Source organism: uncultured Maribacter sp., assembly GCF_963977385.1.
GTDB lineage: Bacteria > Bacteroidota > Bacteroidia > Flavobacteriales > Flavobacteriaceae > Maribacter.
The window spans coordinates 1-57,671 of record NZ_CAXBOU010000012.1 but is presented as its reverse complement, the minus strand read 5'-3'; the positions used below and the strand labels follow the sequence as shown (position 1 = coordinate 57,671).

At 34.6% G+C, this 57,671-nt stretch carries 54 protein-coding genes and 1 other RNA gene (1 of these 55 running past the window's edge); 38 read left to right on the top strand and 17 right to left on the bottom strand.

Going from position 1 to position 57,671, the window contains the following annotated elements; translation table 11 throughout:
- Both AAC084_RS13215 and AAC084_RS13210 read left to right on the top strand, forming a co-directional pair.
- Window positions 1-521, top strand: the end of a protein-coding gene (locus AAC084_RS13215; RefSeq protein ID WP_339840680.1) for an NAD(P)/FAD-dependent oxidoreductase. Its footprint begins 772 nt before the window's first position; only the last 521 of its 1,293 coding nucleotides appear in the window; the start codon falls outside the window, past its left edge; it ends in the stop codon at window positions 519-521.
- Window positions 522-637: 116 nt separating this feature from the next.
- Window positions 638-1,150 (top strand): hypothetical protein, encoded by a 513-nt coding sequence (locus AAC084_RS13210; RefSeq protein WP_339840679.1) that lies wholly within the window; start codon window positions 638-640, stop codon window positions 1,148-1,150.
- Here the strand turns inward: AAC084_RS13210 and xerD are convergent.
- Window positions 1,147-2,049, bottom strand: coding sequence for a site-specific tyrosine recombinase XerD (xerD, locus tag AAC084_RS13205; protein WP_339840677.1), 903 nt, complete (start codon window positions 2,047-2,049; stop codon window positions 1,147-1,149). The genes AAC084_RS13210 and xerD overlap by 4 nt on opposite strands.
- Before the next feature lie 360 nt (window positions 2,050-2,409).
- Between xerD and AAC084_RS13200 the strand changes: the two genes are divergently transcribed.
- The 3 genes from AAC084_RS13200 to AAC084_RS13190 all read left to right on the top strand — a co-directional run bounded on the left by AAC084_RS13200 (window position 2,410) and on the right by AAC084_RS13190 (window position 4,676).
- Window positions 2,410-2,949 (top strand): outer membrane beta-barrel protein, encoded by a 540-nt coding sequence (locus AAC084_RS13200; protein WP_339840676.1) that lies wholly within the window; start codon window positions 2,410-2,412, stop codon window positions 2,947-2,949.
- Between the two features lie 78 nt (window positions 2,950-3,027).
- Window positions 3,028-3,444, top strand: coding sequence for a type II 3-dehydroquinate dehydratase (gene aroQ, locus AAC084_RS13195; protein WP_339840675.1), 417 nt, complete (start codon window positions 3,028-3,030; stop codon window positions 3,442-3,444).
- 65 nt (window positions 3,445-3,509) lie between these two features.
- Complete coding sequence (locus AAC084_RS13190; protein ID WP_339840674.1) at window positions 3,510-4,676, top strand: PQQ-dependent sugar dehydrogenase; 1,167 nt, start codon at window positions 3,510-3,512, stop codon at window positions 4,674-4,676.
- 2 nt (window positions 4,677-4,678) lie between these two features.
- On the opposite strand, the gene AAC084_RS13185 is transcribed toward AAC084_RS13190, so the two are convergent.
- The 4 genes from AAC084_RS13185 to AAC084_RS13170 form a co-directional block, all read right to left on the bottom strand.
- On the bottom strand, window positions 4,679-4,966 hold the full coding sequence (locus tag AAC084_RS13185; RefSeq protein ID WP_339840673.1) for a DUF3817 domain-containing protein: 288 nt from the start codon (window positions 4,964-4,966) through the stop codon (window positions 4,679-4,681).
- A 22-nt stretch (window positions 4,967-4,988) separates the two neighbouring features.
- Window positions 4,989-6,380, bottom strand: coding sequence for a dihydrolipoyl dehydrogenase (gene lpdA, locus AAC084_RS13180; RefSeq protein ID WP_339840672.1), 1,392 nt, complete (start codon window positions 6,378-6,380; stop codon window positions 4,989-4,991).
- A 206-nt stretch (window positions 6,381-6,586) separates the two neighbouring features.
- Entirely contained in the window at window positions 6,587-7,084 is a 498-nt protein-coding gene (gene msrB / locus AAC084_RS13175; RefSeq protein ID WP_339840671.1) for a peptide-methionine (R)-S-oxide reductase MsrB, read from the bottom strand.
- Between the two features lie 157 nt (window positions 7,085-7,241).
- Window positions 7,242-7,805: a collagen-like protein gene (locus AAC084_RS13170; protein ID WP_339840670.1), complete on the bottom strand. Its 564-nt coding sequence runs from the start codon at window positions 7,803-7,805 to the stop codon at window positions 7,242-7,244.
- Window positions 7,806-7,981: 176 nt separating this feature from the next.
- On the opposite strand from AAC084_RS13170, the gene glgB reads away from it, so the two are divergent.
- The 4 genes from glgB to AAC084_RS13150 all read left to right on the top strand — a co-directional run bounded on the left by glgB (window position 7,982) and on the right by AAC084_RS13150 (window position 14,586).
- Window positions 7,982-9,877: a 1,4-alpha-glucan branching protein GlgB gene (gene glgB, locus AAC084_RS13165; protein WP_339840669.1), complete on the top strand. Its 1,896-nt coding sequence runs from the start codon at window positions 7,982-7,984 to the stop codon at window positions 9,875-9,877.
- 71 nt (window positions 9,878-9,948) lie between these two features.
- The gene (locus AAC084_RS13160; protein WP_339840668.1) at window positions 9,949-12,351 is read left to right on the top strand and encodes a glycoside hydrolase family 31 protein; all 2,403 of its coding nucleotides are present in this window, start codon (window positions 9,949-9,951) and stop codon (window positions 12,349-12,351) included.
- A 36-nt stretch (window positions 12,352-12,387) separates the two neighbouring features.
- On the top strand, window positions 12,388-13,197 hold the full coding sequence (locus AAC084_RS13155) for a M48 family metallopeptidase (RefSeq protein WP_339840667.1): 810 nt from the start codon (window positions 12,388-12,390) through the stop codon (window positions 13,195-13,197).
- A gap of 57 nt (window positions 13,198-13,254) precedes the next feature.
- On the top strand, window positions 13,255-14,586 hold the full coding sequence (locus tag AAC084_RS13150) for an MFS transporter (protein WP_339840666.1): 1,332 nt from the start codon (window positions 13,255-13,257) through the stop codon (window positions 14,584-14,586).
- Between the two features lie 45 nt (window positions 14,587-14,631).
- On the opposite strand, the gene AAC084_RS13145 is transcribed toward AAC084_RS13150, so the two are convergent.
- The 4 genes from AAC084_RS13145 to AAC084_RS13130 are packed head-to-tail and all read right to left on the bottom strand — an operon-like array spanning window position 14,632 to window position 17,574.
- Window positions 14,632-15,357, bottom strand: a complete 726-nt coding sequence (locus AAC084_RS13145) for a head GIN domain-containing protein (protein ID WP_339840665.1) — start codon at window positions 15,355-15,357, stop codon at window positions 14,632-14,634.
- A 27-nt stretch (window positions 15,358-15,384) separates the two neighbouring features.
- Entirely contained in the window at window positions 15,385-16,476 is a 1,092-nt protein-coding gene (locus AAC084_RS13140) for a hypothetical protein (RefSeq protein ID WP_339840769.1), read from the bottom strand.
- The gene (locus AAC084_RS13135; protein ID WP_339840664.1) at window positions 16,457-17,020 is read right to left on the bottom strand and encodes a hypothetical protein; all 564 of its coding nucleotides are present in this window, start codon (window positions 17,018-17,020) and stop codon (window positions 16,457-16,459) included. Before AAC084_RS13135 ends, AAC084_RS13140 begins: the two co-directional genes overlap by 20 nt.
- On the bottom strand, window positions 17,020-17,574 hold the full coding sequence (locus AAC084_RS13130) for an RNA polymerase sigma factor (RefSeq protein WP_339840663.1): 555 nt from the start codon (window positions 17,572-17,574) through the stop codon (window positions 17,020-17,022). Before AAC084_RS13130 ends, AAC084_RS13135 begins: the two co-directional genes overlap by 1 nt.
- A gap of 262 nt (window positions 17,575-17,836) precedes the next feature.
- On the opposite strand from AAC084_RS13130, the gene lon reads away from it, so the two are divergent.
- Window positions 17,837-20,287 carry an endopeptidase La gene (lon, locus tag AAC084_RS13125; protein WP_339840768.1) on the top strand — a complete coding sequence of 817 codons (2,451 nt, stop codon included), beginning with the start codon at window positions 17,837-17,839 and terminating at the stop codon, window positions 20,285-20,287.
- Window positions 20,288-20,315: 28 nt separating this feature from the next.
- The gene (cmk, locus tag AAC084_RS13120; protein ID WP_339840662.1) at window positions 20,316-21,011 is read left to right on the top strand and encodes a (d)CMP kinase; all 696 of its coding nucleotides are present in this window, start codon (window positions 20,316-20,318) and stop codon (window positions 21,009-21,011) included.
- 47 nt (window positions 21,012-21,058) lie between these two features.
- Here the strand turns inward: cmk and AAC084_RS13115 are convergent, their stop codons facing one another.
- On the bottom strand, window positions 21,059-21,439 hold the full coding sequence (locus AAC084_RS13115) for a LysM peptidoglycan-binding domain-containing protein (RefSeq protein WP_339840661.1): 381 nt from the start codon (window positions 21,437-21,439) through the stop codon (window positions 21,059-21,061).
- Between the two features lie 258 nt (window positions 21,440-21,697).
- On the opposite strand from AAC084_RS13115, the gene rpsA reads away from it, so the two are divergent.
- Entirely contained in the window at window positions 21,698-23,542 is a 1,845-nt protein-coding gene (rpsA, locus tag AAC084_RS13110; RefSeq protein ID WP_339840660.1) for a 30S ribosomal protein S1, read from the top strand.
- Window positions 23,543-23,700: 158 nt separating this feature from the next.
- Here rpsA and AAC084_RS13105 read toward each other — a convergent pair whose 3' ends face one another.
- Together AAC084_RS13105 and AAC084_RS13100 are read right to left on the bottom strand one after the other, a co-directional pair.
- Window positions 23,701-24,954: a hypothetical protein gene (locus tag AAC084_RS13105; protein ID WP_339840659.1), complete on the bottom strand. Its 1,254-nt coding sequence runs from the start codon at window positions 24,952-24,954 to the stop codon at window positions 23,701-23,703.
- A complete protein-coding gene (locus AAC084_RS13100; RefSeq protein WP_339840658.1) occupies window positions 24,944-26,284 on the bottom strand; it encodes a DUF4270 family protein in 1,341 nt (446 codons plus the stop codon). Before AAC084_RS13100 ends, AAC084_RS13105 begins: the two co-directional genes overlap by 11 nt.
- Window positions 26,285-26,523: 239 nt before the next feature.
- Between AAC084_RS13100 and AAC084_RS13095 the strand changes: the two genes are divergently transcribed.
- The 11 genes from AAC084_RS13095 (at window position 26,524) to ppk1 (ending at window position 35,865) form a co-directional block, all read left to right on the top strand.
- Window positions 26,524-27,516, top strand: a complete 993-nt coding sequence (locus AAC084_RS13095; protein ID WP_339840657.1) for a kelch repeat-containing protein — start codon at window positions 26,524-26,526, stop codon at window positions 27,514-27,516.
- Window positions 27,517-27,590: 74 nt separating this feature from the next.
- On the top strand, window positions 27,591-27,932 hold the full coding sequence (locus tag AAC084_RS13090; protein ID WP_339840656.1) for a DUF4907 domain-containing protein: 342 nt from the start codon (window positions 27,591-27,593) through the stop codon (window positions 27,930-27,932).
- Between the two features lie 7 nt (window positions 27,933-27,939).
- Window positions 27,940-28,974, top strand: a complete 1,035-nt coding sequence (locus tag AAC084_RS13085; RefSeq protein ID WP_339840655.1) for a sensor histidine kinase — start codon at window positions 27,940-27,942, stop codon at window positions 28,972-28,974.
- Window positions 28,971-29,699 carry a LytTR family DNA-binding domain-containing protein gene (locus tag AAC084_RS13080; RefSeq protein ID WP_339840654.1) on the top strand — a complete coding sequence of 243 codons (729 nt, stop codon included), beginning with the start codon at window positions 28,971-28,973 and terminating at the stop codon, window positions 29,697-29,699. Before AAC084_RS13085 ends, AAC084_RS13080 begins: the two co-directional genes overlap by 4 nt.
- Window positions 29,700-29,812: 113 nt before the next feature.
- Window positions 29,813-30,352, top strand: a complete 540-nt coding sequence (gene pyrR, locus AAC084_RS13075; protein ID WP_339840653.1) for a bifunctional pyr operon transcriptional regulator/uracil phosphoribosyltransferase PyrR — start codon at window positions 29,813-29,815, stop codon at window positions 30,350-30,352.
- A 4-nt stretch (window positions 30,353-30,356) separates the two neighbouring features.
- Entirely contained in the window at window positions 30,357-31,283 is a 927-nt protein-coding gene (locus tag AAC084_RS13070) for an aspartate carbamoyltransferase catalytic subunit (protein WP_339840652.1), read from the top strand.
- A 1-nt stretch (window position 31,284) separates the two neighbouring features.
- Window positions 31,285-31,617, top strand: a complete 333-nt coding sequence (locus tag AAC084_RS13065; protein WP_339840651.1) for a ribonuclease Z — start codon at window positions 31,285-31,287, stop codon at window positions 31,615-31,617.
- A gap of 47 nt (window positions 31,618-31,664) precedes the next feature.
- On the top strand, window positions 31,665-32,570 hold the full coding sequence (locus AAC084_RS13060) for a ribonuclease Z (protein ID WP_339840650.1): 906 nt from the start codon (window positions 31,665-31,667) through the stop codon (window positions 32,568-32,570).
- A gap of 79 nt (window positions 32,571-32,649) precedes the next feature.
- The gene (gene pdxH, locus AAC084_RS13055; protein WP_339840767.1) at window positions 32,650-33,297 is read left to right on the top strand and encodes a pyridoxamine 5'-phosphate oxidase; all 648 of its coding nucleotides are present in this window, start codon (window positions 32,650-32,652) and stop codon (window positions 33,295-33,297) included.
- Window positions 33,298-33,313: 16 nt separating this feature from the next.
- On the top strand, window positions 33,314-33,805 hold the full coding sequence (locus tag AAC084_RS13050; protein WP_339840649.1) for a histidine phosphatase family protein: 492 nt from the start codon (window positions 33,314-33,316) through the stop codon (window positions 33,803-33,805).
- Window positions 33,799-35,865: a polyphosphate kinase 1 gene (gene ppk1, locus AAC084_RS13045; RefSeq protein ID WP_339840648.1), complete on the top strand. Its 2,067-nt coding sequence runs from the start codon at window positions 33,799-33,801 to the stop codon at window positions 35,863-35,865. The genes AAC084_RS13050 and ppk1 overlap by 7 nt, the downstream gene beginning before the upstream one ends.
- An 11-nt stretch (window positions 35,866-35,876) precedes the next feature.
- On the opposite strand, the gene AAC084_RS13040 is transcribed toward ppk1, so the two are convergent.
- Window positions 35,877-36,458 carry a tRNA-(ms[2]io[6]A)-hydroxylase gene (locus AAC084_RS13040; protein WP_339840647.1) on the bottom strand — a complete coding sequence of 194 codons (582 nt, stop codon included), beginning with the start codon at window positions 36,456-36,458 and terminating at the stop codon, window positions 35,877-35,879.
- A gap of 120 nt (window positions 36,459-36,578) precedes the next feature.
- Between AAC084_RS13040 and AAC084_RS13035 the strand changes: the two genes are divergently transcribed.
- The 7 genes from AAC084_RS13035 to AAC084_RS13005 are packed head-to-tail and all read left to right on the top strand — an operon-like array spanning window position 36,579 to window position 43,336.
- Complete coding sequence (locus AAC084_RS13035) at window positions 36,579-37,427, top strand: EboA domain-containing protein (RefSeq protein ID WP_339840646.1); 849 nt, start codon at window positions 36,579-36,581, stop codon at window positions 37,425-37,427.
- A 4-nt stretch (window positions 37,428-37,431) separates the two neighbouring features.
- Window positions 37,432-38,340: a TatD family hydrolase gene (locus AAC084_RS13030; protein WP_339840645.1), complete on the top strand. Its 909-nt coding sequence runs from the start codon at window positions 37,432-37,434 to the stop codon at window positions 38,338-38,340.
- 1 nt (window position 38,341) lies between these two features.
- On the top strand, window positions 38,342-39,241 hold the full coding sequence (gene eboC / locus AAC084_RS13025; RefSeq protein ID WP_339840644.1) for a UbiA-like protein EboC: 900 nt from the start codon (window positions 38,342-38,344) through the stop codon (window positions 39,239-39,241).
- 6 nt (window positions 39,242-39,247) lie between these two features.
- Complete coding sequence (locus AAC084_RS13020) at window positions 39,248-40,408, top strand: 3-dehydroquinate synthase (protein ID WP_339840643.1); 1,161 nt, start codon at window positions 39,248-39,250, stop codon at window positions 40,406-40,408.
- Window positions 40,409-40,413: 5 nt separating this feature from the next.
- Window positions 40,414-41,607: a metabolite traffic protein EboE gene (eboE, locus tag AAC084_RS13015; RefSeq protein ID WP_339840642.1), complete on the top strand. Its 1,194-nt coding sequence runs from the start codon at window positions 40,414-40,416 to the stop codon at window positions 41,605-41,607.
- 1 nt (window position 41,608) lies between these two features.
- Entirely contained in the window at window positions 41,609-42,982 is a 1,374-nt protein-coding gene (locus tag AAC084_RS13010) for a nucleotide pyrophosphatase/phosphodiesterase family protein (protein ID WP_339840641.1), read from the top strand.
- Between the two features lie 6 nt (window positions 42,983-42,988).
- Complete coding sequence (locus AAC084_RS13005) at window positions 42,989-43,336, top strand: transmembrane 220 family protein (protein WP_339840640.1); 348 nt, start codon at window positions 42,989-42,991, stop codon at window positions 43,334-43,336.
- Here AAC084_RS13005 and AAC084_RS13000 read toward each other — a convergent pair.
- Window positions 43,331-45,151 carry a DNA polymerase III subunit gamma/tau gene (locus AAC084_RS13000; RefSeq protein ID WP_339840639.1) on the bottom strand — a complete coding sequence of 607 codons (1,821 nt, stop codon included), beginning with the start codon at window positions 45,149-45,151 and terminating at the stop codon, window positions 43,331-43,333. The two genes, AAC084_RS13005 and AAC084_RS13000, sit on opposite strands and share 6 nt — an antisense overlap.
- A 109-nt stretch (window positions 45,152-45,260) precedes the next feature.
- Here AAC084_RS13000 and rnpB point away from each other — a divergent pair.
- Window positions 45,261-45,584, top strand: an RNA gene (gene rnpB, locus AAC084_RS12995) — RNase P RNA component class A.
- 22 nt (window positions 45,585-45,606) lie between these two features.
- Here the strand turns inward: rnpB and AAC084_RS12990 are convergent.
- Genes AAC084_RS12990 through AAC084_RS12980 form a run of 3 tightly spaced genes read right to left on the bottom strand, consistent with a single transcriptional unit; the run spans window position 45,607 to window position 47,607 of the window.
- Window positions 45,607-46,143 (bottom strand): RsmD family RNA methyltransferase, encoded by a 537-nt coding sequence (locus tag AAC084_RS12990; protein WP_339840638.1) that lies wholly within the window; start codon window positions 46,141-46,143, stop codon window positions 45,607-45,609.
- Window positions 46,143-46,979: a DUF3822 family protein gene (locus AAC084_RS12985; RefSeq protein ID WP_339840637.1), complete on the bottom strand. Its 837-nt coding sequence runs from the start codon at window positions 46,977-46,979 to the stop codon at window positions 46,143-46,145. Before AAC084_RS12985 ends, AAC084_RS12990 begins: the two co-directional genes overlap by 1 nt.
- Window positions 46,957-47,607, bottom strand: coding sequence for a hypothetical protein (locus AAC084_RS12980; RefSeq protein ID WP_339840636.1), 651 nt, complete (start codon window positions 47,605-47,607; stop codon window positions 46,957-46,959). The genes AAC084_RS12985 and AAC084_RS12980 overlap by 23 nt, the downstream gene beginning before the upstream one ends.
- 101 nt (window positions 47,608-47,708) lie before the next feature.
- On the opposite strand from AAC084_RS12980, the gene AAC084_RS12975 reads away from it, so the two are divergent.
- From AAC084_RS12975 to AAC084_RS12945, 7 genes are all read left to right on the top strand, one after another.
- A complete protein-coding gene (locus AAC084_RS12975; protein WP_339840635.1) occupies window positions 47,709-49,142 on the top strand; it encodes an ATP-binding domain-containing protein in 1,434 nt (477 codons plus the stop codon).
- 55 nt (window positions 49,143-49,197) lie between these two features.
- A complete protein-coding gene (locus tag AAC084_RS12970; RefSeq protein ID WP_339840634.1) occupies window positions 49,198-49,767 on the top strand; it encodes a DUF4126 domain-containing protein in 570 nt (189 codons plus the stop codon).
- Between the two features lie 26 nt (window positions 49,768-49,793).
- Entirely contained in the window at window positions 49,794-50,507 is a 714-nt protein-coding gene (gene kdsB / locus AAC084_RS12965) for a 3-deoxy-manno-octulosonate cytidylyltransferase (protein WP_339840766.1), read from the top strand.
- Window positions 50,498-51,196: an HAD family hydrolase gene (locus tag AAC084_RS12960; RefSeq protein ID WP_339840633.1), complete on the top strand. Its 699-nt coding sequence runs from the start codon at window positions 50,498-50,500 to the stop codon at window positions 51,194-51,196. The genes kdsB and AAC084_RS12960 overlap by 10 nt, the downstream gene beginning before the upstream one ends.
- A gap of 5 nt (window positions 51,197-51,201) precedes the next feature.
- Complete coding sequence (locus AAC084_RS12955) at window positions 51,202-52,329, top strand: iron-containing alcohol dehydrogenase family protein (protein ID WP_339840765.1); 1,128 nt, start codon at window positions 51,202-51,204, stop codon at window positions 52,327-52,329.
- Window positions 52,330-52,382: 53 nt separating this feature from the next.
- Window positions 52,383-52,913 (top strand): 1-acyl-sn-glycerol-3-phosphate acyltransferase, encoded by a 531-nt coding sequence (locus AAC084_RS12950; protein ID WP_339840632.1) that lies wholly within the window; start codon window positions 52,383-52,385, stop codon window positions 52,911-52,913.
- A 728-nt stretch (window positions 52,914-53,641) separates the two neighbouring features.
- Complete coding sequence (locus AAC084_RS12945; protein ID WP_339840631.1) at window positions 53,642-57,652, top strand: cadherin domain-containing protein; 4,011 nt, start codon at window positions 53,642-53,644, stop codon at window positions 57,650-57,652.
- The last annotated feature ends 19 nt before the right edge of the window (window positions 57,653-57,671 follow it).

Here is a 57,671-nt window from a genome sequence, read left to right as displayed (position 1 = left end):
CTACTGTAGTATGGGCTGCAGGCGTAAAAGGCGCGGGAATTAAAGGTTTAGATGCAGCAGACATAATAACAGACGGTAATAGAATTAATGTTAATGAGTTTAATCAAGTAATTGGTCATCCAGAAATATTTGCCATTGGTGATATTGCTTGTATGGTTACAGAAGATAATCCTCATGGGCATCCAATGGTAGCGCAACCTGCTATACAGCAAGGTAAATTATTAGGGGAGAACTTAGAGCGGTTGCTGGCGCATAAATCGATGAAACCATTTGAATACAATGACAAAGGTAGTATGGCAACTATTGGTCGAAATAAAGCCGTTTGTGATATAAAAGGATATCGTTTTCAGGGCGTATTTGCTTGGTTTGTTTGGATGTTTGTTCACTTGTTTTTCCTAATCGGATTTCGAAATAAAATGGTAGTTTTCATTAATTGGGTATATAACTACATAAGGTTTGATCGCGAAGCCCGATTGATTATAAGACCTTTTAAAAGAGACTATAGTCAGTTTAAAGATTAGAGCGAATAGTTTGCGTATAAATATCTGGCAGTTAAAGTCTTGCCAAGTATTTTTTGATTCATGATTTTTCAAATATATTTAGTAGGAATTATCTTCTATAAATAAGATTAAGTCCTATGAAAGTATTTGTTGTTAGTATTATTTTCCTGTGTACTTTCTCAATCCAAGGGCAAACAGTTGAGGAGTTACCTACAACATTACCATCATCATTAATCGGATTGTCAATTTCTGGGCATGCATACCCTTCTTTTTTTAACGGTGAAAATCATAAGTCCTTTATAGTTCGATATGGAATTTCAAAAGCTACACAAATAGAGCTTCAGGGCTTTTATGACACTTACTTATTGACTGAAAGATTTAGAACAAATTTGGTGGGCAAAGTCTACTTAAATGATAAGTTGTATTTGTTCTCTGGAATGGAAGTGGAAGCTGAAACCGGTAGTTATAGTAATTTTATAAGTCCTTATCGGCTTGGTTTTGTAGCCGGTGCAGGTTATGATATTAATGAAAATTTTATGATAGAAGTGAAAAGTAATGTTCAGCTGAACAACTCTAGTATTGGTGTTTTCGGTGAAAGATTAATTGGAATGCCAGCAGTTTATACTATAGGTAGTAAGTTTAAATTTTAATTACTTTTTCGTGGATGAAAATTATTCATCACTTCTGCTAAATGTGAACGGTCTACATGCATATAAATTTCTGTTGTAGTAATACTTTCATGCCCTAGCATTTGCTGAATAGCCCTTAAATCTGCACCATTTTCTAATAAGTGTGTTGCGAACGAATGTCTAAATGTATGCGGACTAATATTTTTTTTTAGTCCTATTGTAACTGCCAAATTCTTTACGATAGTGAAAATCATGGCCCTTGTTAATTGCTTCCCTCTTCTATTTAAAAATAAAATATCTTGAAACCCCTCTTGAATTTTGAGGTGAACCCTTATCTCATTGCGATAAATATTAATATACTTTTTGTTGACAGAGCTTATCGGTACAAAACGCTGTTTATCTCCTTTACCAGTTACTTTTATAAAATCTTCCTCAAAAAATAAATCAGATATTTTTAAGTCAATAAGTTCAGAAACCCTCAAGCCACATCCATATAGGGTTTCTAACATTGCACGATTGCGTTCCCCTTCGTTTGAACCCAATTCAATTGCTCCAATTATTTTATCAATCTCGTTTTCAGAAAGTGTATCTGGTAATTTTCGACCTATTTTAGGAGACTCTATTAAATCTAACGGATTGTTTTTTCTATAGTCCTCAAATATCAAATAGTTGAAAAAACTCTTAAGTCCTGATATTATACGTGCCTGAGATCTCGGGTTAACCAGCTTGGCGATTTCGTATATAAATTGTTGAACGGTGCCCTTTTCTATTTGAATAGGACTAACGGTGATAGAATGGGAATCTAAGAATGATATTAATTTTTCAATATCTCGCGTATAGCTTTGAATAGAGTTTTTTGATAACCCTCGTTCTAACTTTAAATAAACGGTATAATCTTTCAGAGCATGTTGCCAATTCATGGTTTAAAGATAGATATTACATTTGTCATGAATAAAAGTATAGATGGTCTTAAATAGTTTATTGGGGCAGGGCCTTCAATTCTTTTGATTGGTAATGGTTTCGGTACGGAAGTAGCACCAAAGCCAGTGACTGGTCTAGATTATGAAATAAATAATGTTCTATTGGTTTTTTCATTCGATTAGAGAATTTATATCAATATCGGCAAAGATTTAGATAATGAAGTAGGTGTATTTCATATTGGTATCAGATATGTTATTGAATAGATAACAAAAACTTTAAATTAAAAAAGTGGAGCGGTACTCCTCATTTTTATGCCTTTTGGTTTTATACTAATTGCTGTTTGAATCCGTTCTAGGATAATGAAAATTATACCATTAGGCATGAAAAAGACCTTGTTACTACTCGTTATGACCATTTTTACAACTCATATTTTTGCTCAAGAAGGCTTTAAAATGGGTATTCAGGCAGGTCTGCCTTTCAATGATTTTAATGAAGCGTTAAGTGTTGTCGTTGGTGTTGATGTTTCATACATGTATCCTTTAGGCGAAGTAATAGATGTAGGTCCGGCAGTAGGTTTTATTCACGGTTTTGCAGAAACATTTCAGTCAAATATTGTTCGGGAAGATTTAAAACCAGTTCAATTTGCACCCCTATCGGCTGGTCTGCGTATTTGGACCTCTAACGATTTTTCATTTGGCGGAAATGTAGGTTGGGCCTTAGGTGTTAGTGAGGGCAATGATGGTGGTTTGTACTATAGACCAACAATTGCATATTTAATGAGCTCAAGTGTTGAAATTAATTTTTCATATACCGGTATTGAACTAGACGAGGCTACATGGTCTACTTTAACTCTTGGTATTGTTTATAATTTTGAACCTAAATACAGAACTCGACGTTAAAAGTAAATAGTACTTTAGGTAAATTTACTTCTGTTGTTTCTTATCAATTTGTTAGGCAACATTTGTTACTTTTGATATATGAAGATTATCATAATTAATGGCCCCAACTTAAATTTATTAGGAAAAAGGGAGCCAGAAGTCTACGGGGCTGAAACGTTTGAAGATTACTTTTCAAAACTTCAATTTAAATTTAAAGATATCGAGTTAGAATATTTTCAATCTAACATCGAAGGAGAATTGATATCAAAAATTCAGGAGATAGGTTTTTCCTACGACGGTATCGTTTTAAACGCGGCAGCATATACGCACACTTCTGTCGGTATTGGCGATGCTGTAAAAGCGATTAAGACTCCAGTAGTAGAAGTTCATATTTCAAATACCCATAAGCGAGAAGAATTCAGACATGTATCTTATATATCTGCTGCCGCTAGCGGTGTTATTCTTGGCTTCGGACTTAAAAGCTACGATTTGGCAATCGAAAGTTTTCTATTCTAATTACAAGAAAGCTTTAACATCTGAAGTGCCATTTTAATTCGTAAATAGGTGTAAAATCTATAGCTATGAAAAGAATTGATCTAGTATTCTTGAGCATATCTTCACTTTTAATTATGTCGTGCAGTGATAAAGAAGATTTAGCACTCACCCCTATAGTTGATGATTCAATTACCATAAGCAATGCTTTTCCGAATCTCACCTTTTCAAATCCCTTAGACTTACAAGCTCCTCAAGATGATTCTGATAGAATTTTCGTTGCAGAAAAAGGTGGGATTATTAAAATATTTCAGAATAATGAAGCTACAGAAGAGATTTCTACGTTTTTAGATATTTCAAATAAAATAGCGACAACAAGTGAATTGGGTCTTTTAGGCTTTACTTTTCATCCAGATTATAGCACTAACGGTTTCCTTTATGTGGCCTATACGCCAACTGAAGAATTGTCTGTAATGTCTCGTTTTAAAGTGTCTGAAACAGATGTTAATATGGTAGATGATTCAAGCGAAATTATTTTATTGGAAATTCCACAACCCGCTACAAATCATAATGGTGGTCAATTAGCCTTTGGTGCTGATGGTTATCTATACATAGCATCGGGTGATGGCGGTGGTTCGGGTGACCCAGATGGCAATGCACAGAACTTAGGAAACTTACTAGGTAAAATTTTACGTATTGATGTAAATAGGCAAGATGCCGGATTGAATTATGCCATACCAACAGATAATCCGTTTGTGGCAAATGAAAATGCTAGGGGCGAGATATACGCCTACGGACTAAGAAACCCTTGGAGATTCAGTTTTGATGGTCAAACCAATACCATTTGGGCAGCTGATGTGGGTCAAGATGAATTAGAGGAAATAGACCTTATCGTTAAAGGAGGTAATTATGGTTGGAATATTCTTGAAGGTAGTTCTTGTTACTTGGAAACAGAATGTGATTCTACTGATCTAGTGGCTCCATTTTTTGAATATGGACATGGTAAGAATGACAAATCGGTTACTGGTGGGTATGTGTATCGAGGCAATGAATTACCAGATTTAAAAGGGTATTATGTCTATGGAGATTTTGTTTCGGGCAGGATATGGGCTTTAGACCAAGCCGGAAATAATACATTATTATTGGAAACGGGTTTAGCGATAGCTTCCTTTGGCACAGATAAAAATAACGAGTTGTACGTGTGTAGTTTCGACGGTAAAATCTATGAACTTAAAAATTCAGAAGAACAGCTTTAAACTTAAGCTATCTTTTCAGGTCTTAGATATTTTTCTTCTACGTAGAAAGTAGCAAAAGGTAAAAGTGATGCAACTCCGAAAATGAGTAGTTTTTTAATGCCCCACTTTTTTTTGATTCCAACTACGATAGTGAGAATTATAAAAGCAATAAATAGCACTCCGTGGGCATTACCGACTATTTTGTTTGGTCCGGGTATTTCCGCCCAGTATTTCAATGGCATGGTTACTCCGAACAACGCCAAATAAGAGATTCCTTCTAAAATTGCCGTTGCTCGAAATAATTTTAACATGCTATTTATTTATTAAAAATTGTTATAAGTGTATTACTTCATCATATGCTGCTGCAACTGCTTCCATAACAGCTTCGCTCATAGTAGGGTGTGGGTGAACAGTTTTTAGAACCTCATGTCCTGTAGTTTCTAATTTACGACCAAGAACTGCTTCAGCAATCATATCTGTAACACCTGCACCGATCATATGGCATCCTAACCATTCGCCGTATTTAGCATCGAATATAACTTTAACGAATCCGTCAGAAGCGCCAGATGCTTTTGCTTTACCACTAGCTGAGAATGGGAATTTACCAACTTTAATCTCTATACCTTTATCTCTAGCTTGCTTTTCTGTTAAACCAACAGAGGCAATTTCAGGAGAGCAATATGTACAACCAGGTATGTTACCATAATCTAAAGGTTCTACATGCATATCTGCTAATTTCTCAACACATAGTATACCTTCAGCAGATGCTACGTGAGCAAGTGCCTGTCCTGGTGTTACATCACCAATAGCATAATAACCTGGTATATTTGTTTGGTAATAATCATTTACCAGAATTTTATCACGGTCTGTAGCAATACCTACATCTTCCAATCCTATATTTTCAATATTGGTTTTAATACCAACAGCAGATAATACAATATCAGCTTCTAGAATTTGTTCGCCTTTAGCGGTTTTTACAGTTGCTTTAACTCCGTCACCAGAAGTATCAACAGAAGTAACTTCTGCAGAGGTCATTATTTTAACACCTGCTTTTTTAAAGCTTCGCTCTAATTGTTTAGAAACATCAATATCTTCAACAGGAACAATGTTTGGTAAATATTCTACAACGGTAACTTCAGTACCCATAGAATTGTAGAAATAAGCGAATTCAATGCCTATTGCTCCACTTCCAACAACAATCATTTTCTTAGGTTGCTTGTCTAAAGTCATTGCCTCTCTATAACCTATGATTTTCTTACCGTCTTGTGGCAAACTTGGTAATTCGCGACTTCTTGCGCCAGTTGCTATGATAATATTATTACCACTGTATTCTGTTACTGTGCCGTCTTCAGCCTTAACTGATACTTTCTTACCGGCTTTTAGCGTACCATAACCTTTTATAACTTCAATTTTGTTCTTTTTCATTAAGAACTGAACTCCTTTGCTCATTCCGTCGGCAACACCACGGCTTCTTTTTACTACCGCATCAAAATCCTTGTCAACACCTTCAACCTTAATTCCATAATCATCTGCATGTTTCAGGTATTCAAATACTTGTGCAGATTTCAATAAAGCTTTAGTGGGTATACAACCCCAATTTAAACATACGCCTCCAAGACTTTCTTTTTCAATAATAGCGGTCTTAAAGCCTAATTGTGAAGCCCTAATAGCCGCTACATATCCTCCTGGACCACTACCTAAAACAATAATGTCGAAACTGCTCATATTCTGTTTTTTTTGATGTTTGAAATGAGGTGCAAAAGTACGAAACCAAATCGAAATTGAGAATAGGATTTTAAAATATGACCTTTAAATTCATATTATAATATTTTCAAAACTTCAATTTACATAGAAGCGGTATTACAAATAGGGATGAAATAATAAAGAGGCCAAAAAAAGACCTCTTTAATTTATATTCATTTAGCTAAGTATTATTTAGCGGGTACAAATTTTAATGCGACTCCATTAATACAATGTCGTAAACCAGTAGGTTCTGGGCCATCTTCAAATACATGGCCTAAATGACCACCACAAGTTCCACAGTGCTCTTCAGTTCTTTTATACCCTATTTTATAGTCAACATCATAACTAACATTGCCTTCAATTTCTTGATAAAAACTTGGCCATCCGGTGCCAGAGTCAAATTTGGTTTGGCTCTTAAAAAGGGGAGTAGCACAGGCGGCACAAACATAAGTTCCTTTCTTTTTTATTTTTAGCAATTCGCTAGAAAATGGGTTTTCAGTTGCAGCTTCACGTAATACGTAATATTCTGCATCGGTCAATTCTTTCTTCCATTCAGCATTTGTTTTTTGAACAGCGAATTCTTTAGTGTTTTCAACAATTGTTTCACTGGCCATTTCTTTTTCTTGCGATGTACCTTTACAGCTTGCGAAAAGTACTAAAAGTGCTATTCCAATTTTTATTTTCATTTCAATTTTTTTTATTCTGTCGATAATTTTTTCAACACCTTTCAAGTTATTGAATTTACGGAACCTTTTGAGTTAAGGTTTTAAAAAAATATAAAAAAAAGCCTTTGAATTTGTTCAAAGGCTTTTTGTTTTAGAAAGTAATTAATTTCCAAAAAAATTAATCCAATTTTATTTTCTGAACATTTTCTTCGCTAACACCTAAATGTGCCATAACCGAATTAATATCTGAGGTATCTAATTTACCAGTAGTTGATTCTGCGGGTAAAACTGCTATTCTAAAGACTTGATTTTCAGTATCACCTGCTGGTAAAGTACTTAGGTCAAAATCTGATTCCAAGAAAATATTTACATCGAAAAATGTGTAGTCAAAGTTGTATTGTAATAATCCTTGATCTAGAATTCTTGTTTGTGGCATTAATCTCCAAATATCAACTAAATCACCATTTCCATCTTCGGTTTCATCCCATAATAAGTATACTAAAACAACATCGGTTTCAAATACTTCTACACTTTGTGGAAATTCATAAAATATGGCAAAGTCATTTTCTAGGGTAAAAGTACCTTCGATATCCATCACCTGTCCTAATATGTTGACTCCATCTTCCCCATCTTCCCCATCGATTCCATCAAATCCGTCAAAACCTGAAGGTCCTTGTGGTCCTTCACATGAAATAAAAAGTATGGTAACTAGTGCGCCTAAAAATAAGTTCAGTTTTTTCATAAGATTATAATTATTCGGTTTATGTATAAATGTTCTGTTGTTAATTCAAAAAGCGTTCCATTTTTGGTAATTCAATATATAAATCGGATATTAACTGCTATATTTTTAACAAAAAACGAACCTGGTCGACCGTCTTTCAAAGTTGATTAGCTTTACCAATAAATTTAAATCTTACTATGCCTAACGTAATAGTTCACTCTTTATTCACCGATTTCGATATAAACCTTTTTAAAAGTGGTAAACATTATAGACTTTATGAAAAGCTAGGGTCGCATTTAATTGAGGTAGACGGAGTAAAAGGTACTTATTTTTCCGTTTGGGCACCAACTGCGAAATCAGTTTCAGTAATTGGAAATTTTAATTCTTGGAACCCCGAAGATCATAAACTAAATGTTCGTTGGGATTCTAGTGGAATATGGGAAGGTTTTATTCCAAATATTGGTAAAGGCGAGGTGTATAAATATAAAATACAATCTACAAATAATGATATTTGGACAGAAAAAGCCGACCCATTTGCAAGATACTGTGAGCACCCACCAAGAACGGCTTCTGTAGTGTGGACAGCAGAGCATGATTGGAAAGATGAAGCTTGGATGGGATATAGGAATGATAAGAATGGTTTAGATAAACCATATTCTGTATATGAAGTGCATTTAGGGTCATGGAAAAAGAATGCAGAGAATAAATTTATGACCTATAAAGAATTTGCAGAGGATCTGGTTTCTTACGTTAAAGAAATGGGGTATACTCATGTAGAATTTATGCCTATTATGGAATACCCTTATGATCCATCCTGGGGTTATCAATTAACAGGCTATTTTGCACCTACTTCAAGATTTGGAGCACCAGAAGATTTTAAATTATTGGTAGATACATTTCATCAAAATGACATAGGCGTTATTTTAGACTGGGTACCTTCTCATTTTCCAGAAGATGCACATGGCCTTGGTTTCTTTGATGGTTCAAACTTATACGAGCACCCAGATAGAAGAAAAGGATATCATACAGATTGGAAGAGTTTAATTTTCAACTATGGAAGAAACGAGGTAAGGGCCTTCCTTATAAGTAATGCACTTTTTTGGTTAGATCAGTTTCATGTAGATGGCTTGCGAGTAGATGCAGTTGCTTCTATGCTATATCTTGACTATTCTAGGGAAGAAGGAGAATGGGAACCAAATATATATGGTAATAACGAAAATTTAGAAGCCATATCTTTTATTCGTGAATTGAATGAAGCTGTTTATTCAAATTTTGAAGGTGTACAGACCATTGCTGAAGAATCTACTGCATTTTCTGGAGTTTCAAAACCAGTAGAGCACGGTGGCTTAGGCTTTGGTATGAAGTGGATGATGGGTTGGATGCATGATACATTGGAATTCTTTAAAAAGGAGGCAATTTACAGAAGGCATCATATGAATGACCTTACTTTTGGTATGACCTATACGTTTACTGAACATTTTATGCTTCCGTTTTCGCATGATGAGGTTGTTTATGGTAAACAATCATTAGTATATAGAATGCCTGGCGATGAATGGCAGCGATTTGCAAATTTAAGACTGCTTTTTGGATACATGTTTACACACCCTGGTACTAAATTAATGTTTATGGGGGGTGAATTCGGACAAACGTCTGAATGGAATTTTGAGCAAAGTTTAGAATGGCATTTATTGAAATATGAAGGTCATAAAGGTATACAAGACTTTGTAAAAGATTTAAATCATCTTTATAAAGGTTCTCCGGCATTATATGAGAAACAATTTAGTCCTGAAGGCTTTCAGTGGATAGATTATAGTGATCATGAAAATTCTGTTTTAACATATGTTCGTAAAGGACATGATGATAAGAATGATTTAATAATTGCTTGCAATTTTACTCCGGTACCTCGCGAAAATTATAGAATAGGTATGCCTAAAAAAGGCAAGCTTAAAGAAATTTTGAATAGTGATGATAAAAAATATGGTGGTGGCGGTAATTTAAACACTAACATAAAGACCTCTACTAAAGCAGCCCACGGGCATAAAAAGTCTATTGAAATAACTATTCCGCCTTTGGGAATTGTAATATTGAGATAATACTATAGTAAAATAACTTTTATCGTTTCCTGTTATAACATTATATCTAATGTCCTTTAATAAACATTTTCATGATTACTAATACAGAACTTGAGTATAAAGGTAATTTATACCCGAACCATATAGTTGAATTTACACAAGACACCGATAAGCTATATTTTACAACTGATAATGGTGTTGTTCTTCAAATAACCATCCTTAGGGGTAGTGTAGTTAGATTTAGATATGCTACGAATTATAATTTCGAACCAGATTTTTCATATGCCATTGATCCAGACGGAACAATGGGCTATAGCAAGTTAGACGTTGTTGAGAAAGATTCGGAGTATATTATATCTACCGCGAGATTAAGTATTTTGGTTGATAAAAAAACCCTCAGAACTCAAATTTCAGATTTAGCTGGAAATATTATCAATGAGGATGAACTTGGTTTTCATTGGGAAGAGAATTATGAGTACGGTGGCAATACCGTAAAAATGAGTAAGATTTCTCAAGTAGGAGAAAGTTTTTACGGCATGGGAGATAAGGCCATGCATAGTAACCTTAAGGGTAAAAAAGTTGAGAATTGGGTAACTGACCAATTTGCCTTTGCAAAAGAGCAGGATCCTTTATACAAAGCAATTCCTTTTTATATAGGCTTAAGTAAGGGTAAAGCTTATGGAATCTTTTTTGATAATAGTTTTAAAACAAGTTTTGATTTTTCGCAAGAACGCAGAAATATTACTAGTTTTTGGGCAGATGGAGGTGAATTAAATTACTATTTCATTTTCGGCCCAGATATGTCAAGGGTTGTGAGTTCTTATTCCAATCTGACCGGTACACCTGAACTACCGCCAATGTGGGCATTGGGCTTTCATCAATCTAAATGGAGTTATTACCCAGAGAGTAATGTAAAAGAAGTTGCAAACGAATTTCGGAATCTAAGAATACCATGTGATGCTATATATCTTGATATAGATTATATGGATGGTTTTAGGTGTTTTACTTGGGACAAGAATCATTTTCCTGACCCTAAAAGAATGATACAAGAGCTTGAGCAAGATGGTTTTAAGACTGTGATAATGATTGATCCAGGTATAAAAGTGGATCGTGATTATTGGGTGTATAATGAAGCATTAGAAAATGATTACTTCTGTAAAAGGGGAGATGGTCCTTTAATGCATGGTAAGGTTTGGCCAGGTGAATGTAATTTTCCTGATTTTACAAACCCTGCGGTACGAGAATGGTGGGCAGAGTTATATAAAGAATTTATGAGCGAATTAGGAGTTCATGCCGTTTGGAACGATATGAATGAACCTGCTGTAATGGAGGTGCCTACAAAAACGGCACCTTTAGATACTCGACATAATTATGATGGTCATCCGTGTACCCATAGAAAAGCTCATAATGTTTATGGTATGCAAATGGTTAGGGCAACTTATGAAGGGGTGAAAAAATATGTGTACCCCAAAAGACCCTTCGTAATAACAAGGGCGGCATTTGCGGGTACCCAAAGATATTCGTCTACTTGGACAGGAGATAATGTTGCCACTTGGGAGCATTTGTGGATAGCCAACGTACAAATGCAGCGTATGTGTTTAAGTGGTTATTCTTTTGTCGGTTCTGATATTGGTGGATTTGCAGAGCAACCGGATGGTGAATTGTTTGCGAGATGGATACAACTGGGGATTTTTCACCCATTTTGCAGAGTTCATTCCAGTGGAGATCATGGAGATCAAGAACCATGGTCATTTGGTACGGAAATTACAGATATAGTTCGAAAGTTCATTGAATTACGGTATCAACTTCTACCTTATTTGTATACAATGTTTTATAAGTATACGAAAGAAAATAGACCAATGATACAGTCATTAGTGTATTATGATCAAGAAGATACACAAACCCATTTTAGAACAGATGAGTTTGTTTTCGGGGAAAAAATATTGGTATGCCCAATACAAGAACCAAATGCTCAAGGTCGTAGAATGTACATTCCAAAAGGAGAGTGGTATGATTTTTGGACTCACGAGTCTGTAACAGGTGGTAAAGAAAAATGGGTAACTGCCGGTTTAGATAAATTACCAATTTTTATTAAAGCAGGAGCTATAATCCCGAAATACCCAATTCAGCAGTACGTTGGTGAAAAGAAAATTGAAGAGTTGTTACTCGAAGTTTATTATAAAGAAGGAGTAGAAGCATCAGAAGTATATGAAGATGCAAATAATGGGTATGATTATAAAAAGGGGAGGTACGCTCTTAGTAATTATAAGCTGACAGGTAAAGAAAACTCGTTGACAATTCAATTATTTAAAGATGGGAGTTTTGAAACAGAATATGATACAATAAAGTTTAATCTTTATGGCTTACCATTTGTAATTGAAAGTGTAATGGTAGATAATGAAGAAATAGATTTAGAGACTTTATTGTTAAGCGGTGATAACGTTTTACGAATAGACAAAAATTTTACGTTATTGTATCTGTCAGGAAAAGAATAACTTTGTATTTAATTACCATTAACTTAAAAGCTAAATATGAAAAAGATAGTATTAATAGTCCTTGTGTTTATAGGTGTTTCTGCTTGTAAGGTAAACCCATTTACTGGTCAGAAAACATTGAATTTTTACCCGAATAGTCAAGTGTTTCCTTCTGCATTTGCACAGTATGACCAATTTTTAACTGAGAATAAAGTAGTTACCGGTACTGCCGATGCTCAAATGATAACAAGAGTTGGGCAACGAATTTCATCGGCAGCTGAACGTTGGTTGGCCGCAAACGGACACCCAGGTTATTTAAAGGATTATAAGTGGGAATATAATTTAGTGAATGATGAGACCGTTAATGCTTGGTGTATGCCAGGAGGTAAAATTGTATTTTATACTGGTATTTTACCAATTACCCAATCAGAAACAGGTATAGCTGTAGTAATGGGGCACGAAGTAGCTCATGCATTAGCGGACCATGGAGCACAGCGAATGAGTGCCGGAACCCTTCAACAAATAGGTGCTGTTGCGGGTAATATCGCAATACAAGATGAACAAAAACGTAATATATTTAACCAAGCTTACGGTATTGGTTCTCAAGTTGGAGTAATGTTACCATTTAGCAGAGGTCATGAAACGGAAGCAGATCTTATTGGTTTGCAAATTATGGCGATAGCAGGTTATGATCCTTATGAAGCTGCAGAGCTATGGAAACGTATGAAAGCAAATAGTGGAGGAGAGGCACCACCAGAATTTATGAGTACGCACCCTTCAAATGATACAAGAATAAATAACCTTGCCGCATGGGCACCAGATGCTGTTGCTGAGGCTGCAAAATTTGGGGTTACTAAATTTAACTAAAAACTAAACGTTTATTGTATATTGAAGCCGTTCTTATAGAACGGCTTTTATTTTTTTATGGCAAAAACACTAGTTTTAAAAGGAAGTAAAAAATTATTGAATGCATGGGCCTTTTATGATTGGGCCAATTCGGTATATAGCTTAGTAATTTCATCTGCGGTATTCCCAATATTTTATGGCGCACTTTTTAGGGTTGCGGGTATAGAGAAAGTAACGGTTTTTGGAGGTGAAATTGCAAGAGCACCGTTAATTAGCTACACCACATCACTGGCTTTTGTTTTCATTGCCATAATTACTCCATTAATTTCTGGTATTGCCGATTATTTAGGGAACAAAAAAATGTTCATGAAATTTTTTTGTTACTTAGGCGGACTTTCATGTATAGGATTAAATTGGTTCTCCTTAGAAAATATTTATTTCGGTCTTCTTTGTTATTTTTTAGGTTTAGTAGGTTTCTGGGTAAGTTTTGCTATAAATAATTCTTACTTACCAGATGTTGCTTTTCCAAAACAACAAGATTCTATAAGTGCAAAAGGTTTTTCGTTAGGCTATATAGGTAGTGTAATTCTTCTAGTTTTCAATTTAGCAATGGTAATGAAACCTGACTTTTTCGGAATAATTACAGATGAAGCCGGTGCTGCCGAAATAAAAGCGATGAAATATTCATTTGTTACCGTAGGTATTTGGTGGATACTTTTTGCCCAGTATAGCTTTTATTTCCTCCCTAAGGGATTTAAAAAAGAAGGCAAAAGGACGAATATTATTTTAAACGGTTTTAAAGAACTGAAAATGGTATGGTTGCAGTTAGGAGAACAAGTTAAACTAAAAAGATACTTAGGAGCATTCTTTGTTTATAGTATGGCCGTGCAGACCGTAATGTTGATAGCTACATATTTTGGAGAGGAAGAGATTGCTTGGGGAACTGCTTCTGAACGAACAACAGGTCTCATTATTAGTATATTAGTCATACAGTTAGTTGCGATATTCGGTGCTATTGTAACAGCAAAAGCGTCAGAGAAACATGGTAATATCAAAACTTTGATTGTGGTAAATGCCCTTTGGGTCTGTATTTGTATTTATGCTTATTTTGTAGTCACACCTACCGATTTTTATATTGCCGCAGGTTGTGTTGGTTTGGTGATGGGCGGTATTCAAGCACTATCAAGATCAACATATTCAAAATTTTTGCCTGAGACTACCGATACAACCTCTTTTTTTAGCTTCTATGATGTTGCTGAAAAGATTGGAATAATCATTGGTACCTTACTTTATGGTATTGTAGCTCAATTAACGGGTAGCATGAGAAGTTCAATTATATTTTTGGGACTTTTCTTTTTAATTGGAATGTTCTTACTACTGCGAGTAAAAGAATCAAAAAAGCCCCTTTAAAAGAGGCTTTTTTTAATTGATTGTTCGCTATTTTGATTTTAAGGATTATCCTTTAGAAATATCGCCAGAACCAGAAGTTTTAGTGTCCACTTTTTCAGGATTGCCTCTATATGAAATGTCACCTGAACCAGAAACTCGGGCCTTAATTGATTTTTTGGCAGTTACTTGAATGTCAGCTGAACCCGATATTGTTGCATTTACATTATCTGCTTCTAGGTCATAAGCTTCAATATCACCACTGCCTGAAATTGTTGCATCAAAATCGGTGGTATTACCACTTAAATTAATATCCCCAGAACCAGACATATTTGCGGATATAGAACCAGTATCAATATCTAAAGTAATATCCCCTGAACCGGACATTGATGTAGTGAATTTATCTGTCTTAATTGTAGTTTTTCCGACGATATCACCAGAACCAGACATGGATACTGTATTAATAGACTCAACAGGAACAGTGATTCTTATTTCAGATTTCCAACTACTTGTTTTAAGGTTTACACCTTTTTTAGTTTTAATTACAAGCTTACCATCTTTGACCTCGGTAATAATGTATTCTAAAAGATTTTCTTCACCCTGTAAAGTGATTTCGCCTTCGTTTCCTGATACTAAATCGACATCGAACCAACCAGATACTGCAACTCCGTCGTAGTTACCAGTATTTCTTTCTATGGTGACATTATTTCCATTCCCTTTTATTGTTCTTCCCCATTGTGCAGAACAGGATAGAGATATTAAACCTGCACATAATAAAACACTTAATTTTTTCATGATTTTCATTTTTAATTGATTGATTGACTATTTTTTGGTAAAACTAATTCCGCCGTAGTCACTTGATAACGTTACTTTATTATCACTTCCTTTAGAGCCATAGTAACCTTCATAATGCTTGTCAGATGATTTTTCAGTACTAATGTTAATGGTGAAGTCATCTTTACCACTTACACCCGCATAACTTGTGGTAATATCAAAATCGAAATGATATTCACTATTATAACCAATTTTGATTCCTGTATAATCTGTTCTAATATTAACATCGCCTGCATCAGCTGCTAATTCATCTATTCTTACAGATCCATAATCTGCCACAATAGATACATCACCGTGAACAATACCAAGCTTTACAGTAATATAATCACCATTACCATCTATACTTTTCAATTCTTCAATATCCATATTTCCATAGTCACTGGTATATTCCAAATTTTCCATTTTTCCAATGCTGGCATTAGTGTAGTCGGCATTTATACTAAGGTTTCCTGCTTTTTCTATGGTAAACCCTGAATAGTCTGCCCTAATTTCACCACTATTAATGTATCCGATGGTAGACTTAGAAGTATAGTCGAAATTTAAACGATTATTTCGTCCTCTTAATTCTCCTATTTCTAGGCGACCATAATCACAATTGATTCGTGCATGACCGTCAATTCTATCTAAGATTATATTACCATAATCATTATTTAAATCTACGTTATTTTTAACGGGAACCTTAATAGTATAATTAATCTGCATATTAACATTGCTGTTATTACCCCAATTCCACCCCCAACCATTACTGCTTTTATTAAAAATAGTTTCTGCGGAAACTCGGTCGTTACTAGCCTCAAAATCTACAGAAATATCATCTAATTTCTTTTGAACTTTTTCTTCATTATTACCATTGGTTTTAATGTGTACCTCTATAACAATACGATTTTCGTTCCAAGAAGTAATATTTAAATTACCATAAGAATTGCTAACTTTTAATAATGCATTTGGACTTACATCAAATTCCTTTTTTATGGTTTTTTCTTTAGTGTGTTTTCCATCAAAACTCTTGTCGTGAGCAGAAACAACCGTTGAGAAAGCTAGTATTAGTAGCCAAGTATATTTAAATAGTATAGTTCGCATCATTTGTATTTTTTATAGTTTTAATATTTTCTATCTGTATCATAACTTCATTCAGAAGTTCTATTCTGGTTTGGAAATTTGTAATCATGGCGCTTAGTATTAATTTACTATTACCACCATTTAAAAGGTCTTGTTCCATTTTGGTGTAATTCAATTCAAGTTTTTTTAATTGAACCATTGTATCATTAATTATTCTTTCGGTCTCAGGAGATTTCTCAGAATTCAAATCGTTTATTTGCTCTTGAATTAAATTTGCAAAGTAAAATTGAGTTTTAGAAGCCTCCGGCGAAATTTGGGCAACCTTGTCTTCAATAGAGGTCGAAGTATTATACTGAAAAACTCCGACAGTAAATAGAAGCGTGATTGCGGCAGCAATTGATGCAATTCTCATCCAAGAATTTTTCTTTTCTGGTATAAGGGTAGCAACGTCTTTCGATTCATTTAATTTATTCAAAAAACGTAATTGATGACCTTCATTTGGCTCCTCAAAATCCACATTACCCTTTAGCTTTATAAATAGCTCTTCTATAGTATCTTTTTTCATCAGATTGTTAGTATCAATTTTTTTCTAAGACTTTCTTTTGCTCTTGAAACGGTAGTTCTGCAATTGGCATAACTAATGTTCATAATCTCACTTATTTCTTCATAATCAAACCCTTCTATTAAGTGTAAGGTCAAAGAAACTCTGTAATTATCCTTTAAATCTTTCATGGTCTCCATCACTTTTTGAGCCTTTAGTTCTGTAAACACATGATCAGAGGAAATTCCATTATTATCTTCGACCTTGTACAATACCTCATCTAAAGCAACTTCATTCTTTTTTTGTTGCTTTCTATATTGATGAATGCTGTTGTTAATTACAATTCGTTTTAGCCAGGATCCAAAAGTTACCTCCCCTTTAAAAGTATGCAGTTTCGTGAAAGCGCTTAAAAACGATTCTTGCATAATATCTTCTGCTTGGGCAGTGTCTTTAACGATCCTTAATGCTGTATTGAACATGGCCTTGTAATACCTATTGTACACTTCTAGCTGTGCACTATGTTTACCGGCTATGCAATTATGCAAAAGCTCATCAATATGTTCTCTTTGTTGGCTCAAAAAGTGATTGGTTTAGGTAATGATGATTCAATTTACGGTTTGTTACAGTTTAGTAGAATTAATATATTAATATTCTTTTTTTATAAAACTTCTTAATAATAAGTACTGAATATTTCAGTTGGCATAAGAATTGAATTAGGAATAGCGGAAAGAGATTTTAATTGTTGTAATCGCATTGTTTTCATTGCCCTTATAGCATTTATGTATAATTTATAAAAATAAAATTCTGTTACGATAATGACAGAATGACCGATATATGAGCATGAAAGATTCTAAATTTTCAAATTTTGACAATATGTCTTTACAGGGGATCGATCAGGATTCTGAGTTAATACCGTTATTGACCCCTGAAGATGAAGAGCAAATGAATAGTGAAACGTTGCCAGAGACGCTACCTATTTTGCCTCTAAGAAATACAGTGCTTTTCCCCGGTGTAGTAATACCTATAACCGCAGGGAGAGATAAGAGCATTCGATTAATTAAAGATGCAAATAACGGGTCTAAGGTTATCGGTGTGGTTTCTCAGAAAGATGAGGAAACCGAAAATCCTGATGTTAAGGATATTAATACTTTAGGAACAGTAGCTAGAATATTACGCGTACTACAAATGCCAGATGGTAATACAACAGTTATTATACAAGGTAAGAAGCGATTTGAGATTGCTGAAGTTTTAACTAAAAAGCCATACATAACGGCTACAGTTAGGGAGACTAAAGAAGTAAGACCAAAGAAAAATGATAAAGAGTTTTCAGCAATTATTGAATCAATAAAAGAGTTGGCGCTTAAGATTATTAGGGATAATCCGAATATACCAAGTGAAGCCTCTTTTGCTATAAAAAATATTCAAAGCGATTCATTTCTTATAAATTTTGTATCCTCTAATCTAAATTTAGATGTAAAGGCTAAACAAGATTTATTGGAGATAGGTAGCTTACAAGAAAGAGCATTGGCAACATTGAAATATATGAATGTTGAGATGCAGAAATTGGAGCTTAAAAATGATATACAATCAAAGGTTAGAAATGATTTAGATCAGCAACAACGCGAATATTTTCTACACCAGCAGATGAAAACCATACAAGAAGAGTTGGGTGGTGTTTCTTATGATGAGGAGTTTGAGGAGATGAAAATCAGAGGCAAAAAGAAAAAATGGGGTAAAAAGGTTAAAGAGCATTTTACAAAGGAGTTGGCTAAAATGCAACGAATGAACCCTCAAGTGGCAGAATATTCTATTCAAAGGAATTATCTGGACCTTATGCTTGATTTACCATGGAAAGAATTTTCAAAAGATAAATTTGATTTAAAACGAGCACAACGAATTTTAGACCGTGATCACTATGGTCTTGAAGATGTAAAACGCCGTATCATAGAATACTTGGCTGTTTTAAAATTGAGAAATGACATGAAGTCGCCAATTTTATGTCTTTATGGCCCACCAGGTGTTGGTAAAACTTCATTAGGTAAATCGGTTGCAGAAGCACTAGGAAGAGAATATGTAAGAATATCTTTGGGTGGTTTGCGTGATGAAGCTGAAATTAGAGGACATCGTAAAACTTATATTGGTGCAATGCCAGGTAGAATTATTCAAAGTCTTAAAAAAGCAGGGACATCCAATCCTGTTTTTATTTTGGATGAGATAGATAAATTATCCAACAGTAACCAAGGTGATCCTTCATCTGCTATGTTAGAGGTTTTGGATCCTGAACAGAACAGTGATTTTCATGATAATTTTTTAGAGCTAGGGTATGACTTGTCGAAAGTAATGTTCGTTGCCACTGCCAATAACTTAGGCAGTATACAACCAGCACTTAGAGACCGTATGGAAATTATACATGTGAGCGGTTATACTATAGAAGAGAAAGTAGAAATAGCTAAAAAACATTTGTTGCCTAAACAATTAACCGAGCATGGTTTGAATACAAGCCACTTGAAAATAGGTAAACCACAATTAGAGAAAATAGTTGAAGGGTATACCCGCGAATCAGGTGTTCGTTCATTAGAGAAGCAAATTGCAAAAATGGTTCGTTACGCAGCCAAATCGATTGCTACAGAAGAGGAATACGAGATTAAAGTAAGTAATGATATCATTATCGAAGTTTTGGGAGCCCCGAAAATGGAGCGTGACAAGTATGAAAATAACGAAGTGGCAGGGGTTGTAACTGGTCTTGCATGGACAAGTGTCGGTGGTGATATTCTGTTTATAGAATCTATACTTTCAAAAGGAAAAGGTACTATGACTATTACCGGTAACCTCGGTAAGGTAATGAAGGAGTCTGCAACTATTGCGATGGAATACATTAAATCAAATGCAGAACGATTTGGTATAGACCCTTCTATTTTTGAAAAATACAATGTCCACATACATGTGCCTGAGGGAGCTACGCCGAAAGATGGGCCAAGTGCGGGTATTACTATGCTGACATCGTTGGTTTCTTTATTTACTCAAAAACGTATAAAAAAGAGTTTGGCTATGACTGGCGAAATTACTTTGCGTGGAAAAGTTCTACCAGTGGGAGGTATTAAAGAAAAAATTCTTGCAGCTAAAAGGGCGCGAATCAAGGAAATTATCCTTTGTGCCGATAATGAGCGGGATATTAAGGAGATAAAAGAATCCTATTTAAAAGGATTGACATTTCACTATGTAAAAGAAATGTATGAAGTAATTGATATTGCAATCACTGACGATAAAGTTAAAAACGCAAAAGAGTTATAAATACTCTTTTATTTATACATATGGAACAATGAAAAAAATTACCATAGCTATTGATGGGTTTTCTTCTACAGGTAAAAGTACTTTGGCTAAGCAATTGGCAAAAAAGTTACATTACATTTATGTAGATACAGGTGCAATGTATCGAGCAGTTACATTATTTGCCATGAAAGCAGGTTTTGTAGAGAACGGTAAAATTGATAAGAATCCTTTAATTGGGTCATTGGATGATATTAATTTGAAGTTTGTATTTAATGCTGATTTAGGATATGCCGAAATGTACTTGAATGAAGAGAATGTCGAGAAAGAAATTCGAACAATGTCAGTCTCGAAAAATGTGAGTCAGGTTTCCGAAATAGAGGAAGTGCGTAAGAAATTGGTTGCAATGCAGCAGTTAATGGGCACTGATAAAGGAATTGTGATGGACGGTAGAGATATTGGTACTGTCGTATTTCCTGATGCAGAATTTAAGATTTTTATGACGGCTTCTCCAGAAAAAAGAGCGGTAAGGCGTTATAAAGAATTATTGGATAGGGGAGAAGATGTTAAATATGCTGATATCTTAGAAAATGTTCAAAAACGAGATTATATTGATAGTAATCGTGAATTTTCACCTTTAAGAAAGGCTAATGATGCTATTGAATTTGATAATAGTGATTTAGGTTTAGAAGACCAATTTCAAAGAATGTATGAACATGCGCTTCGCATTATTAATAAAGAGGCATAAAAAAAGGGTTAGCATTGCTAACCCTTTTTTTTTCTATTAAATATGTTCTATTTGTTCGGTATAACCAAAACTTGATCAGGGTGAATAACATCCGGATTTTTCAAAATGTTTGTATTGGCTTCGAAAATTGCTTTATATTTCATAGCGTCACCATAATAATGTTTTGCTATTTTACTTAAAGACTCACCACCTTTAACAACGTGTCTGTGATAAACAGAATCGTCTTCAACTGTAATGTTCGCTTTTATGTCAGACGGACTTTCGCCACCTAATTCTTTTATTTTATCCCACATTAGGTCTTTTTCGTAAGGAGTTTTTGCTTGTCCTTTTATTTTTAGAATATCACCTTCAACGGTAACATTTCCATCTTTTATACCCAATTGCTCACCTAGGTCTAAAAGACCTTGATACTTCGCTTTAACACTCATAATTTTACTTTTTAATGGTTAATATAATGCTTGTAAGATACATATATTTAAATAATTGAAGTTTAAAAGCCATTCATATTATTTAAATGCATGGTTCGTAACATGTTGTGTTGTCTATTTTAAATAAAATGTTTATTTTTGCACACCTTTTTTGCAAGGAAGTCAAGAGAAAAAGGATTAAAAAAATCAATATAACTACTTTCATAGTCGTTGCCTAAGTCTTGATAAGGTTATGAAATACAAATTAATAATCAGCAAATGGCTGAAGAAAAAACAAACGCAGAGGTAGCTGAAACTACCGAAGCAACACAACAAGCTGCTGTAGAGACTCCACAGCAAGATCCACAAGAATTTTTAGAGAATTTCAATTGGGAAAAATACGAACAAGGAATTGAGCGTGTTGATGATTCTAAATTGAAAGAATTTGAAAAATTAGTGGCTGAAAATTTCGTTGACACTGCAGATGCAGAAGTAGTTGAGGGAAAAGTAGTTTATATTACTGATAGAGAAGCTATCATAGATATCAACGCAAAATCTGAAGGTGTAATTTCGTTAAACGAATTTCGTTACAACCCAGGTTTAAAAGTTGGTGACAAGGTAGAGGTCTTGATTGATATCCGTGAGGATAAAAGTGGTCAATTAGTATTGTCTCACAGAAAAGCAAGAACTATCATGGCTTGGGATCGTGTTAACGCGGCTCATGACAAAGAAGAAATCGTTAGTGGTTTTGTTAAATGCAGAACTAAAGGTGGTATGATCGTTGATGTTTTTGGAATTGAGGCATTCTTGCCAGGTTCACAAATCGATGTGAAGCCTATTCGTGATTACGATCAGTATGTAAACAAAACAATGGAATTCAAAGTTGTGAAAATCAACCACGAATTTAAAAACGTTGTTGTTTCTCATAAAGCGCTTATTGAAGCGGATATTGAAGAGCAGAAAAAAGAAATCATTAGCCAACTTGAAAAAGGACAAGTATTAGAAGGTGTCGTTAAAAACATTACTTCTTACGGTGTCTTTATTGATCTTGGTGGTGTTGATGGTCTTGTACATATTACTGACCTTTCTTGGAGTAGAATTAATCACCCGAACGAGGTTGTTGAATTGGACCAGAAATTAAATGTTGTAATTCTTGATTTTGATGAAAACAAATCTAGAATTCAATTAGGTCTTAAGCAATTAGAGAAGCATCCTTGGGAAGCTTTAAGTGATGAGATTAAAATTGGAGACAAAGTTAAAGGTAAAGTAGTCGTTATAGCTGATTACGGCGCATTTATTGAAGTTGTTGAAGGTGTTGAAGGTCTTATTCACGTATCTGAAATGTCATGGTCTACACATTTACGTTCCGCTCAGGATTTCGTAAAAGTTGGTGATGAGGTTGAAGCTATTGTATTGACATTGGATCGTGAAGATCGTAAAATGTCTCTTGGTATCAAGCAATTGACTCCAGATCCTTGGACTGATATTACAACTAAATATCCTGTAGGTTCTAAGCATAAAGGTATTGTAAGAAACTTTACAAACTTTGGTGTTTTCGTTGAACTAGAAGAAGGTATTGATGGTTTAATTTATATCTCTGATCTTTCTTGGACTAAGAAAATCAAACATCCATCTGAATTCACTAATGTTGGTGATACTTTAGAGGTTGAGGTATTAGAATTAGATGTTGATGGTCGTAAGTTAAGCTTAGGTCATAAACAAACTACTGAAAATCCTTGGGATAAATACGAAACTGAGTTTGCGTTAGGTACTGTGCATACAGCAACAATATCTGATTTAGTTGATAAAGGTGCTACAATTGAATTTAACGAGGATATTACTGCATTTATACCACAACGTCACTTAGAGAAAGAAGATGGTAAGAAACTAGGTAAAGGCGATGAAGCAGAATTCAAGATTATTGAGTTCAATAAAGACTTCAAACGTGTAGTAGCTAGTCATACTGCTATTTTCCGTGAAGAAGAGCAACGTAATGTTAAAGCTGCTGTCAAAAGACAAACAGCTAGTACAGAGGAAGCTAAGACCACATTGGGGGATGCTAACGACGCGTTACAAGCATTGAAGGAAAAAATGGAAGCTGCTGATTCTAAAAAGAAGAAGTAATTTCATAATATATTCCTTAACAGGATTAAAAATAAAAGCCCGGATATATCCGGGCTTTTTTCATTTAATCAGTTCCTATTAGGGTTCTAACAAAATGAATTACTAGGGGAGATTTTAATATGAATAAAGTTTACATAGTTTCTGTTCATTACTTTATACTAATTGATTTTTCTCTTCACAAACCATAAGTCTTCTAAACTTAGATTCAAAGTAATAAGATGATAGTTCTCTTTGATTAGAACGTTCTGCAACAATCCTTTAGAGCCATAGCTATATGAAAGGTTAATCATTGAATGTGTGCCTCTACTAGTTGGTATACCAACACCTGCAGTAAAATTGTAACCTTCTACTTTATTATCACCTATGGCTAAATAGCCATTATCATAATTATAACCCAATCTGTAGCTTATTCTTTGACCATATTTATAACTAGTGGGGTCTTGAAGATATTCTAAACCAAAGGCATAAATATCTTGGTCTTGATAGCTGCCAATATTTTCGGATTGATTAGTGTCTGTCCAGAAGTTTTTCTTGTAATCTGCACTAAAGGTTATCTCATCTATAGGTTTTATACTCATACCAAACCCAAGTTCTAAGGGTAGCTTAAAATCTGAAACATAATCGGAGTTTTCATCTTCAACAGAAATTTCAATTCCCGATAGAGTTTTGTTTACAGATCTTTTAAGGTTGCCATTTAAACTTGTGGGCAATTGCACGGTGCTACCAATAGTAATTTTGTCATTGATATCATATTGAAGCCCAAAACCCAGTCGTGCACCGCTATAATTAGTTTTTTCTATTGATTCAAATGTGGTGGAACTATAAATAAAAGATTCAGTTTCTTCAATATTTCCAAATAAAAATGATGCGCTTAAACCAAGTCTCAGTTTGGGTATAAGTGAATAGCCGACATTAAGTTTAATATCGTTTAGACCACCCAAACCAGTAATGTTACTCTCAAAATTTTCTGTTGAGCCTTCAATATTGCTGCTGACACCCAGAATGGAGTATCCAACGTCACTATAAGGTGTCATGGTAATACCTGCGCCTAAATTTTCCATTACTCTGAATCCGAATGCAAGATTGGAGAAGTTCACATTCGATTTTTCTTCAGATGCAGATGAGTTACTATAGTTATTAAATTCACCTGTTACTCCAATATCATATAAAAATGAATTTTGAGGTACCAATGCGTAGTTGGCGGGATTTAGGTTATTAAGTTCATATGGTGATTTTATTCCAATACCACTATAGCCCAAACTATTGAATTTGCCAATACTAGTTTGGTTAATAACGCCTAAACCATATAAAGAATATGGAGAGCTCGTTAGTGCTTCAGACTGTGCGGTGATTTGTTGAGAGCCTATTAATAATAAGACAATTGCATTAAATATAATTTGGTTAATCTTCATCGTATATACCGTATGTTAATTCTAAAATTGTTCCGTTTGCGCCATTTCCGTTTCCACTCATAATAAATCGATCAACTGAAGAATTATAATCTATAGGAAGTAATATCAAAGCATCATCAATATCCCTGTCTTTTAATTGTAATTCTTCCAAATAATAAGCTAATGGTATTTCATAATAGATATCATTAAATTCTTGATTGCTCCTATTGAGAATTGCATATGACGTAGAGGTTAAGGTTTCTGTTAAATTATTATTCTGGTCAACCACGTAGACGGCAAGTGTATCTCTAAGCTTTAAATGGTCGTCGTAAGATTGGGCAACTGGTTTAATTTTTAGGATACCGTCTAAGATTGTTCCATTACCTGGTATATCATAGAGGCTATTGATATGAGGGAATTGTACTCGCATGGCTATACCAATACCAGATTCTATGTAACTTTGGTTGTTGGAGTCAGAACTTTTTAGATTAACCTTGCTATTGGTCAGTGTTTGTAGTGGCGTAATAGGGTCATCTGCAGTAACCCTATTAAAAAACGGAATAGGGTATGTTGTTGCATTTATCTGAATATCGATATACTCCTGAACCGATTCGTCTGCTGTATCGGTGCTATAATACATACGCATATACGTGTTTTCAGAGGATTTGGAAAATCCAATAACAGAACCATTATCAGTTTCATCCGGTACAATGCCAATGCCTTTAAAGTAGTCTCTGTATTCGTCAGAATTTACAATGTCTTTTTCTTGAAGTTGAGAGAATACATCTATGCCGAAATCATTTGCGAGGGTAATGGTTATCGAATCTCCTGCCAAGGGTCTTGGATGATATTCTAAAAAACCTAAATCATTTTCGTCATAAGCAATACTACTAGTGTTGTAGAAATAATCATCGTTTTCAGGCCTCAGGTTTTCAATGATTTTTTTAATGTGTAACGTATTTTTTTGCAGTGTATCATTATAATAATATTGGTCATATCCTAGCACCATAATAATACTGTCAAATTCGGCTTCGCTGTCAATATAGTAGGTTTCGGGTAAAAACTGCATGTAGCTAGATGCAGTAATAGTACCAAAAACTGTGTCTGTGTATTTACCGGTAAGTATTCTAGTAGATTCAGAAGTAGCAATACTATCAAACTTCATGGTAGAGGTACTGACCGTTAATGTATCAATCAGTATAAGACGAATATTACTGTCTGTAAACGTTTCGCCGGCTACAAATTCTGAATCATTATATATTTCATTGCTACAAGATATTACCGAAATAAATATAATAATACCGAAGAATACCATGTAGGTGGTTCGTAATTTGAATGAGAACACTTTCATTGAGAGTTTAATTTTTCTCAAATCTAAATGTCAAGCATGGTTGTAAAAATCGGAATAGACCAAACCAGAATGTTTTAGGATAAACTCAATCATTTAAACTACTAATGAAATGATTGAGTTGGTAGATTAAAATGCGGGTTTCGTATGTTAAAAACAAACCTTTATCTATTGTGTTTTTTGAACGCTAAGGTCTCTAGTAGATTTGAACTCGATAATAAAGAAACTTTAAACAAAAAATAATGAATAAAAGAAAATCGTATGTATACAAGATTACCGGAATGGCATTAATGGCTATGGTAATCTCAAGTTGTTCAAGTGATGATGACGATGACGATTTAGGAAACTGGATAGATAAGTCTGTTTTTGATGGTAGTGCTAGAAGTAGTATTTCTGGATTTACAATTGATAATGTAGGTTACATGGGCGTAGGGTATGATGGTGATGATTATTTAGCTTCGTTTTGGGCTTATGATATGGAAGGAGATTATTGGTCTCAGAAAGCTGATTTTCCTGGAGTTGCCAGAAATGCGGCGGTAGGTTTTGAAGTAGGCGGTACCGGTTATATAGGTTCTGGTTATGACGGTGTTGATGAATTAACTGATTTCTATGGTTATAATACGGCATCTAATACATGGACGGAAATAGCTTCTTTGACAACTGCAAGAAGAAATGCAGTTGGTTTTGGTGTTAACGGTTTTGGTTATGTAGGTACTGGTTATGATGGTGAGAACGATAGAAAAGATTTCTGGAAATATAATCCCGTAAATGATACATGGGTAGAATTAGTAGGCTTTGGTGGAAACAAAAGAAGGTCGGCAACGACTTTTACAATCGATGGCTTGGTGTATTTGGGTACAGGTGTTTCTAATGGAGTTTACTTAGATGATTTTTGGGTATTTGATCCCACAACAGAAAGTTGGACGAAGAAGTTAGATTTAGATGAAGAAGATGAATACGCTGTTGCGAGAAGTAACGCTGTAGGCTTCACTGTAAACGGGTATGGTTATATAGCTTGTGGAGAATTAGGAGGTGCAACTAACTCTGTTTGGGAGTATGATCCGTCTTCAGATGAATGGGATCAGAAAACTTCTTTCGAAGGAGCGACAAGACAAGATGCGATTGCTTTTTCTAATGGTAGTCGTGTATTTATAGGTATGGGTAGAACAGGTACTTTATACTTGGATGATTTAGATGAGTTTTTTCCTCTTGATGAGTACGAAGAGGAAGATTAATTTTTCATAATGAGTGGAGTTGTTAATTTTTTGGGTCAATCTGTGTGGATTGGCCCATTTTTAAACATTTATTTATGAGTTCTGTAAGAAAATTTGTGATAGTGATTGCTCTATTTTTGGTGGTATGCTTTGCTTATGCTTTGAATAATCAAACACTTAAGGGAAAAGAGCAATTAATTCATAGTGAGGCCGTATTGTTGAAAGAAGGATATGGGTATCAAATTTTAAAAGGAGAAAAAATATTGATTTTACAAAAATTCATACCTGGTCTGCCCGGTAAACAAACATTTAAAACAAAGCAGCAGGCAATTTCCGTGGCTAATTTGGTAATTGACAAAATCGAAAGAGGAGAATCTCCCATTTTAAAATCCTCGGATTTGTCAAAATTAAATATTTCCATAACAGGTAATTACTAGACTATTTATGGATTTGATTTTTAAAAATAGAATTAAGATTATAGTTCATATTAGTATTTGGATTTTACTATATGGACTTTCTATTTATCCTATTATAAATGATACAAGACCAATACCTTACGATGTTTTTCCTAAGCTAATTGTAATAATCGTTCTGTTTTATTTCAATTATTTTTATTTAGTACCTGCGTATTTATTACGTAAAAATGTGCTCATATATTTTTTGGTGTCGTTGATAATTTTGGTTATTTCAGTATTACTGCTCAATCATTTTTATGAACCAAAATTCCCCGAAAATAATTTTATAGGAAGGCTGCCACCAAGAGATTTTGGTTATATGCCTATTTATAGATCATTCATTAGTTTAGGCATCCCGTTTGTCATAAGTGCAATTTTAAGAATGTATGTAGAATGGAAGCAAAATGAAAATTTGCGTCTATCCGTAGAAAAGGAAAATATAAAATCAGAACTCCAATTCTTAAAAGCACAATTAAATCCACATTTTTTATTTAATACGCTAAATACGATATATGCGCTTTCTGTAAAAAAGTCACCAGATACTTCAGGAGCAATAGTCGATTTGTCAGAGTTAATGAGGTATATGCTTTACGAGGCTGATAAAGATTTGGTGCCATTGAACAAAGAGATAGATTATATAAAGAGTTATATACAGTTGCAGCTATTGAGACTATCTCATAGTGAAAATGTATCCTTAAAAATTACAGGCGAAGATAGGGGTAGGGCAGTACCGCCATTACTTTTCATCTCTTTTATAGAAAACGCTTTTAAGTATGGCACAGATTATAAGGGTAAGACTTTTGTTAAAATTAATTTAGATATAACAGATGAATCTATCTTCTTGAATGTGAAGAATAAAATTGGGATTTTTAGAGAGCCAACAAACAATTCTGGTATTGGTTTAGAGAATATTAGAAATCAATTAGAATTAATTTATCCGGATTTGCATCAGCTTGAAGTAAATAACAATGGAGAAAGTTATGAAGTGTCATTAACAATTTATCAAAAAAAACAGTGCTTATGAAATGCATTATTATTGATGATGAGCCTTTGGCCATCGAGATTTTATCAGGTTACTGTGAGAAATTAGATTTCTTAGAATTGGTGAATACCTATACAAATCCATTAGACGCTATTACAGAAATAAAAGAGAAGAAAATCGATTTAATTTTTTGTGATATAGAAATGCCGCAAATAAACGGAATCGATTTTATGGGGACTTTAGACAACCGCCCATTATTCATATTTACTACCGCTTATTCTCAGTATGCGGTCGATGGTTTTGAATTGAATGCTGTAGATTATTTGGTAAAGCCTATACCATATCATCGTTTTATAAAATCAGTTTCTAGAGTGCAAGATTTAATTTCTAAAAAAGAAAAACCAATTATGATAGCAAATGTTTTTCCATCCAACGGAGACAATTCAGTTGAAAAAAAGTTCATTTTTGTGAAGGCGGAATACGAAAGTATAAAGATTGATCTTGACCAAATTGAATATATTCAAGGCTTAAAAGATTATTTAAAAATTCATATTGCTAATACTAATAAGACCATCTTAACATTAATGAGTTTTAAGGAGATTATGAGTAAGTTACCTTCTAATCAATTTCTTAGAGTACATAAATCGTACATTGTTAATGTTAACTTTATTAAAACAGTGCAACGAAATAGAATCGTTATTAATGACATGCGTATTCCTATAGGAGATAGTCATAAAGAGGCTTTTTTCTCTATTTTAGGGTTGTAATAGTTCCCAACAGAATTCAGATTTTTTCTTTTCAGTTTTACTTACTATTATTAGCTATCAAAGTTAAGATAGAATTATCTATTTTTGTTTAGCTAAACGCACGGGTGATTATTATGAGTCAAAAAGTTTTACTCTCTTCCAAAGAAATAAATATCATCCTGCATCGATTGGCTTGTCAACTGCTTGAAAATCATTTAACTTTTGAAAATACGGTACTTATAGGCATACAGCCTAGAGGCAAATTTTTGGCGCAGAGATTAACAAAGCTTTTAAAGGAGGAATATAAGGTGAAACATATCGACCTTGGTTTTTTAGATATTACCTTTTATCGTGATGATTTTAGAAGAGGAGATAAAACCTTAGAGGCAACCAAAACCAATATCGATTTTTTGGTTGAAGATAAAAATGTAGTACTTATTGATGATGTACTTTATACAGGTAGGAGTATAAATGCAGCTTTAACAGCTTTACAATCTTTTGGTAGACCTAAAGATGTTGAATTGCTGTGCTTAATAGATCGTAGATTTAGTAGGCATTTACCTATACAGCCAAATTATAGAGGTCGCCAAGTAGATGCTATAAACGACGAAAAAGTAAAGGTGATGTGGCAGGAGAATGATGGAGAGGATATCATATATTTAGTAAATAGATAAGAAAATGAGCGAACTGAGTGTTAAACACTTACTGGGAATTAAATATCTTAAGGAAACCGATATTCAGCTTATTTTCGAAACAGCCGATCACTTCAAAGAAGTGATTAATCGGTCGATAAAAAAGGTTCCTTCACTTAGAGATATTACCATAGCTAACATTTTTTTTGAAAATAGCACCAGAACAAAGTTGTCTTTTGAACTAGCTGAAAAGCGACTTTCAGCAGATGTTCTTAATTTTTCTGCGAGTCAATCTTCGGTAAAGAAAGGAGAGACACTTATCGATACGGTAAATAACATTTTATCTATGAAAGTAGATATGGTGGTAATGCGACATCCGAATCCTGGTGCAGGTATATTTCTTTCTAAACATGTTAAGGCATCTATTGTAAATGCTGGTGATGGTGCGCATGAGCATCCAACACAAGCGTTACTAGATTCATATTCCATACGGGAGAAATTAGGAGATGTAGCGGGTAAAAATGTGGTGATTGTTGGCGATATACTACATTCTAGAGTTGCACTCTCAAATATTTTCGCATTAAAATTACAAGGTGCAAATGTTAAAGTATGTGGACCTAAAACCTTACTACCTAAGTATATAGATTCATTAGGTGTTGGTGTTGAAACGAACTTAAGAAAGGCTTTAGAATGGTGCGATGTAGCTAATATGTTACGCATTCAGAATGAAAGGCTAGATATTAGTTATTTCCCAACAACTAGAGAATATACACAGCAATTTGGAGTAAACAAAAAATTACTTGATAGTTTGGATAAAGAAATTGTAATAATGCATCCTGGTCCAATAAATAGAGGTGTAGAAATTACAAGTGATGTTGCCGATTCAAAACAATCTATAATTTTGAATCAAGTTGAAAATGGAGTAGCCATTCGTATGGCGGTTATATATTTATTGGCATCTAAAATAAAATGATATGATTTTTAATAAAGAAGGTTCGTTAATTGTCATTTCTCAAGAAAAAATTTCTATTGAGCTCTTTTTGGAAAACTTAGTAAAAGAGTATGCTAAATTGAAGAATGATAATCTGGTTTTAGATTTATTAGGATTTTCAAAACTGACTCCTTATAATGTTATTTCCTTTTTAGAGATAGCCAAAATGCATAAAAAAAACGGGAAGTCGTTTATTTTGGTTTCCGATAAGGTGACTTATGATGATGTGCCAGATGAAATTAGCATAGTACCTACGTTACAAGAAGCGAGAGATATTGTTGAAATGGAAGAAATAGAACGTGATTTAGAATTGTAAATCAACTTTCTTCAATATCTAATACAAATATATTATCATCAATATTTATGCGCCTTACCATACTAGGCTGTTACGCGGCAACTCCAAGAACTTTTACAAACCCTACGGCCCAAGTATTAGAAATCAATAATAATATTGTTCTTATTGATTGTGGAGAAGGTACTCAAGTAGAGTTACGAAGGCATAAAATAAAATTTTCAAGAATAAACCATATTTTCATTTCACACCTTCACGGAGACCATTTTTTCGGACTACCTGGGTTGGTGTCTACTATGCGACTTTTAGGGCGCGATAAGGAACTTCATATTTACGGCCCAAAAGGTATAAAACAAGCGATAACCCTACTTTTAAAACTAGGAGATTCCTGGACCAACTATCCGTTGTTGTTTCATGAGCTTTCAAGTAAAAAGCCAGAATTGATTTTTGAGGATAAAAAAATATCAGTTACTACAATTCCTTTAGATCATAGAATTTATACCAATGGTTTCTTGTTTCGAGAAAAAGAAGGTAAAAGAAAGCTTAATATAGATGCAGCGGAGAGCTATGGTATCGATAAAGCCTATTTTCAGAATATTAAAAATGGTAAGGATATTATCTTGGATAATGGTGAAGTTATAGCCAACACAAAATTAACTTTTGATCCACCGAAGCCAAAATCATATGCTTTTTGCAGTGATACGGTTTATGATGCAAAATTATCATTACAGTTGAAAGGTGTAGACGTTCTTTATCATGAATCTACGTTTTTGGAGTCAGAAGCTGAATTAGCAACGAAAACTAAACATTCTACGGCGTTGCAGGCCGCAAAGGTTGCAAAAGATGCGAACGTAAAAACTTTAGTACTAGGGCATTATTCTACTCGCTACAAATCTATTGAGCTTTTTAAGGAAGAAGCGCTAACAATTTTCCCAAATGTATTGCTTGCAGACGATGGGCGTGTTTTTGATTTTTAGTACTTTTTAATATGATTTAATAGTACTTATTTTCCTTTCTTTTTAGAACTTTGTTTATCTTGTTTTTAACATTAAAATGATGCAGAAAGATTTAAGCGGTTATAGGAAATCATACGAGAAAAGTGCTTTGATGGAAGATAGTATTTCTGACAATCCGCTACAGCTTTTTCAAACTTGGTTTTATGAAGTTGAAAAGTCAGATAGTGTTGATGAACCTAATGCGATGACGGTTTCTACTGTTGGGTTAGATGGTTTTCCGAAAAGCAGAGTAGTACTGCTTAAAAAATACACCCATGAAGGATTTATCTTCTACACAAATTATAACAGTGAAAAGGGTAGGGCAATAGCTGAAAACCCTAAGATTTGTATTTCATTTTTTTGGGCGAATTTAGAACGACAAATTATTATAAAAGGTACTGCGGAGAAATTAGCTAAAAACCTTTCTGATGGCTATTTCGAATCACGCCCAGATGGAAGCAAATTAGGTGCTTTGGTGTCTGAACAGAGTTCTGTGATTGAGAATAGAACTGTTCTAGAAAATAAATTGACCGAACTAGAAAAGGAGTATGGTGGTAAAGAAATCGAACGACCAGAGCATTGGGGCGGTTACTTGGTAAGACCTATTTCTATGGAGTTTTGGCAGGGAAGACCTAATAGATTACATGATCGTATACGTTATACATTAACAGCTGATTTCGATTGGAAAATGGAGCGATTGGCACCTTAATTTCATATACCCTTAAATGAAGAATTTATTTATAATGCGCCATGGTAAATCATCTTGGGAACTAAATGTTAGTGATCAAGACAGGCCACTATTGCAAAAAGGTATGGTCGACGCCCAAATGGTATCTGCAGAATTAGCTGGTAAAAATTTAAAAATAGATAAGGTTTTTTCTAGTCCTGCAAACAGAGCATTACATACATGCATGATTTGTTTGAGAACGTTAAATTACCCATTAATTGACTTTTCTGTGGCTTCTGATTTATATGATTTTTCAGGGGAAAAAGTTATCGATTTTATTAAAAATTTTGATGATTCGTTAGAAAGCGTTTTGATTTTTGGACATAATCATACATTTACATATCTAGCAAACGCAATGGGAAATAGGCATATTGACAATGTGCCTACTAGTGGGTTTGTGCAATTACAATTTAAAGAAACCAAATGGGCCTCCATTTCCAAAGGCTCTACAATTCAAACTATATTTCCAAAGCAACTAAAGGCATGGTAAAAAATAATAATCAATACGTTAATAGAGAAATTAGCTGGTTGTGGTTTAACGAACGGGTTTTACAAGAGAGTGCAGATAAAAATGTTCCCTTAATTGAAAGACTTAGATTCTTAGGAATATTCTCTAATAACTTAGATGAGTTTTTTAAAGTGCGTTATGCAACGGTTAAACGTATAGTGGAAGCAGGTAAAAATGGTAAAAGTGTCTTAGGTGGCGAGAAGGCTAAGGATCTTTTGGAGGAAATTACCAAAATTGTAATCGATCAGCAGACCAAGAGTTTGGTTATTCTTAAACAAATAGAGCACGAACTTGAGGGCAAAAATATTTTTATTTTAAAGGAAACCGAATTAAATGAGAGTCAAAAAGAGTTTGTAAAAGCCTACTTTTTAAAAGAGGTTAGCCCTCAATTAATGACTATTATTTTAAATGAACTTACAAGGTTTCCTACCTTGAAAGATACTGCGGCTTACTTAGCGGTAAAAATGGTGATTAAGAGTGATAATAGTAAAAAGGAAAAACGATACGCATTAATTGAGATTCCAAAAGGTATTGACCGCTTTGTAGTATTGCCAGATGAAGGTGATAAGAGTTTTATCATCATTTTAGATGATTTAATTAGATATTGTTTAGATAACATTTTTACCATGTTCGAATATGAATCGATTTCGGCTCATATGGTCAAGATTACTAGAGACGCAGAACTCGACATGGATAATGACTTAAGTAAGAGTTTTATCGAAAAAATATCTTCGAGTGTAGAGCATAGAAAAATTGGTGATCCAGTTCGTTTTGTATATGACAAAAGCATAAGTAGGGATACATTGGCTTTTTTGAAGGAAAAAATGAACATCGAAGATACTGATAGTGTTATCCCAGGCGGTAGATATCATAACCGTAGAGATTACATGGGCTTTCCAAGTCTTGGAAGAAAAGATTTACTATATGATAAAATTATTCCTTTACCGGTAAAAGGATTAAGTATAGAAGGTAGTATACTAGAGAGTATTGCAAAGAAAGATTACTTGCAATACACACCGTACCATACCTTCACCTATATTTTGAAATTTTTACGTGAGGCGGCGCTTGACCCTAAGGTGCGTACCATTAAAATTACGGTATATAGATTAGCAAGTAATTCTCAAGTAGCAGCATCATTGATTAATGCGGTGAAAAATGGTAAACAGGTTACCGTACAAATAGAATTACAAGCGCGTTTTGATGAAGAAGCAAATATTGAATATGCAGAACAGCTTCAAGCGGAAGGTGTCAAGTTAATTTTTGGCGTACCGGGTCTTAAGGTGCATAGTAAAATTTGTTTAATAGAGCGAGAAGAGGGAGATGATATAAAACGTTATGGATTCATAAGTACGGGTAATTTTAACGAATCTACAGCAAGAATATATACAGATTATACTTTATTCACCGCGCATGAGCCTATTTTAAAAGAGTTAAATAAGGTCTTTGATTTTTTCGAGACAACTTATAAAATAAATAAATACAAACATCTTATCGTCTCACCGCATTACACTAAAAATGCATTTATGAAATTGATAGATGTAGAGATTGCCAATGCTATTCTAGGGAAAGAGGCCTATATCAAAATAAAGATGAACAGTTTTACTTCCTATAAAATGGTAGATAAACTGTATGAAGCAAGTAGGGCAGGGGTAAAGATCCAGTTGATTATAAGAGGTATATGTTGCTTAGTTCCAGGCATTAAGGGGATGAGTGAAAACATAGAGGCAATTAGTGTTATAGATAAATTTTTAGAACATACACGGTTATTCGCTTTTGCAAATGGAGGAAATACCAAAATGTATATTTCTTCTGCAGATTGGATGACTAGAAATTTAGATTATAGGGTTGAGGTAGGTTGCCCAATTTATGATGAGGATATTAAAAAAGAATTGATGGACTCTTTTGAGATTTGTTGGAATGATAATATGAAGGCTCGAATTTTTAACGAAAAGCAAGATAATGCATATCGAAAAACTACCCCGCCTAAAATAAGGTCGCAATTTGCTACGTATGACTACTATGCAAAAGACTTGAAAAAGTAACGAACCAGGCGTTAGCCGTGAATAGATTCTTTTGTGCCTAAATTTTTCATGATATTGGCTTCATACTCTAAGAGATCATTCCATTTTTGGTTAACGTCGTCTAGTTCTCCGTATTTACGTGCAAATTTCAAGAACATAGTATAATGACCGGCTTCACTAATCATTAATTTATGATAGAAGTCGGCTAATTTTTTATCCTCCAATTCTTCAGAAAGCAATCTAAAACGTTCACAACTACGCGCTTCAATTAATCCTGCATATAGTAACCTATGAACCAATTGAGTAGTTCGACTACCTCCTTTAGGAAAGAATTTTAATAATTCAATCACGTAATCATCTTTACGATCTCTTCCTAAAGTATTACCGCGCTTTAAGATAAGGTCATGAACCATTTTAAAATGGCCCATTTCTTCTCTTGATAAAGCAACCATTTCTTCAACAAGTTCCGTATACTCAGGGAAAGATACAATAAGCGAAATTGCCGTGCTTGCAGCTTTCTGCTCACAGTAAGCATGATCTGTCAATATCTCATCAATATTTTTCTCGACTATATTTACCCATCTTGGATCTGTTGGTAGTTTTAACCCTAGCATATTTTTATTTTGTTCAAAATTAAAAAGATTTTGTCTACCTCCCCAATTATAATTAACAAGCGTAACAATTAACTAACTAATAATAATTATTTTTGAGGTAAAGTCAATCTTAGTTAAAAAATGCGCAATCAAGAAGAGATTCAAAATATCTTAATCAAATATGGAACGCCAGAAAGTTTGGCTTGGTTAAAGGGAGAAATAGTAAAGATGGCAAAAAGCAAATCATCAAAAGATTTGTTTATGACCTATAGTCTCTTAAATGTGAAATTTAATTCATTAACGCCAATTCCATTTGAGAAAGTAGTTGATGAAAGTTTCATATATTTCAAGGCACATAAAGCAAATTTACTTCAGGTTGCACGAATATTTTTATTGTCTGAAATTCTTGGTCAAGATGAGGAATTCTACACATCAAAGGTTGCCAATATTATTCAAGTGGCTGATACTGGTGAGTTAGAAACCTTTTTAAAGTACTTGGTTTTATTACCAAATCCAGAGGCATATAAACAAACTGCAGTAGAGGCACTTCGAACGAATATTGCTATAATTTTTGATGCAATATCCTTGAATAATCCATATCCAGCAAAATACTTTAACGATCAACAGTGGAATCAAATGTATTTAAAGGCGGCATTTATGGAGCGTGACCTTTCAAAAATAGAGTCTGTAGATGAAAGAGCAAATGAAGACCTTACCAGAATTATATCAGATTATGCCCATGAGCGATGGGCGGCATCAAGAAAGATAGACCCGATGTTTTGGAGGCCGGTTTCAAAATTTCTTAATGAAGATCGTTTAAAAGATATGGATAGGTTGCTAAGTAGTGAAGATACTATTGAAAATAAAGCAGGAGCATTATGTTGCTATAATTCAAATAATGATAAAGCAATGGCTCTTTTAAACAACTATCCGGAGTTAAAACATAAAGTAGCTGACGGACAAATAAATTGGAATTCGATAAAACTATAATAGTATGGATGAGAAAATGATGATTATTGATCCCCATGTGCACATGACATCAAGAACAACTGATGATTATGAAGCAATGGCTGCAGCGGGAGTCGTAGCAATTATAGAGCCTTCTTTTTGGTTGGGTCAACCTAGAACTCAAGTTGGTTCTTTTCAAGATTATTTTAGTAGTCTTGTTGGGTGGGAGCCGTTTAGAGCTAGTCAGTTCGGGATTAAACATTATTGTACTATAGGTCTTAATTCAAAAGAAGCAAATAACGAGGCTCTGGCAGAACAAGTGATTGAATTATTGCCGTTGTACCTTCATAAAGAGAATGTTGTAGCTATAGGAGAGATAGGTTATGACGATCAAACACCAGCGGAAGATAAGTTCTTTAGAATGCAATTAGAGATGGCTAAAGAATTAGATATGACAGTGCAGGTTCATACCCCACACCGCGATAAAAAAGCAGGAACAATTAAGAGTATGGAGGTTTGTCTGGAGCATGGCTTAGATCCAGCTAATGTCATTATAGATCACAATAACGAAGAAACTGTTAAAGAAGTACTAGACCGCGGTTTTATAGCTGCTTTTACTATTTATCCAAAAACAAAAATGGGTAATGAACGTATGGTCGAGGTTGTTAAGAAATATGGGAGTTCGAATATCATAGTAGATAGTTCGGCAGATTGGGGTGTAAGTGATCCACTAGCCGTGCCAAAAACAGCTTCTTTAATGTTGAAAAGAGGAATATCTATGGAAGATGTTAGAAAGACTTGTTATCAAAACGCTTTAGATGCCTTTGGTAAGAATGGTAAAATGAAAGAATCACATTGGCTGCAGCCCGATAGTATAAATCAATCGCAATTATTTAATGATAATAGTGTTTTAAGAGGTCAGACTCCAAGAATTGACGAGGACCAAATTACTTAAAATGAGAGAAAAATTGATGGGTTTTGCTCGTTTGGCGAGACCTGCAAATTTACCAACTGCCGCTGCAGATATTTTGGCTGGTATTGCAATTACTCTTTTCCTTGAGAATATAGAAGTACTAAGGTTTTTAAAGGAAAATTGGATAGATGTTTTATCATTAATTTTTTCGTCAATAGCCCTATATGCCGGTGGTGTTGTTTTTAATGATGTTTTTGATGCAGAGCTAGATGCTATTGAGCGACCTGAACGGGCTATACCAAGTGGATTGATACCTAAGCGTCATGCTGTATATTTTGGACTCTTTTTAATGGTGTTGGGTATTGCTTTGGCCTTCAATAGTAATGTATTAGCAGGAGGAATTTCAGTAGCACTGACTATTGCTATTTTGACGTATGATGCGTATTTCAAACAATTCGGATTTGCTGGTCCATTGAATATGGGTATTTGTCGAGGATTGAATCTACTATTAGGTATGTCAATAGTGTCGGTAATCTCAAATTGGTATATCTCTTTAGTACCTGTGGTTTACATTTTTGCAATCACCTTAATCAGTAGAGGCGAAGTTCATGGTGACAATAAAAAACATATTATCTGGGCTAGTGTATTATATACAATAGTTATTGCGTCAATTACGTTTGTAGTATTAGAACAGACAGATAAATTTTTAACTTTAATACCATTTTTAATCTTGTTCGGTTTTTTAATTTTTTCACCTTTAATTAGGGCATACAAAGAAAATTCTCCGAAGAATATTAAGAAAGCGGTTATTTCTGGGGTTTTGTCACTTGTAGTAATGAATGCTTGTTGGGTTGCCGGCTTTTCTAGTTGGTATCTAGCCTTAGCGGTATTATTGTTATTACCATTATCAATATTGTTATCAAAATTATTTGCCGTAACCTAAGATTTTATGCAATTACAACCAATAAAACAGTCATTTAAAGTTCAATATGACTATCAATTATATTTCACTTCAGGACTTTTCACTTTAGGAAATCCACTTTTTGCGAAACTAATTTCCGACTACAAAGAATTCGAACCGGTTAAACTGCTGTTCGTTTTAGATGATGGTGTGAAAAATCATCATCCTGTTTTAATGAATCAGATACAATCCTATTGTGAAGGTAATAAGGATAACTTAAGGTATACAGATACTGTAGTATTACCAGGTGGTGAGCAAGTTAAAAATAGTGATTCGTCTATCGAAGCGGTATTGACAGCTATAAATGAGAATAAAATTTGTCGACATTCATTTGTCGTTGTTATTGGTGGTGGGGCGGTAATCGACATGGTTGGTTATGCTGCTGCAATTGCACATAGAGGTGTTAAGTTAATACGAATACCTACTACGGTTTTATCACAAAACGATTCGGCTGTTGGCGTAAAGAATAGTGTGAATGCCTTTAAGAAGAAGAATTTCTTAGGAACATTTGCTCCGCCTTATGCAATTATAAATGATAGTGATTTCTTAGAAACCTTACATCAACGTGATTGGATTTCTGGTATTTCAGAAGCTATTAAAGTGGCACTTATAAAAGATAAAAAGTTCTTTCGATACATAGCTGATAATGCTATGGCATTAAAAAATAGAGAGATCGAGTCTATGCAGTATGTTATATATAAATGTGCAGAAATGCATATGCAGCATATCGCTCAAGGTGGCGACCCTTTTGAATCAGGTTCATCTAGACCTTTAGATTTCGGTCATTGGGCAGCGCATAAAATGGAATTCATGACCAATTATGAATTGAGGCATGGTGAAGCAGTAGCAAAAGGTATTGCAATTGATGTTACCTATGCTCAATTAATTGGTTTGATTACTGAAAACGATTTACAGCAGATTTTAGATGTAATGGTCGAAATTGGTTTTGATCTTTCACTTCCGGTAAATACAACAAGTGAGATTGAGTCTTTGTTAAATGGAATAGAAGAGTTTAGAGAGCATTTAGGTGGTCAATTGACTATTACTCTTATTTCTGCGCTCGGGGTAAAACATGACGTACATACGATAGATATGAAGCTTATGTACGAAGCAGTCGCTAAGTTGAATCATCAATTCGCGTTAAATTAAAGTCAATGCAAGTAAAAGAGAAACTACACTTAACATATTGTACGAATATTCATCCTGGTCAAGATTGGAGAAGTACTTTTGAAAGTATTCAAAAACATGTTCCGGGTATAAAAAAGGAAGTTTCTAATACCCAAGCTTTTGGTCTTGGTCTACGTTTGTCGAATAAGGCAAGCGAAGAACTCGAGCAAGGGGCGAACATGTCCGATTTCAAAAAATGGTTAGCAGATAATAATCTTTATATTTTTACCATGAACGGGTTTCCCTACGGAAATTTTCATGATGAAAGAGTTAAAGATATGGTTCATGCTCCGGATTGGACAACTACTGATCGGCTGATTTATACAAAGCGATTATTTCGTCAATTATCAGAATTATTACCTATAGGAATTAATGGCGGTATTTCAACTTCACCTATTACTTATAAATATTGGCATAAAACAGAAAAGGATACAAAAAAGGCATTTAAAGTTGGTGCAGAAAATATGCTCAAGGTTGTTAAGCAGTTGTTTGAGTTAGAAGAAAGCACCGGAAAATATATGCATCTGGATATAGAACCAGAACCAGACGGACTTTTAGAGAATAGTGAGGAGGTTGTGAATTTTTATTCGAAATATTTGGTACCAATAGGGATTGAGTTTTTTAAGAATGAACTAGGTATGAGCGCTATTGAGGCCGAAAAGCTTATTAAAAAATACATTACCGTTTGTTATGATATCTGTCATTTCTCTCTCGCCTTTGAAGAACCAATAGACACATTTACAAAATTTAAAGAACAAAATATTCGAATAGGAAAAATTCAAGTGAGTGCTGCGTTAAAAATTCTGTTTAATGGGAAGGATGATGATCTTATCTGGACAGAGCTTACTCAATTTAATGAACCGACCTATCTACATCAAGTCACTGAAAAGGTTGATGGGGTAGTTAGAACATATAGTGATCTTCCAATAGTTTTAGATAGTAAAAGAGGTCATAAAGAACTTCGTGCACACTATCATGTACCTATATTCTTAGAAAATTACGGAGCCTTGTTTTCCACCCAAGACCATATAATTAAAACAATAGATTTTATAAAGAACAACCCGGTTTCTGAGCATTTAGAAATTGAAACATATACGTGGGATGTGCTTCCGACAGATTTAAAACAAGATTTGTCGGTATCTATAATCCGCGAAATTGAATGGTTAAAATCACGCTTGTAATATGAAGAAGACAGTTGTTATTAATGTAGTAGGGTTGACCAAACGACTAATAGGGGAACATACTCCGTTTATAAAGTCTTTTTTGGAAAAAGGAAAGGCATCATATATAACTCCTGTTTTACCTGCTGTTACATGTGCTGTCCAATCCACGTATGTAACCGGTAAGTGGCCGTCAGAGCATGGTATTGTAGGTAATGGTTGGTATTTTAAAGATGAATGCGAGGTTAAATTTTGGAAGCAATCAAACAAGTTGGTTCAACAACCCAAATTGTGGGATGCTTTAAAAGAGAAGTATCCAAACTTTACGTGTGCAAACCATTTTTGGTGGTATAATATGTACTCAAACGTAGATTTCAGTATTACACCAAGACCCAATTACTTAGCTGACGGAAGAAAGATTCCAGATATCTATTCGTATCCTGCTAAATTAAGAGATGATATGCAAGATGCCTTAGGAACCTTTCCTTTGTTTGAATTTTGGGGTCCTAAGACAACTATAAATTCATCGAAATGGATTGCCGACGCAGCATTGTTGACAGATAAAAAACACAATCCGGATCTTACATTAATTTACTTGCCACATTTAGATTATAATTTACAACGCTATGGTCTAGATTTCAATATCATTTCAAAAGATTTACAGGATATAGATGGAGTCGTAAAACAATTGGTAGAGTATTATGAGGCCCAAGATACGCGGGTGATACTACTCTCTGAATACGGAATTACAAATGTAAACAGACCTATTCATTTGAATAGAGTATTAAGAAAAGAAGGTTATATCGCTATACGTGAAGAACGTGGTTTAGAACTATTAGATGCTGGTGAAAGTCATGCATTTGCAGTAGCTGACCATCAAATTGCACATGTGTATTGCAAGAATTCCAATGATATTGAAAAGCTTGTAAAGCTACTTAAATCTGTAGAAGGTATTGAAAAAGTATTTTTTGGGGAAGATTTGAAAAAGTATCATATTGACCATGAGCGTTGCGGTGACATTGTGGTTGTAGCCGATAAAGATTCTTGGTTTACCTATTACTTTTGGCTAGATGATACAAAAGCACCAGACTATGCAAGAATGGTTGATATACATAAGAAGCCGGGATATGATCCTGTTGAAATGTTGACAGATCCTAAAGATAAATTGGTTATGGCTAAGGTGGTTGCTAAATTGTTGAAGAAGAAACTGGGGTTTAGAACAGTGATGGATATCATACCCATTGATGCTACATTAATTAAAGGTTCGCATGGGCGTTTGACAGAGGATAAGGAAGATTATCCTATTTTTATAAGTAATCATGTAAATGGCGTAAATGAGGATGTCATTAGTGCCATTCAAGTGCGTGATCTCATTGAAGATCACCTATTAAACTAATTTCTTGTGAATCTATTCTTTAAGATACTAGGTTATCTATTTGCATTGTTATTTACAATAAGTGCAGTCTTACAATATAATGATACAGATGCTTTGCGATGGATTATTATTTATGGTATCGCTGCTTTGATTTCTTTGGCTTTTGCCTTAAACAAAATTGGTTATGTACTTCCGTTAGTATTGGGCGTGCTTGCTTTTATTGCTTTTTTATATCTATACCCTTCAGACTTTCAAGGGTTTGATTTGAATGATGGTGATATAGCTACTGTAGAGTTGGGAAGGGAAGCATTTGGTCTATTGATAATATCAATAGTGATGCTGGTATTTAGTTTTCGGATAAAAAGAAAGTTATAAATCTAAATCGAATTCTGTTCTAAGCAAATCGATAACGGGATTTTTTTCTCTAAGTTTTTCATACTTTTCTTCCGGCGTAAAAGCAAATTTTTTGGCAGTTGCTTCATTTACACTTATCTCTAAATGAATGAAATGGTTGTTCAATTTAGCTCGTAAATATTCCATTAGCTCAAACTGTTCGCGCTCAATTTCCTTTTTCATTGTTCCGTTAGGAAGCTCAATATGAATTTTAAAATCTTCCTTTAATTTTGGAACATCGGTATTTAAATTCGAAGCCAGAATTTTTTGACCTTTTCTATCTATGCTTTCAACAAATTCAGCCCAATGTTTACGTAATTCTTCTTCTGTAAAGAGGTCTTTAGGTAAGTTATTTTCATCAATTATTACCTCAATTTTATTTAGTTCGTGCTGTTTTTTCGCATTAAGGCTAGAAATAGACAGTCCGGAAACTCGCTTATTGGGTAGGTTGATTTTTATTTTATTCTGAGCAGGTTCTGCAGGAATTGTTTTCGGTTCTTTAGTAACCAAAGATGCGCTTTCAGTTTTCATTTCCTTGCTAGGAAGCTTTTCTTCCTGAGCCGGAGTAGGTTGAGTAATTTCTACACTCTTTTTCTCAATGGGAGTAGTGCTTTCACTAGTAGATTCTGATACAGCTTCCTTTATTGGAGTTTTCGGTAGTTGCTTGTAAAATGCTGCAGGCGCAATGAAATCTATTGTTTTATTGTGTAGTGCTACTGATTCAGGATTTTTTTTTTCTCCATCAAAATCGATAGAGGCAAGTTTCATAAGGGTTAGTTCGACTAACAGTCGTTGGTTCTTACTTGTTTTATATTTTAAATCGCAATCATTGGCAATATCTAAACCTCTTAATAAGAAAGAGGTAGAGGTTCTTTTACTTTGGTCCTTATATAGTTGTTGAGCCGCTTCACCGACTTCTAATAAAGTTATAGTATCTGGATGTTGACATACCATCAAATCTCTAAAATGCGTAGCAAGTCCAGATATGAAATGATGACCATCAAAACCGAGGGATAATGTTTTATTAAAAAGTAAAAGTAATTTTGGAATATTATGCTCTAAAATTAAATCGGTAGCCTCGAAATAGGTGTCGTAATCTAAAACATTAAGGTTTTCGGTAACTGCTTTTCGAGTAAGCTCGGTTCCTGAAAAACTCACTACTCTATCAAAAATAGATAAGGCATCGCGCATCGCTCCATCAGCCTTTTGAGCTATGATATGTAACGCATCTTCTTCGGCATTTATACCTTGATTTTCTGCTATATATTTCAAGTATTTTGCAGCATCTTTAACCGTAATTCTCTTAAAATCAAATATTTGACATCTAGAAAGTATAGTAGGTATAATTTTGTGCTTTTCGGTCGTTGCCAATATGAAAATAGCATGCTTCGGGGGCTCTTCCAATGTTTTTAGAAAAGCATTGAAAGCCGATTGAGATAACATATGTACCTCATCAATGATATATACTTTGTATTTACCAACTTGCGGCGGTATACGTACTTGATCTATTAAATTACGAATATCATCAACCGAGTTATTAGATGCAGCATCTAGCTCAAATATGTTGAAAGCAAAATCTTCATTTTCTTGTTCTGTACCATCAGAATTTATCTGTTTCGCTAAAATACGAGCGCAAGTAGTTTTACCTACACCTCTTGGGCCACAGAAAAGTAAGGCTTGCGCCAAATGGTTTTGGTCTATAGCATTTTGTAGCGTATTGGTGATAGACTGCTGACCTACAACATCCTTAAAGGTCTGTGGTCTATATTTACGTGCCGATACAATAAATGGTTCCAAATTACTACTACGTTTTAAGCTATTACAAATATAAATATAGCGGTGAATTTTGAAGTGAATTAAGAATAGAGATCATCCTTAGTTATCAACAATTGCAGTACATTTGCGCAAAGCAGGCCACCTTATCGCGGAATCTCCCGAGCTTCGGGTAGAATACGAGGAAAGTCCGGACACCAGAGTGCAGTATAGCGGGTAACGCCCGTCCGCTGAAAAGTGAGGACAAGTGCAACAGAAAGCAAGTACAGTTCGGCTGTAGTGAAACCAGGTAAACTCTATACGGTGAAACGTCATGTAAATCGGTGTTTAAGAGCTGCACGCTCAAGCTGAAGGGTAGGCGGTTAGAGCCTTGGGGTAACCCACGGCCTAGATAAATGATAAGGATTTCTGAATTAGTTTCAGAGAAACAGAATCCGGCTTATGGCCTGCTTATTTTTTAGTTTTTAAATATTTTATAATTACTTTTCAAAAAAGCTAAAAACACTACCACCATATTTTCGAGAATTTTTATAGAATGGTAATTCAGCTAAACTGGTTCTGTTAGAATGTTCGATAATTAAGACACCATCTTCTAAAAGAAGTTCGTTTTCAAAAACTAATTCTGGTAATTTTTCAAAATCCGTCAATTCCATATCATAAAAAGGGTCGGCAAATATGATGTCGAATTTTTCTGTATTGCGTTGTAAAAAAGTAAAAACATCACTTTTCAATGTACGTATATTCATATCTAGAAGAGCAACCGTCTTATCTATAAATTCCACACAGCCTGTGTGTGTGTCTATAGCTAGAACATCATCTACGCCTCTAGATGAGAATTCATAACTTATGTTGCCTGTACCTGCAAAAAGGTCTAAAACTTTTAAATCTGGAAAATAATAACTGTTGTTCAATATATTGAACAAACTTTCTTTGGCCATATCTTTTGTAGGCCTTACAGGTAATTTTTTAGGAGCTATTAAATGTCGTCCTTTATGTTTTCCTGATATGATTCGCATTATATAGTATTGATTAAAGTGAAATCTATTGAAGTAGTGCCAGGTTCACCCAATTTTATTAATTGAGGTGATAACGGGGTAAAAATGCTAATATTTTGAATATAGGAATAACACAATTGAAAAATGGAGTCATCTTCTTCAATTGTGCCAAAAAGTTTTACTGTTGCTGTTTTTGGGTCCAAATCCAGTTGTTCTAAAACGAACAAGAGATAATAAGCAAAGTCCTCTTTTGTTGCGTAAAGAAAGCTATTGTAAAGTAATAATTTACGTTGGTCAAGAATGGTGATGTCTAATTGACTTTTATTGACATGAACATAACAAATAGTTTCTTGGTTTTGTGTCTGGTTGTTCATTAAAGACTGCAAAAGAACAGTACCATTATGCATATAGGTAAACTCTCCAAAAAGCTCGTATATGTAATTGTTGATGTTCATGTATGGTACATAAACATTAACCAAATCATGATTTTCAACTATATCGTACGATAGTACATCTGTAGCTAAAACTTTGGTGTTGAATTTTAGATATTCTAAAAGATGATCTGCATTAAAAAGAGATTTTGGTACAAGGCCAAACAGCGTATTACGATGTACAACTACCACTTCGTCAAATTCCATCTCGTTAAGCTGATGCTTTTGAAAAATATTTTTCAATTCATCTAATACTACGATGGGGTTTTTCTCTTCTGAAAATTCTACAGCATCAGAAATGAGTAGTTTTTGTGAAACAGTATCTGCTACACAAAAAGAAAGTCCATTCAAGCTAACCTGAATGGACAATTTCTTAAAATTTTTATCCGCTATATCTAAACGGTTATTGATCTTTTTTCTTGTCATAAACAGCAGGCCAGTTTCCGGTGGTACTTACTTCTTCTAAAGAACCAATATAAATTGATGATCCGTTAACTTCTTCTACACTTTGAGCTGCATTTTCACGGGCCAATAAATCTTTTGGTTGGTCGTATAGTATAACATTTTTGTCAACTTTAACTTCAAAAACAGGAGCTCTATATCCACTTTTATCAACAAAAGCAGATTTCATGGTGAACTTTTCGCCGTTTGGCGCAGTAGGTACATCCATTAAGGTCTTGTATCTAGGGTCTTTTTTGAAAAGAGAATCTTTCACAGATACAAATGCTAATGTATCAATAATTTTTACTTCTTTTAACAAATCAATACCATATGCTTTATCAAACTCCATGAAAGAAGAATCTCTTTGTTGAGTAATTACATATTTACCAGTATCAATAAAACGAATAAGACTATTAAAGTCATTCGCATATTTTCCATTTACAGTTCTGTAGGCATCCTGAGCATTTCGAATGTCCTTTAATTTAGCTATTACTTGAGAATAACGCTCTTGTTTAACTTCTTTAAATTTAATTGGTCCAGTGATGGAATTATAAATTAGGTATCCTAAAGCGATACACCCAACCCAAAGTACAATTTGTATAATGGTCTTCATTTTGTATGTGTTATTTTAATTTAGTGGTCTTCACAAATCTACAATTTTTTTTTAATCGTAAAAGTTTTTAGCCTAAAAATCATCTTTATCTTTGAGGACTCATGAAATCAACAACTCCCGCTTCATTTTACAGCTTACTGGAAACTAAATTTCCACATACACCAACTACCACACAATCAGTGGCTTTGCAAAAATTGGCAGAGTTTACCTTGTCTACGGTCAAGGATGAAGTTTTTTTATTAAAAGGATATGCCGGTACAGGAAAAACTACTTTAATAGGCACTTTAGTGAATAGTCTTTGGAAAGTTCAGAAGAAGGCTGTGCTAATGGCACCTACTGGTAGGGCAGCAAAAGTAATGTCGAATTACTCAAATACCCAGGCATTTACCATTCACCGAAAAATATATTTCCCAAAAAAACAAAGTGGGGGCGGAGTTCAGTTCGTTTTAGCACCAAACAAACATAGAGATACTTTGTTTATTGTAGATGAGGCTTCAATGATACCTGATACAGCAGCCGATTCTAAACTTTTTGAAAATGGTTCATTGTTAGATGATTTAATGATGTTCGTTTATTCTGGGCATAAATGTAAATTATTATTGATAGGTGATACAGCACAGTTGCCACCAGTACATTTAGTATTGAGTCCGGCATTAGACGCAGATAAGTTATCCTTGAATTACAATAAAGAAGTTATTCGATTAGAATTAGATGAAGTAGTAAGGCAAGCAGGTGATTCTGGTATTTTGGCAAATGCTACATTATTAAGAGAGCAATTACAAGGTGATTTTTTCGATGATTTTAAGTTTGATGTAAGCCCCTTTACAGATATTGTTAGATTAATTGACGGTAACGAAATACAGGAAGCTATTGATAGTTCTTATTCAGAAAATGGTAAAGAAGAAACTGCTTTTATAGTAAGGTCGAATAAAAGAGCCAACCTTTACAACCAGAATATTAGAGAACGAATTTTATTCTTGGAAAATGATATTGCCGTTGGCGATTTCATGATGGTGGTAAAGAATAATTACTATTGGCTAAAGCCAAGTTCAGAAGCTGGTTTTATTGCAAATGGAGACATAATGGAGATTTTGGAGATTTTTGATATTAAAGAAATTTACACATTTAAATTCGCAGAGGTTAAAGTGAAAATGGTGGATTATCCAAATATGGCTCCTTTTGAAACGGTATTGTTGTTAGATACTATTGTTGCAGAATCACCTTCATTATCATATGAGGATGGAAATAGGCTTTACCAAGAAGTTATGAAAGATTTTGCTCATGAGAGTTCTAAATATAAAAAGTTCTTGGGTGTAAAGAATAATAAATATTTCAACGGCTTACAGGTTAAATTTTCTTATGCAATTACATGTCATAAATCACAAGGTGGCCAATGGAATACTGTATTTGTTGAGCAACCCTATCTGCCAAATGGTATAGATAAAGAGTATTTGAGATGGTTATATACTGCTGTTACAAGGGCAAAAAACAAATTGTATCTTATCGGCTTTAAAGACGATTTTTTTCTTGATTAAGAAAAGTTTATTTTAGTGATTATGGATATGGAAAATTATCATATTTTATTATAACATGACAACCGAAACAATTTTAAGTATATTTTTAGGAATAGGATTAGCTGCCTCTGTAGGTTTCAGAGTGTTTTTACCTTTGTTTGCATTAAGTCTTGCGTCTTATTTTGGTGTTTGGAATCTGAATGAAAACTGGCAGTGGATTGGAAGTTTGGTAGCTGTTCTTACTTTAGGTGTAGCTACATTATTAGAAATTTTCGCATATTTTATTCCTTGGTTCGATAATTTGTTAGATAGTATCGCTGTGCCATTGGCCGCCATTGCAGGTACTGCGGTAATGGTTTCTACAGTGGCTGATTTAGACCCTGTAATAACGTGGTCATTGGCTATAATTGCCGGTGGAGGAACTGCAACCGCAATAAAAGGAGCGGGAGCAACAGGTAGATTGGCATCAACCGCTACAACTGGTGGTTTGGCAAATCCTGTATATGCAACGATTGAAACAGGCACGGCAGTGGTAGTTACAGCAGCATCCATATTTGCGCCTATATTGGCAGCAGTACTAGTAATAATAATCTTGGTGATAATATTTAGGATTTATAGAAGCATGCGACCAAGAACAAAAACATAAAACACATTTAATTGAAAATAATAGCAATGATTCCTGCCCGATATGCGGCATCGAGATTTCCTGCAAAATTAATGCAAGATTTGGCCGGTAAACCGGTCATTTTACGAACCTATCAAGCTGCAATACACACTAAATTGTTTGACGAGGTTTATGTAGTGACAGATAGTGATGTAATATATGATACCATTGTTAAAGAAGGTGGTTTGGCTATAATGAGCAAAACAGAGCATGATTGTGGTAGTGATCGAATCGCCGAAGCAGTGATGCAAATGGATGTTGATATTATCGTAAATGTACAAGGTGATGAACCATTTACTGATCGTGAAAGTTTGGTAGGCGTATTAAATGTCTTTCAAAATGATATTCACAAGGAAATTGATTTAGCATCTCTAATGGTTAAAATTACTGATGAAGAAGAGATTAATAACCCTAATACGGTTAAAGTAATAGTTGATAATAGAAATTTCGCTTTGTATTTTTCAAGATCACCGATTCCCTATCGGAGAGCAAAAGATGCTAATACATCTTATTTTAAGCATAAAGGAATATATGCATTTAGAAAAAGTGCCTTGATGGATTTTCAACGTTTGCCCATGTTACAATTAGAAGCAACGGAAAAGATTGAAGCCATTCGGTATCTCGAATACGGTAAGAAGATAAAAATGGTGGAGACTAATGTTCAGGGTATCGAAATAGATACACCCGAAGACTTAAAGAAAGCACAAGCCGCATGGAAATAAATTTTGATGGAATTAATGTTATCGGTTTTGATGCAGATGATACGTTATGGGTCAATGAAACTTACTTCAGGGACACCGAAGATAAGTTCGCCGATTTATTGGAGAAATATGAAACCAAGAATAAGATAGACCAAGAGCTATTTAGGACTGAAATAAAGAATTTGGACCTTTATGGTTATGGTATTAAAGGCTTTATGTTATCTATGATTGAATGTGCTTTAGAGTTATCAAATAATCAGATTTCCTCGAAAACTATTGGCGATATGTTAGATTTGGGTAAAGAGATGATTACGCAACCTGTAGAATTATTGAATGGAGTAGAAGAGGTTTTGAAAAGTTTGAAAAATAAATATAGACTAATAGTTTTGACCAAAGGAGATCTATTAGATCAAGAACGTAAATTAGAGCGATCAGGGCTTTCAGAGTATTTTCATCATGTTGAGGTATTGAGTGATAAAAAGGAAAAAAATTATAGCGATTTACTTGATCATTTACAGATAGCACCAAGTGAATTTTTAATGATTGGAAATTCATTAAAATCAGATGTATTACCATTAGTAGAAATAGGAGCTCGTGCTATACATGTACCTTTTCATACCACATGGGAACATGAAAAAGTTAACGGATCAATAGAGAATAAAGGGTATATGACAATATCTACCCTGACTGATATTCTGGAATATGTATAATGAAAATGGAATTAAAGAAAGAAACAACATTGAAGAATATACCTACTAAAGCTTCAGAGGAGTATCGAAATTTTCCTATGGTACCTAGAGTTGTCTACGGTAAAGGTAGTTTTAATAAACTCGGTGATATTTTAATGCCAAAACGGAAGCATTCAGAAGCACCCATGATTTACTTGGTTGATGATGTTTTTGAAGGTGCTGACCTTCTCAACCGAATTCCGAGTATATTTTGTGATCAAATCATTTTAATTTCAGCAGAGGAAGAACCAAAAACGGAACAAGTTGATGCATTGGTTCGCATGATATTGGATAAATATACAGAGTTACCTTCAGGCATTATTGGTATAGGCGGCGGTACCTTATTGGACTTGGCTAAAGCCGTTGCAATAATGTTGACCAATAAAGGAAGCGCTTCAGAGTATCAAGGATGGGATTTAGTTCATAAACAGTCTATTTACCATGTAGGCATACCTACTATTAGTGGTACCGGTGCTGAGGTCTCTAGGACAACGGTACTTATGGGGCCGGAAAAAAAATTAGGTATCAATTCAGATTATACCACATTTGATCAAGTATTATTAGATCCAGAATTAACAAAAGGCGTACCCAAAGAGCAATGGTTTTATACGGGTATGGACTGTTTTATTCATTGTATTGAATCTCTTAATGGTACATTTTTAAATGCTTTTAGCCAGAGTTATGGCGAGAAATCTTTAGAGCTTTGCAAAGAAGTATTTTTAGAAAATATAACCGAGTCTGAAAGTAGAGAGAAACTAATGATGGCATCTTGGCATGGCGGTATGAGTATAGCTTATTCACAAGTAGGTATGGCACATGCCATGAGTTATGGTTTGGGCTATGTTTTAGGTGTAAAGCATGGTATTGGTAATTGTTTGGTTTTTCAATATTTAGAAGAATTTTATCCGCAGGGTGTGGCAATGTTTAATGAAATGCTCAAGAAGCACCAGATTGTTTTACCAACAGGTATTTGTTCCAATTTATCAGAATCTGATATGAATACTATGACTACTGTGGCGATGGGTATGGAGCCATTATGGGAAAATGCCTTAGGTAAAAATTGGAAGTCGATTATCACGGTTGAAAAACTAAAATCAATTTACAAAAAGATTTAATCTTTAGAATTTATAAGGTTTACTTATACTAATCATATTGGTGCTATTACAACATGCAAAAATTAGCAAAATTCATCTACTTTAAAATTCTAGGTTGGAAGCTAAATGGGGAATTCCCTTCACATTTAGATAAGTTCGTAGCCATTGTTGTGCCTCATACCAGTTGGTGGGATTTTCTTTTAGGATTGTTAGTGAGAGAAGTATGGAATGAAGAGATTAATTATATCGGTAAGAAAAGCCTATTTGATTCACCCTTCGGTTGGTTTTTTAAATGGACAGGTGGTGCTCCAATTGATCGTACAAAAACCAATGATACTGTAAAAGCAACAGCTCAGGTGTTCAACGAACGAAAAAAGTTTAGATTATCACTATCTCCAGAGGGAACTAGAAAGAAAGTGGAGAAATGGAAGACAGGATTCTATTTTATTGCCAAAACTGCAAATGTGCCAATTGTATTGGTAGCTTTTGACTACGGTAAAAAGGAGGTTAAAATTTCAGAACCCATCACTCCCACAAATAATCAAGAAGCAGATTTTAAAAAGTATCATGCTTTTTTTGATGGGGTAGAGGGGAAAAATCAGTAATTGAAACTAATTCCTATAAATGTATAATTAACTTGAATCTAAGAAATTTAGATAATCGTAATATCTTAATTGATTAAGAAAGTTGTATAGCAATAAATTTATTATCTACTTTTAAATTTGGCAAATGAGATTGCTTAATTAGTATTTTTAAAATGAACTTTTTAGTTTTAAATAGTGTTTTAATAAAGGTGTTAAAGTTTGTCGATACTTACGATAAAGTCCGCTTTTAGAAAGTGGATTTTTTGTTTTGAATAAGTAAAATCTTACAGTATAAGGAGTGTGCTTTACTTTATGACCGAACGAGTTTTTTGATTGGAATCAGATAACTCAACGCTTTATCGATGAAAAAATTCGTTTCGTCGTAATTTCTTTTTGAAAATAGGTTTGTGCAAACGAAATTACATACACTTGTTTATAGTAAATATTTTGTGATTTTAGATTTTTAAGTTTAAAATTTCCCCCTACAGAAATGTTATTTATTTCGTACCCCACTTACGAAGATGAATTAACCTAGGTAAGTTATGGTTATAAAACAACCATTTTACTGAATGATTAAAATTTACCAATTTAAGACTCAGGATTATAAATTATTTGTTTTACCCGTAGTCGTATTTTATCAATTATATCTAAACCTTGAAAGTAGGCGATTTTGCTATTTTCAAGGTTTTCTTGTTCCTATTAAAAGCCAAAAAGCAACTTATTTACCAAACCACAAAATTTAAAGCACTATGAAAAAAATTACCCTACTAATAGTTATTGCTTTTACCTATCTCAATAGTATAGGTCAAACACCATGCTCTCCAATTAGTACTTTAGAATGTAATGAGGTAGGAGTTTCGCTTCCTGTACAATTGGATTTTGATGGTACGGATGGTGGAATTTTAAATACCGGTTTTACTATGGTAGATTCTCCATCATCGCCATTAGCTGAGGATGATTTGGTAAATGATGAAAATGTTACTGGGCTTATTGTCGATAATTTGACTTTGTCGGGAGGGTTGTTATCAGTTGAAGCTACAAATGGCATTAATTTTCGTCAGCTTTCGGGATCACCCAGTAGTACATTCACGAATTCTCAAATGAATGCATTAGGAGTAGGTTTTGTTGCATCCACCAATATTATTGATATTACAGCGACTATGGCACAACCTAATTTTGCAGGTACAACACCTAATAATGGATCGCAGCAAACGGGGATTTGGTTTGGTCTGAATGAGAATAATTTTGCTAAGTTGGTATTGGTTAAAAGTAATGCAACCCAACAAAAAATACAGCTAGCAATAGAGCAAGGGGATGGTACAGGGAATACGACTAATTTATCTGTTGTAGAACTTAATACGAGCAATTTTAATACTAGTGGCGTGATTTCAATAAGTTTTAGAATTTCCGTAGACCCTTCGGATAATTCCGTTACAGGGTATTATTCTCTGAATGGAGCTGCAGAGATACAGGTAACTGGCGCAACAGATTTCCTTACGGCGCCGACTAAATTCTTAGCAGGAGTGGACCATGATGTTAATGGGGCAACGGATGCATTAACCTATGCTGGAATCATGACTTCTACAAGAAATGCTACAGGCGGTTCTATGGTAATTGCCTATGATAGATTTGGATTAGCAGAAAGAGTAGAACCTACCATTAGTTTTGAAGCGCATGTAAACTTCCAGGATTCCAGCACAGAAGCACCGGCGGGTTACCTGATAGATTATGGTCAGGCTTTTCCAGCTTCCCCTGTGGAAGGGAGCTATGGCTGGAAATTATTATCCAACGGAGCCCCGATAGATGTTTCGGGTGACGGGGGAGTTGGAAGAAACCGTCTAGGTGATGGATATGCCGCCGCTTCCGATCAAGAAAAACGGGAAGGTACACTAGTGCATTTCCAAGGGGATAATATTGCTGGATGGGGAGATACTCAACCCAGAAAGAACGAGTTGTTCTGGGAATTGGAAATTCCTAACGGTATTTATGAGGTTGCTTTAGGCTTGGGAGATAAGGGGCCTGGGAATGTAGACAGTCGTCATACTGCTACCTTGGAAGGCTATACGATTATACCAGCCTTCCGTCCCAATAATACAGAGACCAGAGTGGCCACTATGATTGTACAGGTTACCGATGGTGCTTTAACCATGAATGGTTTAGGAGGTTTTAATTCCAAAATCACACATATTGATGTAGTGGAGAGCACAGGGATACCAGTAAATGGCATCTTGGCTTTTATACCTAATACCGCTAGTGAGACATTGGTAACTGGGTTAACTGGTAATTTTGTAAGTACCCTTTCAGGAGATGGAGCCACGGCAATTGCTTTAAATATAGAAGATGATCCGGTTAACACGACTGCCGATAACTTCAACGACTGGTTAAGTCTTCCAGCGACAAATGTTCCTGGAGAATTTAACTTTGGGATTGATGCCAGTACCTTAGCTGCAGCAGATACCAGAAATAACAGAATAATAGCCACAGCAGCAGGATATACTCCTGCAATTCTGGATGCTGATCTTACGGTGATAGAAGCGCCAATTGTGCCTATAGCAACTTCTTTCCGAATGAACGTGGCTGGTACAGAATATACAAAGGATGCAGACTTGTATCAGGCAGAAGATGTTTCTTACTTGGTAGAAACACAGCCTACAACGGTATCTAATACATCTTATACGCCATATACTGTTCCGGGAGGGCATGAGGATTTGTATTACCCTAGAAGATATGGTCCCGAGTTTAGTTATAATTTCCCTATCGCCAATGGCACCTATACGGTGGCCGTACATATGGTTGAGAATTTCCAAACTGCGGCAAACGCAAGAATATTTGACGTTTCCTTTGAAGGCGATGTTTTAATTGATGATTTGGACTTGTTTGCTACTTATGGAAAAGGTGGTCTAGCCATATTGAGTTTTGATGTGGAAGTAACCGATGAGGAACTTAATATCGACTTTTTAGCATCTATAAACAATGGTATAGTACAGGCTATAGAGATACTTCAAGTTACTCAGAGTGATCAAACGGACATACTGTCTTTTGTTTTGGCAGAACAAACAGGTGACGCGATTATCGATGCTACAAACCATGAAATAAGTATAGAAGTAGCCAATGGCACTCTTTTAACCACGCTATCTCCCACGATTAACCTATCCGATGGTGCAACAATAGATCCAGTTTCTGGGACTAATGCTGATTTTGACGATGGATTGGCTACCTACACGGTAACGGCAGAAGATGAAACTACAGAACAAGAATGGACTATAACCATTACGGAAGAAGTTATAGCCGCGCAACCCCCAGTAGTATTGGCGCAAACTTTTGAGATTTCAGAGTTAGCTGCGATCGGGGATGTAGTAGGTACGGTTGTAGCTACGGATGCGGATACGGATGTAGCCGACCTTACTTATGCTATTACCGCAGGTAACGGGGATTTTACAATTAATCCGAATTCCGGAGAGATTACCACAGTGAACTTACTAGATTATGCGGTAACGCCACAATATACGCTTACGGTAGAGGTAAGCGACGGGATAGATGCGACCAGTGCGGATATGACCATAGATCTTACCGATGTATGTAATCCTTTAAGTATTCTTCCATGTGAAGAAGTAGTGGTGACTTTACCGGTAAGCTTAGATTTTTCTACAGCTGTACCCAATACAATATTTGATACGAACACTTCCGGGACAGGCTTCACGGCGGTTTTAGAAAATTCGGAGGCTAGAAGAGCTGGAGATATTGCTATTTCTGATGCACGACTAAATGGGTATGAGCCATCCTTACTTACTTTAGGTGGAGGAACATTGGCAATTTTATCCCAAGGAGGGATTGCATATTTAAATCCTCCGGCTAGTAATAATAATAACAATCAAATCAATACACTAGGAGTTGGTTTTGATAATTTATCAGAGATTATTACTATAAAAACTACTTTATTAAATATAGTTACAGGAACAGATGCGGCTCAAGCTGGTATCTGGTATGGTTTTGATGAGGATAACTTTGTTAAGCTAAATGTCAACAACAATAACGTAGAACTCCGTGCAGAACGAGCCGGTATTTCGTTAAACAGTACAACGGATCAGCTTCAAGATTCCAATGTAGGCGCCTCTGGAGAGGATGTTGTTTTGGAAATGGTAATAGATCCAACGGCCTTTACGGTAGAATCTTTTTATACTATAGGAATTGGAACAAGAACTTCTTTAGGTACTTTATCGCTTCCAGCTAATTATTTTACCGGACGTGAGATCAATTCGGAAGGAGGTCAGGACAATGTTTCCTTTGCAGGAATTTTTGCCACACATAGAGCAGGTAACCAGTTTACCGCAACCTTTGACGACTTCAGTGTAGAAGCAGCTTCGACTGTCAACGAAACACCCGTGATTACTGCAAATCAAGTGTTTTCGATAGCCGAAGATGCTGTGGTAGGCACCTCATTAGGTACTGTTGAAGCTACAGATTCTGATTCGCCCAATCTTACTTATGCCATTACGGCCGGAAATGAAGATGTGATATTCAAAATCGATGAAAATACAGGTGAGATTACCACTTGGACAGCATTAGATTTTACAATTGCAAATCAGTACATATTATCTGTTCAAGTAGATGATGGAACTGACCAAGCAGTAGCAGATATAACCATAAATGTTACCGAAGTAATTGATAATACCGATTCACCTTGCAGTCCTTTTAGCACCTTACCATGTGATCAAATTGTAACAATGTTCGTTAATATACATTGTTTACAAAAGTTATAGATTAGAGTTTACACTAAGT

Bases quoted from the DNA above. Each gene is read 5' to 3' on its own strand.
- AAC084_RS13070 (WP_339840652.1), top strand. From the start codon at position 30,357: ATGAGCGAACTGAGTGTTAAACACTTACTGGGAATTAAATATCTTAAG.
- AAC084_RS13185 (WP_339840673.1), bottom strand. From the start codon at position 4,966: ATGTTAAAATTATTTCGAGCAACGGCAATTTTAGAAGGAATCTCTTAT.
- AAC084_RS13020 (WP_339840643.1), top strand. From the start codon at position 39,248: ATGCAATTACAACCAATAAAACAGTCATTTAAAGTTCAATATGACTAT.
- AAC084_RS12980 (WP_339840636.1), bottom strand. From the start codon at position 47,607: ATGAAGACCATTATACAAATTGTACTTTGGGTTGGGTGTATCGCTTTA.
- cmk (WP_339840662.1), top strand. From the start codon at position 20,316: ATGAAAAAAATTACCATAGCTATTGATGGGTTTTCTTCTACAGGTAAA.
- lon (WP_339840768.1), top strand. From the start codon at position 17,837: ATGAAAGATTCTAAATTTTCAAATTTTGACAATATGTCTTTACAGGGG.
- AAC084_RS13090 (WP_339840656.1), top strand. From the start codon at position 27,591: ATGAGTTCTGTAAGAAAATTTGTGATAGTGATTGCTCTATTTTTGGTG.
- AAC084_RS13105 (WP_339840659.1), bottom strand. From the start codon at position 24,954: ATGAAGATTAACCAAATTATATTTAATGCAATTGTCTTATTATTAATA.
- AAC084_RS13115 (WP_339840661.1), bottom strand. From the start codon at position 21,439: ATGAGTGTTAAAGCGAAGTATCAAGGTCTTTTAGACCTAGGTGAGCAA.
- AAC084_RS13155 (WP_339840667.1), top strand. From the start codon at position 12,388: ATGAAAAAGATAGTATTAATAGTCCTTGTGTTTATAGGTGTTTCTGCT.
- eboC (WP_339840644.1), top strand. From the start codon at position 38,342: ATGAGAGAAAAATTGATGGGTTTTGCTCGTTTGGCGAGACCTGCAAAT.
- AAC084_RS12975 (WP_339840635.1), top strand. From the start codon at position 47,709: ATGAAATCAACAACTCCCGCTTCATTTTACAGCTTACTGGAAACTAAA.
- kdsB (WP_339840766.1), top strand. From the start codon at position 49,794: ATGATTCCTGCCCGATATGCGGCATCGAGATTTCCTGCAAAATTAATG.
- AAC084_RS12955 (WP_339840765.1), top strand. From the start codon at position 51,202: ATGGAATTAAAGAAAGAAACAACATTGAAGAATATACCTACTAAAGCT.
- rpsA (WP_339840660.1), top strand. From the start codon at position 21,698: ATGGCTGAAGAAAAAACAAACGCAGAGGTAGCTGAAACTACCGAAGCA.
- AAC084_RS13210 (WP_339840679.1), top strand. From the start codon at position 638: ATGAAAGTATTTGTTGTTAGTATTATTTTCCTGTGTACTTTCTCAATC.
- AAC084_RS12950 (WP_339840632.1), top strand. From the start codon at position 52,383: ATGCAAAAATTAGCAAAATTCATCTACTTTAAAATTCTAGGTTGGAAG.
- AAC084_RS13050 (WP_339840649.1), top strand. From the start codon at position 33,314: ATGAAGAATTTATTTATAATGCGCCATGGTAAATCATCTTGGGAACTA.
- AAC084_RS13200 (WP_339840676.1), top strand. From the start codon at position 2,410: ATGAAAATTATACCATTAGGCATGAAAAAGACCTTGTTACTACTCGTT.
- AAC084_RS13065 (WP_339840651.1), top strand. From the start codon at position 31,285: ATGATTTTTAATAAAGAAGGTTCGTTAATTGTCATTTCTCAAGAAAAA.
- glgB (WP_339840669.1), top strand. From the start codon at position 7,982: ATGCCTAACGTAATAGTTCACTCTTTATTCACCGATTTCGATATAAAC.
- eboE (WP_339840642.1), top strand. From the start codon at position 40,414: ATGCAAGTAAAAGAGAAACTACACTTAACATATTGTACGAATATTCAT.
- AAC084_RS12945 (WP_339840631.1), top strand. From the start codon at position 53,642: ATGAAAAAAATTACCCTACTAATAGTTATTGCTTTTACCTATCTCAAT.
- lpdA (WP_339840672.1), bottom strand. From the start codon at position 6,380: ATGAGCAGTTTCGACATTATTGTTTTAGGTAGTGGTCCAGGAGGATAT.
- AAC084_RS13085 (WP_339840655.1), top strand. From the start codon at position 27,940: ATGGATTTGATTTTTAAAAATAGAATTAAGATTATAGTTCATATTAGT.
- AAC084_RS12990 (WP_339840638.1), bottom strand. From the start codon at position 46,143: ATGCGAATCATATCAGGAAAACATAAAGGACGACATTTAATAGCTCCT.
- AAC084_RS13095 (WP_339840657.1), top strand. From the start codon at position 26,524: ATGAATAAAAGAAAATCGTATGTATACAAGATTACCGGAATGGCATTA.
- aroQ (WP_339840675.1), top strand. From the start codon at position 3,028: ATGAAGATTATCATAATTAATGGCCCCAACTTAAATTTATTAGGAAAA.
- AAC084_RS13010 (WP_339840641.1), top strand. From the start codon at position 41,609: ATGAAGAAGACAGTTGTTATTAATGTAGTAGGGTTGACCAAACGACTA.
- AAC084_RS13135 (WP_339840664.1), bottom strand. From the start codon at position 17,020: ATGAAAAAAGATACTATAGAAGAGCTATTTATAAAGCTAAAGGGTAAT.
- msrB (WP_339840671.1), bottom strand. From the start codon at position 7,084: ATGAAAATAAAAATTGGAATAGCACTTTTAGTACTTTTCGCAAGCTGT.
- AAC084_RS13035 (WP_339840646.1), top strand. From the start codon at position 36,579: ATGCGCAATCAAGAAGAGATTCAAAATATCTTAATCAAATATGGAACG.
- ppk1 (WP_339840648.1), top strand. From the start codon at position 33,799: ATGGTAAAAAATAATAATCAATACGTTAATAGAGAAATTAGCTGGTTG.
- AAC084_RS13145 (WP_339840665.1), bottom strand. From the start codon at position 15,357: ATGAAAAAATTAAGTGTTTTATTATGTGCAGGTTTAATATCTCTATCC.
- AAC084_RS12970 (WP_339840634.1), top strand. From the start codon at position 49,198: ATGACAACCGAAACAATTTTAAGTATATTTTTAGGAATAGGATTAGCT.
- AAC084_RS12960 (WP_339840633.1), top strand. From the start codon at position 50,498: ATGGAAATAAATTTTGATGGAATTAATGTTATCGGTTTTGATGCAGAT.
- AAC084_RS13140 (WP_339840769.1), bottom strand. From the start codon at position 16,476: ATGCGAACTATACTATTTAAATATACTTGGCTACTAATACTAGCTTTC.
- AAC084_RS13060 (WP_339840650.1), top strand. From the start codon at position 31,665: ATGCGCCTTACCATACTAGGCTGTTACGCGGCAACTCCAAGAACTTTT.
- AAC084_RS13100 (WP_339840658.1), bottom strand. From the start codon at position 26,284: ATGAAAGTGTTCTCATTCAAATTACGAACCACCTACATGGTATTCTTC.
- AAC084_RS13160 (WP_339840668.1), top strand. From the start codon at position 9,949: ATGATTACTAATACAGAACTTGAGTATAAAGGTAATTTATACCCGAAC.
- AAC084_RS13040 (WP_339840647.1), bottom strand. From the start codon at position 36,458: ATGCTAGGGTTAAAACTACCAACAGATCCAAGATGGGTAAATATAGTC.
- AAC084_RS13150 (WP_339840666.1), top strand. From the start codon at position 13,255: ATGGCAAAAACACTAGTTTTAAAAGGAAGTAAAAAATTATTGAATGCA.
- AAC084_RS13170 (WP_339840670.1), bottom strand. From the start codon at position 7,805: ATGAAAAAACTGAACTTATTTTTAGGCGCACTAGTTACCATACTTTTT.
- pyrR (WP_339840653.1), top strand. From the start codon at position 29,813: ATGAGTCAAAAAGTTTTACTCTCTTCCAAAGAAATAAATATCATCCTG.
- AAC084_RS13190 (WP_339840674.1), top strand. From the start codon at position 3,510: ATGAAAAGAATTGATCTAGTATTCTTGAGCATATCTTCACTTTTAATT.
- AAC084_RS13030 (WP_339840645.1), top strand. From the start codon at position 37,432: ATGGATGAGAAAATGATGATTATTGATCCCCATGTGCACATGACATCA.
- xerD (WP_339840677.1), bottom strand. From the start codon at position 2,049: ATGAATTGGCAACATGCTCTGAAAGATTATACCGTTTATTTAAAGTTA.
- pdxH (WP_339840767.1), top strand. From the start codon at position 32,650: ATGCAGAAAGATTTAAGCGGTTATAGGAAATCATACGAGAAAAGTGCT.
- AAC084_RS12985 (WP_339840637.1), bottom strand. From the start codon at position 46,979: ATGACAAGAAAAAAGATCAATAACCGTTTAGATATAGCGGATAAAAAT.
- AAC084_RS13080 (WP_339840654.1), top strand. From the start codon at position 28,971: ATGAAATGCATTATTATTGATGATGAGCCTTTGGCCATCGAGATTTTA.